54 protein-coding genes (1 of these 54 cut by a window edge) are annotated in these 56095 nt (G+C 65.9%); 25 read left to right on the top strand and 29 right to left on the bottom strand.

Annotated features, from left to right (window positions below):
* On the bottom strand, window positions 1-246 hold the 5' end (the start) of the coding sequence (locus ACS8Y6_RS14090; RefSeq protein WP_440855802.1) for a LacI family DNA-binding transcriptional regulator. The gene continues 762 nt to the left of window position 1, outside the view; only the first 246 of its 1008 coding nucleotides appear in the window; its start codon is at window positions 244-246; its stop codon lies beyond the left edge, outside the window.
* Window positions 247-354: 108 nt separating this feature from the next.
* Between ACS8Y6_RS14090 and ACS8Y6_RS14085 the strand changes: the two genes are divergently transcribed.
* Window positions 355-1200 (top strand): phytanoyl-CoA dioxygenase family protein, encoded by an 846-nt coding sequence (locus tag ACS8Y6_RS14085; RefSeq protein WP_440849480.1) that lies wholly within the window; start codon window positions 355-357, stop codon window positions 1198-1200.
* Window positions 1201-1269: 69 nt separating this feature from the next.
* On the opposite strand, the gene ACS8Y6_RS14080 is transcribed toward ACS8Y6_RS14085, so the two are convergent.
* Complete coding sequence (locus ACS8Y6_RS14080; protein ID WP_440849479.1) at window positions 1270-2355, bottom strand: right-handed parallel beta-helix repeat-containing protein; 1086 nt, start codon at window positions 2353-2355, stop codon at window positions 1270-1272.
* 204 nt (window positions 2356-2559) lie between these two features.
* On the opposite strand from ACS8Y6_RS14080, the gene ACS8Y6_RS14075 reads away from it, so the two are divergent.
* A complete protein-coding gene (locus ACS8Y6_RS14075; RefSeq protein ID WP_440855801.1) occupies window positions 2560-4320 on the top strand; it encodes a methyl-accepting chemotaxis protein in 1761 nt (586 codons plus the stop codon).
* Between the two features lie 322 nt (window positions 4321-4642).
* Here ACS8Y6_RS14075 and ACS8Y6_RS14070 read toward each other — a convergent pair whose 3' ends face one another.
* Window positions 4643-4879, bottom strand: coding sequence for an META domain-containing protein (locus tag ACS8Y6_RS14070; RefSeq protein ID WP_440849477.1), 237 nt, complete (start codon window positions 4877-4879; stop codon window positions 4643-4645).
* A gap of 781 nt (window positions 4880-5660) precedes the next feature.
* Here ACS8Y6_RS14070 and ACS8Y6_RS14065 point away from each other — a divergent pair.
* Window positions 5661-8600: a TonB-dependent receptor gene (locus tag ACS8Y6_RS14065; protein ID WP_440849476.1), complete on the top strand. Its 2940-nt coding sequence runs from the start codon at window positions 5661-5663 to the stop codon at window positions 8598-8600.
* Between the two features lie 145 nt (window positions 8601-8745).
* Here the strand turns inward: ACS8Y6_RS14065 and ACS8Y6_RS14060 are convergent, their stop codons facing one another.
* On the bottom strand, window positions 8746-9531 hold the full coding sequence (locus ACS8Y6_RS14060; protein WP_440849475.1) for an enoyl-CoA hydratase-related protein: 786 nt from the start codon (window positions 9529-9531) through the stop codon (window positions 8746-8748).
* A 168-nt stretch (window positions 9532-9699) separates the two neighbouring features.
* Here ACS8Y6_RS14060 and surE point away from each other — a divergent pair, with 168 nt between their 5' ends.
* From surE to ACS8Y6_RS14030, 6 genes are all read left to right on the top strand, one after another.
* Complete coding sequence (gene surE / locus ACS8Y6_RS14055; RefSeq protein ID WP_440855800.1) at window positions 9700-10515, top strand: 5'/3'-nucleotidase SurE; 816 nt, start codon at window positions 9700-9702, stop codon at window positions 10513-10515.
* A complete protein-coding gene (locus tag ACS8Y6_RS14050) occupies window positions 10512-11453 on the top strand; it encodes a ketopantoate reductase family protein (protein ID WP_440849473.1) in 942 nt (313 codons plus the stop codon). Before surE ends, ACS8Y6_RS14050 begins: the two co-directional genes overlap by 4 nt.
* Window positions 11454-11537: 84 nt before the next feature.
* Window positions 11538-12644, top strand: coding sequence for a histone deacetylase family protein (locus ACS8Y6_RS14045; protein ID WP_440849472.1), 1107 nt, complete (start codon window positions 11538-11540; stop codon window positions 12642-12644).
* Window positions 12641-13156, top strand: coding sequence for a GNAT family N-acetyltransferase (locus ACS8Y6_RS14040; protein WP_440849471.1), 516 nt, complete (start codon window positions 12641-12643; stop codon window positions 13154-13156). Before ACS8Y6_RS14045 ends, ACS8Y6_RS14040 begins: the two co-directional genes overlap by 4 nt.
* 35 nt (window positions 13157-13191) lie before the next feature.
* Window positions 13192-13365 (top strand): DUF2256 domain-containing protein, encoded by a 174-nt coding sequence (locus ACS8Y6_RS14035; RefSeq protein ID WP_440849470.1) that lies wholly within the window; start codon window positions 13192-13194, stop codon window positions 13363-13365.
* A complete protein-coding gene (locus ACS8Y6_RS14030; RefSeq protein WP_440849469.1) occupies window positions 13362-14735 on the top strand; it encodes a DASH family cryptochrome in 1374 nt (457 codons plus the stop codon). The genes ACS8Y6_RS14035 and ACS8Y6_RS14030 overlap by 4 nt, the downstream gene beginning before the upstream one ends.
* Before the next feature lie 148 nt (window positions 14736-14883).
* Here ACS8Y6_RS14030 and ACS8Y6_RS14025 read toward each other — a convergent pair whose 3' ends face one another.
* The 3 genes from ACS8Y6_RS14025 to ACS8Y6_RS14015 all read right to left on the bottom strand — a co-directional run bounded on the left by ACS8Y6_RS14025 (window position 14884) and on the right by ACS8Y6_RS14015 (window position 16693).
* The gene (locus ACS8Y6_RS14025; RefSeq protein WP_440849468.1) at window positions 14884-15339 is read right to left on the bottom strand and encodes a MarR family winged helix-turn-helix transcriptional regulator; all 456 of its coding nucleotides are present in this window, start codon (window positions 15337-15339) and stop codon (window positions 14884-14886) included.
* Window positions 15340-15428: 89 nt separating this feature from the next.
* Window positions 15429-16433 carry an LLM class flavin-dependent oxidoreductase gene (locus tag ACS8Y6_RS14020; RefSeq protein WP_440855799.1) on the bottom strand — a complete coding sequence of 335 codons (1005 nt, stop codon included), beginning with the start codon at window positions 16431-16433 and terminating at the stop codon, window positions 15429-15431.
* A gap of 98 nt (window positions 16434-16531) precedes the next feature.
* Window positions 16532-16693, bottom strand: coding sequence for a YqaE/Pmp3 family membrane protein (locus tag ACS8Y6_RS14015; RefSeq protein WP_440849466.1), 162 nt, complete (start codon window positions 16691-16693; stop codon window positions 16532-16534).
* A gap of 163 nt (window positions 16694-16856) precedes the next feature.
* On the opposite strand from ACS8Y6_RS14015, the gene ACS8Y6_RS14010 reads away from it, so the two are divergent.
* Window positions 16857-17231, top strand: a complete 375-nt coding sequence (locus ACS8Y6_RS14010; RefSeq protein ID WP_440849465.1) for a hypothetical protein — start codon at window positions 16857-16859, stop codon at window positions 17229-17231.
* A 368-nt stretch (window positions 17232-17599) separates the two neighbouring features.
* Here the strand turns inward: ACS8Y6_RS14010 and ACS8Y6_RS14005 are convergent, their stop codons facing one another.
* The 5 genes from ACS8Y6_RS14005 to ACS8Y6_RS13985 form a co-directional block, all read right to left on the bottom strand.
* Window positions 17600-19054: a peptidoglycan DD-metalloendopeptidase family protein gene (locus tag ACS8Y6_RS14005; protein ID WP_440849464.1), complete on the bottom strand. Its 1455-nt coding sequence runs from the start codon at window positions 19052-19054 to the stop codon at window positions 17600-17602.
* Window positions 19055-19188: 134 nt separating this feature from the next.
* Window positions 19189-19986 carry a hypothetical protein gene (locus ACS8Y6_RS14000; RefSeq protein ID WP_440849463.1) on the bottom strand — a complete coding sequence of 266 codons (798 nt, stop codon included), beginning with the start codon at window positions 19984-19986 and terminating at the stop codon, window positions 19189-19191.
* A gap of 75 nt (window positions 19987-20061) precedes the next feature.
* Complete coding sequence (locus ACS8Y6_RS13995; protein ID WP_440849462.1) at window positions 20062-21594, bottom strand: DHA2 family efflux MFS transporter permease subunit; 1533 nt, start codon at window positions 21592-21594, stop codon at window positions 20062-20064.
* Complete coding sequence (locus ACS8Y6_RS13990; RefSeq protein WP_440855798.1) at window positions 21591-22817, bottom strand: HlyD family secretion protein; 1227 nt, start codon at window positions 22815-22817, stop codon at window positions 21591-21593. The genes ACS8Y6_RS13995 and ACS8Y6_RS13990 overlap by 4 nt, the downstream gene beginning before the upstream one ends.
* Window positions 22817-24379 (bottom strand): efflux transporter outer membrane subunit, encoded by a 1563-nt coding sequence (locus ACS8Y6_RS13985; RefSeq protein WP_440849460.1) that lies wholly within the window; start codon window positions 24377-24379, stop codon window positions 22817-22819. The genes ACS8Y6_RS13990 and ACS8Y6_RS13985 overlap by 1 nt, the downstream gene beginning before the upstream one ends.
* Before the next feature lie 128 nt (window positions 24380-24507).
* Here ACS8Y6_RS13985 and ACS8Y6_RS13980 point away from each other — a divergent pair, with 128 nt between their 5' ends.
* Together ACS8Y6_RS13980 and ACS8Y6_RS13975 are read left to right on the top strand one after the other, a co-directional pair.
* On the top strand, window positions 24508-25140 hold the full coding sequence (locus ACS8Y6_RS13980; protein WP_440855797.1) for a TetR/AcrR family transcriptional regulator: 633 nt from the start codon (window positions 24508-24510) through the stop codon (window positions 25138-25140).
* A gap of 93 nt (window positions 25141-25233) precedes the next feature.
* The gene (locus ACS8Y6_RS13975) at window positions 25234-26700 is read left to right on the top strand and encodes an SH3 domain-containing protein (protein WP_440849458.1); all 1467 of its coding nucleotides are present in this window, start codon (window positions 25234-25236) and stop codon (window positions 26698-26700) included.
* 72 nt (window positions 26701-26772) lie between these two features.
* Here the strand turns inward: ACS8Y6_RS13975 and ACS8Y6_RS13970 are convergent, their stop codons facing one another.
* The 3 genes from ACS8Y6_RS13970 to ACS8Y6_RS13960 form a co-directional block, all read right to left on the bottom strand.
* Window positions 26773-27462 (bottom strand): SDR family oxidoreductase, encoded by a 690-nt coding sequence (locus tag ACS8Y6_RS13970; protein ID WP_440849457.1) that lies wholly within the window; start codon window positions 27460-27462, stop codon window positions 26773-26775.
* 45 nt (window positions 27463-27507) lie between these two features.
* Window positions 27508-27990 (bottom strand): FKBP-type peptidyl-prolyl cis-trans isomerase, encoded by a 483-nt coding sequence (locus ACS8Y6_RS13965; RefSeq protein WP_440849456.1) that lies wholly within the window; start codon window positions 27988-27990, stop codon window positions 27508-27510.
* 174 nt (window positions 27991-28164) lie between these two features.
* Window positions 28165-28590 (bottom strand): OsmC family protein, encoded by a 426-nt coding sequence (locus tag ACS8Y6_RS13960; protein ID WP_440849455.1) that lies wholly within the window; start codon window positions 28588-28590, stop codon window positions 28165-28167.
* 196 nt (window positions 28591-28786) lie between these two features.
* Between ACS8Y6_RS13960 and ACS8Y6_RS13955 the strand changes: the two genes are divergently transcribed.
* Window positions 28787-30157: an MFS transporter gene (locus tag ACS8Y6_RS13955; RefSeq protein WP_440855796.1), complete on the top strand. Its 1371-nt coding sequence runs from the start codon at window positions 28787-28789 to the stop codon at window positions 30155-30157.
* A gap of 87 nt (window positions 30158-30244) precedes the next feature.
* Here the strand turns inward: ACS8Y6_RS13955 and ACS8Y6_RS13950 are convergent, their stop codons facing one another.
* Window positions 30245-31021 carry an SDR family oxidoreductase gene (locus ACS8Y6_RS13950; protein WP_440855795.1) on the bottom strand — a complete coding sequence of 259 codons (777 nt, stop codon included), beginning with the start codon at window positions 31019-31021 and terminating at the stop codon, window positions 30245-30247.
* A gap of 331 nt (window positions 31022-31352) precedes the next feature.
* On the opposite strand from ACS8Y6_RS13950, the gene ACS8Y6_RS13945 reads away from it, so the two are divergent.
* From ACS8Y6_RS13945 to ACS8Y6_RS13935, 3 genes are all read left to right on the top strand, one after another.
* Complete coding sequence (locus ACS8Y6_RS13945) at window positions 31353-32564, top strand: CaiB/BaiF CoA transferase family protein (RefSeq protein ID WP_440855794.1); 1212 nt, start codon at window positions 31353-31355, stop codon at window positions 32562-32564.
* A complete protein-coding gene (locus ACS8Y6_RS13940; protein ID WP_440849451.1) occupies window positions 32561-33280 on the top strand; it encodes a glutathione S-transferase family protein in 720 nt (239 codons plus the stop codon). Before ACS8Y6_RS13945 ends, ACS8Y6_RS13940 begins: the two co-directional genes overlap by 4 nt.
* 64 nt (window positions 33281-33344) lie before the next feature.
* Window positions 33345-33770, top strand: coding sequence for a hypothetical protein (locus tag ACS8Y6_RS13935; protein WP_440849450.1), 426 nt, complete (start codon window positions 33345-33347; stop codon window positions 33768-33770).
* Here the strand turns inward: ACS8Y6_RS13935 and ACS8Y6_RS13930 are convergent.
* Window positions 33719-34513: a hypothetical protein gene (locus tag ACS8Y6_RS13930; protein WP_440855793.1), complete on the bottom strand. Its 795-nt coding sequence runs from the start codon at window positions 34511-34513 to the stop codon at window positions 33719-33721. The genes ACS8Y6_RS13935 and ACS8Y6_RS13930 overlap by 52 nt on opposite strands.
* Window positions 34510-34878, bottom strand: coding sequence for a PAS domain-containing protein (locus tag ACS8Y6_RS13925; protein WP_440849449.1), 369 nt, complete (start codon window positions 34876-34878; stop codon window positions 34510-34512). The genes ACS8Y6_RS13930 and ACS8Y6_RS13925 overlap by 4 nt, the downstream gene beginning before the upstream one ends.
* Before the next feature lie 247 nt (window positions 34879-35125).
* Between ACS8Y6_RS13925 and ACS8Y6_RS13920 the strand changes: the two genes are divergently transcribed.
* The gene (locus ACS8Y6_RS13920; protein WP_109993763.1) at window positions 35126-35755 is read left to right on the top strand and encodes a response regulator transcription factor; all 630 of its coding nucleotides are present in this window, start codon (window positions 35126-35128) and stop codon (window positions 35753-35755) included.
* 90 nt (window positions 35756-35845) lie between these two features.
* On the opposite strand, the gene ACS8Y6_RS13915 is transcribed toward ACS8Y6_RS13920, so the two are convergent.
* From ACS8Y6_RS13915 to ACS8Y6_RS13905, 3 genes are all read right to left on the bottom strand, one after another.
* Entirely contained in the window at window positions 35846-36022 is a 177-nt protein-coding gene (locus ACS8Y6_RS13915; RefSeq protein ID WP_109993764.1) for a DUF1328 domain-containing protein, read from the bottom strand.
* 165 nt (window positions 36023-36187) lie between these two features.
* The gene (locus ACS8Y6_RS13910; protein ID WP_440849448.1) at window positions 36188-36625 is read right to left on the bottom strand and encodes a host attachment protein; all 438 of its coding nucleotides are present in this window, start codon (window positions 36623-36625) and stop codon (window positions 36188-36190) included.
* 32 nt (window positions 36626-36657) lie between these two features.
* On the bottom strand, window positions 36658-36855 hold the full coding sequence (locus ACS8Y6_RS13905) for a CsbD family protein (RefSeq protein ID WP_440849447.1): 198 nt from the start codon (window positions 36853-36855) through the stop codon (window positions 36658-36660).
* Window positions 36856-37012: 157 nt separating this feature from the next.
* Here ACS8Y6_RS13905 and ACS8Y6_RS13900 point away from each other — a divergent pair, with 157 nt between their 5' ends.
* Window positions 37013-38047: a hypothetical protein gene (locus tag ACS8Y6_RS13900; RefSeq protein ID WP_440849446.1), complete on the top strand. Its 1035-nt coding sequence runs from the start codon at window positions 37013-37015 to the stop codon at window positions 38045-38047.
* Window positions 38048-38053: 6 nt separating this feature from the next.
* Here the strand turns inward: ACS8Y6_RS13900 and speE are convergent, their stop codons facing one another.
* Window positions 38054-38905 (bottom strand): polyamine aminopropyltransferase, encoded by an 852-nt coding sequence (speE, locus tag ACS8Y6_RS13895; protein ID WP_440855792.1) that lies wholly within the window; start codon window positions 38903-38905, stop codon window positions 38054-38056.
* 63 nt (window positions 38906-38968) lie between these two features.
* On the opposite strand from speE, the gene speA reads away from it, so the two are divergent.
* On the top strand, window positions 38969-40828 hold the full coding sequence (gene speA / locus ACS8Y6_RS13890) for a biosynthetic arginine decarboxylase (RefSeq protein ID WP_440849444.1): 1860 nt from the start codon (window positions 38969-38971) through the stop codon (window positions 40826-40828).
* Between the two features lie 145 nt (window positions 40829-40973).
* On the opposite strand, the gene ACS8Y6_RS13885 is transcribed toward speA, so the two are convergent.
* Window positions 40974-41813 (bottom strand): symmetrical bis(5'-nucleosyl)-tetraphosphatase, encoded by an 840-nt coding sequence (locus ACS8Y6_RS13885; protein ID WP_440855791.1) that lies wholly within the window; start codon window positions 41811-41813, stop codon window positions 40974-40976.
* 12 nt (window positions 41814-41825) lie between these two features.
* Window positions 41826-43289, bottom strand: coding sequence for a hypothetical protein (locus ACS8Y6_RS13880; RefSeq protein ID WP_440855790.1), 1464 nt, complete (start codon window positions 43287-43289; stop codon window positions 41826-41828).
* 359 nt (window positions 43290-43648) lie between these two features.
* Between ACS8Y6_RS13880 and ACS8Y6_RS13875 the strand changes: the two genes are divergently transcribed.
* On the top strand, window positions 43649-45097 hold the full coding sequence (locus ACS8Y6_RS13875) for a hypothetical protein (RefSeq protein WP_440855789.1): 1449 nt from the start codon (window positions 43649-43651) through the stop codon (window positions 45095-45097).
* Window positions 45098-45148: 51 nt separating this feature from the next.
* Here ACS8Y6_RS13875 and rsmA read toward each other — a convergent pair whose 3' ends face one another.
* Genes rsmA through ACS8Y6_RS13855 form a run of 4 tightly spaced genes read right to left on the bottom strand, consistent with a single transcriptional unit; the run spans window position 45149 to window position 50719 of the window.
* On the bottom strand, window positions 45149-45934 hold the full coding sequence (gene rsmA, locus ACS8Y6_RS13870; protein ID WP_440851619.1) for a 16S rRNA (adenine(1518)-N(6)/adenine(1519)-N(6))-dimethyltransferase RsmA: 786 nt from the start codon (window positions 45932-45934) through the stop codon (window positions 45149-45151).
* Window positions 45924-46925: a 4-hydroxythreonine-4-phosphate dehydrogenase PdxA gene (gene pdxA, locus ACS8Y6_RS13865; protein WP_440855788.1), complete on the bottom strand. Its 1002-nt coding sequence runs from the start codon at window positions 46923-46925 to the stop codon at window positions 45924-45926. Before pdxA ends, rsmA begins: the two co-directional genes overlap by 11 nt.
* A gap of 6 nt (window positions 46926-46931) precedes the next feature.
* Window positions 46932-48353, bottom strand: coding sequence for a peptidylprolyl isomerase (locus ACS8Y6_RS13860; RefSeq protein WP_440851617.1), 1422 nt, complete (start codon window positions 48351-48353; stop codon window positions 46932-46934).
* Between the two features lie 29 nt (window positions 48354-48382).
* Window positions 48383-50719 (bottom strand): LPS-assembly protein LptD, encoded by a 2337-nt coding sequence (locus ACS8Y6_RS13855; RefSeq protein ID WP_440855787.1) that lies wholly within the window; start codon window positions 50717-50719, stop codon window positions 48383-48385.
* A gap of 158 nt (window positions 50720-50877) precedes the next feature.
* On the opposite strand from ACS8Y6_RS13855, the gene ACS8Y6_RS13850 reads away from it, so the two are divergent.
* From ACS8Y6_RS13850 to ACS8Y6_RS13835, 4 genes are all read left to right on the top strand, one after another.
* Window positions 50878-51855 carry an aminoglycoside phosphotransferase family protein gene (locus tag ACS8Y6_RS13850; protein ID WP_440855786.1) on the top strand — a complete coding sequence of 326 codons (978 nt, stop codon included), beginning with the start codon at window positions 50878-50880 and terminating at the stop codon, window positions 51853-51855.
* Window positions 51852-52517, top strand: coding sequence for an N-acetylmuramate alpha-1-phosphate uridylyltransferase MurU (murU, locus tag ACS8Y6_RS13845; RefSeq protein ID WP_440851614.1), 666 nt, complete (start codon window positions 51852-51854; stop codon window positions 52515-52517). Before ACS8Y6_RS13850 ends, murU begins: the two co-directional genes overlap by 4 nt.
* A 111-nt stretch (window positions 52518-52628) precedes the next feature.
* Window positions 52629-53252: a hypothetical protein gene (locus ACS8Y6_RS13840; RefSeq protein ID WP_440851613.1), complete on the top strand. Its 624-nt coding sequence runs from the start codon at window positions 52629-52631 to the stop codon at window positions 53250-53252.
* A complete protein-coding gene (locus tag ACS8Y6_RS13835; protein ID WP_440855785.1) occupies window positions 53249-54214 on the top strand; it encodes an OmpA family protein in 966 nt (321 codons plus the stop codon). The genes ACS8Y6_RS13840 and ACS8Y6_RS13835 overlap by 4 nt, the downstream gene beginning before the upstream one ends.
* A 141-nt stretch (window positions 54215-54355) precedes the next feature.
* On the opposite strand, the gene lexA is transcribed toward ACS8Y6_RS13835, so the two are convergent.
* Window positions 54356-54988: a transcriptional repressor LexA gene (gene lexA / locus ACS8Y6_RS13830; protein ID WP_440855784.1), complete on the bottom strand. Its 633-nt coding sequence runs from the start codon at window positions 54986-54988 to the stop codon at window positions 54356-54358.
* Between the two features lie 152 nt (window positions 54989-55140).
* Between lexA and ACS8Y6_RS13825 the strand changes: the two genes are divergently transcribed.
* Complete coding sequence (locus ACS8Y6_RS13825; RefSeq protein ID WP_440855783.1) at window positions 55141-55671, top strand: hypothetical protein; 531 nt, start codon at window positions 55141-55143, stop codon at window positions 55669-55671.
* Window positions 55672-56095 lie beyond the last annotated feature (424 nt).

Raw genomic sequence — 56095 nt, 5'->3', positions numbered from 1 at the left:
ATGCGCGGCGATTTCAGCAAAGTAAGGGGAATCGATTTCCGGCAGAACCAGGCTGATCACCAGGCGCTGCCCCTGCCGGAGCTGGCGTGCCGCGATGTTCGGCCGGTAGCCGAGCTCGGCGATCGTGGCCTGCACGCGCTGGCGCGTGGCGGCTGCGACGTGGGGAAAGTCATTGACCACATTGGACACGGTGCGAACCGAGACGTTGGCCTGGGCGGCCACGTCCCGCAAAGTGATTCGGCTCAAACGTTTCTCCCAAACACGATGATCGATAACTTTTAGGGCATACTATTGCAGGATAATTTTGCAACGTTGCAAAAATTGGAAAGAATATAAAACAAAGCGTTGGAAAACATGGTCGATACAGCATTTTCGGATAGGCGCGGGCCCACGGTATCGGCGGTGGATACCGTCGCCGCTGCGCTATATCGCGATGGCGTGGTTGAACACCAGCAGGCGCTGGGCCGTGTTTGGGCGGCCGAACTCGCGGCCGATATCGATGCCGCCTGTGCCGCGGCGCCATACGCGTGCGCGCACGGCGGTGGAGGCGGCGCGCGGCGCGGTTATGCAGAGATCCATCCGGAGGCGCTGCGCGGGTTCGTGGCGCTGGTCGATCATCCGTGGGTGCGTGCGGTGTCGGCGGCGGTGTTGGGGCCGGATTATCGGATCATGGCCGTGGGGCTCGATCACCGTTCGTCCGGCAGCGCGGATCAGTCCTGGCACCGCGATTGTCCGAGCCCGCGCGCGACGCGCCGCGAGCGTCGCCTGACGTCATTGGCATTCGATGTCGCTTGCATGGATAGCGCGCCCCATACGGGGGCGTTCGAGGTGGCGGTGGGTACCCAATGGGAATCCGGCGCCGACTTCGAGCATGAAATGTTCCCGGCGCGATCCGAGTACGCCCGCTACGCGCGACTGGCCGTGCCGCAGTGCCCGCGGGCGGGCGATATTTCAGCGCGTTCGCCGCTCGCTATTCATCGCACAACGCAAAATCACTCGGACCGCCGGGCCCGGCCGGCACTGGTGCTGAGCATGGGCGCGCCCGGCGTCGGCAATGACGGCCGTCACGCCATGGCGGTAACCCGGGCATTCTGGCTGGGTCTGCCGCCACACGTGCGCCAGCACATGGCTTGCCCGATCGTCGGCGCACTCGTTCCGCCGGCCCACGGGATGGCGGGTGCGCCTGGACCGGTGGCATAGGCGCGTCCTGTGCTCCGACCCTGGCCGGCCCGATCCGGGGCCGCAACGCCGCACCGAGCGTGCGGCCGGCTATTCGTGGGAAATTCCGTTGGGATGGGGCGCGGCGGTATCGGCGGGCACCTGCCGATTGTGTTCGGTTCTGGCGGTGCCGCCATCGCGTGTCTTGATCGGGCCGCTGACCCGGTTGTCGCGGATGATGCCGCTGCTCCCGGGAAAGCGGGATTCGATGGCGCCGGTCCCGGGACCGTTGCGCAGCACCGTATTGCCCTGAACCAGGAAATCGTGGGCCTTGTTGAGATAGATGCCGGCGTCGTCGGTATCGTGAATGACGTTGTCCCGGATCACACCGCCCCGGGTCTCGTATCGCGTATCGGCATTGCGGAAATACACGTCGTCGGTGCCACCGCCACCGAAGGACAGGCCGATGAAACTGTTCTCCACCTGGTTGTCCGCGAATACTGTCTTGTGTGCGTTGCCCTTGGCGAACGCGGCGTACGCCGGACCGCCGTCGGCGCGACGAATGTTGACGAAATGGTTGCCGAGCAAATGCCAGCCATTGCCGGCTACGATATCCACGCCTTCGACCACGCTGCGGCGCCCGGTCGTGGTGAAGCCGATCCAGCAATTCTCGATCGTGCCGTTGTCGGAATAGGCCGCCGGGCCGCTGGCATGGGTGGGGCTGGTGATCTTGAAACCGGATTCGCCGTTGTCGAGCGTGCGCAGGTTGTCCGCGGTGAAGCGATCGGAATCGTTGTTGATCTGTACGCCGTGGTCGTAGCTGTCGCGCAGCGTCAGGTTTTCCAGCGTGATGTTGTCAGCGTTGTTCAGCCGGACGTTCGACTGCAGGCCTGGATCGTCGATGCCCGGCCCGCGGATGACCGTGTCGGCATAGTCGCGGGTGGCGCCGCTGATGGTGAGGTCGTGCTTGCCCCGAATCCGGATCGCCCGGGCCTGGCGGTAAACGCCGGGCGCGAGAATGATGGTTTCGCCCGCCGGGGCATCGTCGATCGCGGTCTGCAGTCCGGCCAGTGAGGATACGGTGACGCGGGACGGATGCGCCGTCGGGACACAACCGCTGACGAGCAACAGCGCCAGCAGGGGTACTACGCGCGAAACGCAACAACGATAGGGCATCGGGCCGGACCTCGTGGACATGATTCGATCGAACCGGCCCCGGCGTCGAAACGCCCGCATCGTCCCTCGCACCGTGCATGAGAGCAGGTTTGGCCGTCGCGGGCAACTGCGCGCCCGAGCGCGCGGCCCGGCCGGCGCGCTCAGGTTCCAGCCCGCGCGGCCGATAGATAGCGCAGAACCGGCGCCGGTATCGGCGAGCGGCAGCGACGCGGGGGAGAACACAGCATGCTGAATGTCCGAAAGAGCGTACGAGCCAAGATCGGACTGGGTCTGGGGCTGACCTTCGTCCTGGTTGCCGTGCTGGTCGCGGTTTCCCTGTGGTCGATTACCACGGTGAATAAAGCCACCACCGAAATCTATCGCAGCAATATGGTCGCCAGTACGGCCATCGCCCGTACCCAGTCCCTGCTGTCGGACCTCAAAGGCGACATCAAGGTTGCGCTCAATTCCTCGGCCCAGTCGGCCAATGTGCGCAATCTGCCGGACGAGATCGCTCGGGTACGCAAGCAGGTGAAGACCGCCTGGAGACAATATTATCCGGCGTTGGCCGGCAGCGGCGACGAAGCGAAGACCGCAAAGAAAGCCCAGGCCACGCTCGCTGGCATCGATGACGCGCTGGGGCGTTTCGCGGGGACCATCCAGGACCAGGGCATCCTCGGCGCGGCCATGTTCTATGGCACGTCGTTGCGGCAACCGCTCGCGCAGATCAATGACCAACTCGATACCTTGTCCGGCTTCGAGAACAAGACGGCTGCGGCGGCTTTCGTGCAGGAACAACGGGTGGCGCATCTGGCCCGGCTGGGCATGACGGGCTTCGGTGGCGCGGTATTGCTGGTCACGCTGATTGTCATGATCTGGCTGGCGCGCATGATCATGCGCCCGCTCAATACGGCCCGCGGCTTCGTCGAAGCGATCGCCGACGGCGATCTCGGCGTGGCCATTCACAACCCCTACCGCGACGAGTTCGGCGCGATGATCGGTGCCATCGAAGCGATGCGTGCGCGTCTGGCCCGCGTGGTTCAGCGTGTGCGCGGTCATGCCGAGTCGGTTTCGGGCGGGGTCGGCGAAATCGCGTCGGGTAATGAGGAACTCAGCACGCGAACCCAGCAGCAGTCCGCCAGTCTCGAGGAAACCGCGGCGTCCATGGAACAAATGACCGCGACCGTGCGCCAGAATGCCGACAATGCGGCCCAGGCCGATCAGCTGGCGCGGACGGTGCGGGACCAGGCGCATTCCGGCACCGACGTGGTCGGCCGGGCGGTCGAGTCGATGCAGGCGATCGATGCGGTCAGCCGCCGGATCGCCGAGAACATCAGCTTGATCGACGATATTGCCTTCCAGACCAATCTGCTGGCGCTCAATGCCTCGGTGGAGGCGGCGCGCGCGGGCGAGCAGGGGCGCGGTTTTGCGGTGGTGGCCTCGGAAGTGCGCAATCTGGCGACGCGCAGCGCCACGGCGGCCAAGGAGATCAATGCGCTGGTCGCCGAAAGCGTAGCGAAAGTGGCGGATGGCTCACGCGACGTCGGGCTTTCCGGTGAAACGCTGAACCAGATCACGGGCAGTATCAATCAGGTCAGCGACGTCGTCGCCGAGATCGCGGCCGCGAGCAAGGAACAGACGGGTGGTATCGAGCAGGTCAACCAGGCGGTCACGCAGATGGATGGCATGACGCAACAGAATGCGGCACTGGTTGAGGAGTCGGCGGCGGCCAGCCGATCACTGAGCGAGCGGGCGCGCGAGTTGATCGCCGAGGTGGGTTTCTTCCGGCTCGCCGGCGGGCCAGGGCAGACGGCTGGCGCGAAGCAGCCCGCCGCGCCCGCGGCCGAGCATCGCCCGGCCGCCGATAGCGGCGCCGAGCCTGCCGCCGCGAAGGAACCGGCGGTCGAAAGGGTGCCCGCACGGCGTGCCACGCCGGCGCCCGCTGCGCCCGCGCCTGTTGCAGTAGCGGCCGGGGCAGAATCGGACTCGGACTGGGCCACGTTCTGAACCACGTTCTGAGTGATTGTCGGATGCCGCCTTCGGGGCGGCGATCGAAGACGGCGTGAGCCGGCGGGCCGTAGCGGTGCGCCCCGCCCGCCGGACTGGATTCACGCCATCCGGCGTGGCGTTGCCGGATAGGGGCGACGACGCATCGCGACCGAACGCGGCATCGTGTCGCGCGGCAACCGGCCCGGGCTTGCGGCCGAGGGCGCGTGAATGAAGCCCTGCCCTTGGGATAGGCCAAACTCGGCGTCAGAAAGTCGTTTTGGCACAGATGTTTGCGATGCAATCCATATCGGGCCGGTCGCTCGATAAACCCTGTTGGCGCTTATGCGGCGCGAAACACGGCCAATGGCGCGGGATCGTTGTCGGTGCCGTAGAGCAACAGGAAATCGCCCAGCGTCTCGAAATGCCGTGTACGGCGCAGCGCCTCGAAAAGCGCTTGCTCGGTATCGGCCTGATTCGAACAGGCCCGGCGCGTGGTGGCCACCGGCTCGATGCGCAGTTGGTCGTCGTGGCGCTGGTAACGTGCCGTCAGGCGATTGCACCCGGTCGAGCCGGTCACCGGCATCGCCGATGCCGCGCGCGCTCGGTATTCAAACCGTGGGTCTGCGTAAGCGTTGGTTCCAGCAAACCCGTAACCCCTGCGACGCGTGCGTTATCGCACGCTTGTCAGTCAATGCGGTGATGCCGGCCTGTTTTTAGTCAGGCTCCGAAGCGACGACATCTGATCCGCAGCTTGTGACCCGCGGGTCCGGAAGACCCGGGGTGAACGCGGCGCACTCACCACTTGCGCGGCTGCCTGCAGCACTCGTGCGAGATGGGCGCCGGGCGATTGTGGTGATCGGCCGGACGAAGAGCGGGCGATCCGCGGCATTGCGCCCCCGCCGCTATGCGACTCTCGTGAATTGGCAGCTCGGTAGCGGCGCAATCTATTGCTGATTCGCGTCGCCCGGTCATGGGCGACCGATGCGATATATCCGATGTCTCCACGCCGCGCATCGCACCCGGCACGTTGCCCTTCGGCCGTGCAGCCGTGTGCTCGTGGGTGCCGGCATTTCAATGGACCTGCTCGCCTGCGCCGTACTTTGCAGACACGGCGAAACTTTATCAGGAAAGGTTTTTTACGCGATTGCCATTCGCAATCTGGCCATCGCGTAGATGATGGCCCTGATCTTGCATTGAACGTGTCCCAGCTTGCGCTAACGCGTTTTCCGCGGATGCAGGGCGCATCCGTTCCGGTCTCGACTATTCATTTTGGTTTTTTGCAGGCCGTTGACCGAAAAAGGGAGCGGGGCCGTGGCTGGAAGGGAGGAAGAGGGCTTTGCTCTTTTCGGAAATTGTAAATGTCCTACCGTTATTGGGGATCGATCATGACCGAAGCGTCAGCTTCTGAGGCTGAAAAGCCTTGGGTGCGTACTGATGAATATGTATCAGGCGTAACGAACTGGAAAAATACGTCCAAAGCATCGATTTGTGCCTGTCTGCTTGCGTTGTCGCCTGTCGGTGCCGCCCTTGCGCAGACGACTGGCTCATCTTCGAGTAGTGGCGACAATGGCTATGTTGCGCCTGCTGCAGCCAGCGGTGATGCTGGCGCCAGCGCCAGTGGGGTAGCGCCGGCGGCCCCCGCGGCGGCGGCGCCTGCAGCAGCGGCCCCCGCAGCAGCGTCGGCTTCTGCGTCCTCGAGCTCGGCGGCGGTTTCTGCGCCGACTACCAATCTGGGCAGTGTGGCGGTAACCGGTACCGCGATCGCGCGTACCGACGCCGCGACTTCTCTCCCGGTCACGGTTTACAAGGCGTCTGATCTGCGCAAGCAGGGTATTACGTCCACGCCCCAGCTGTTACAGCAGTTGGCGGGTAATGACAGTTCTTCCGGCCCGGGTTTTGGTACCGGCGCACAGAACACGGGCGGCGCGTCTTTCGCCGATTTGCGCGGCCTGGGTCCGAACAAGACCCTGATCCTGCTGAACGGGCGTCGTCTGGCGGTCAACGGTTTGTTCGGCAACGGTTCCGGGACGGATCTCAACAGCATTCCGTTTGCGGCCATCGACCGTGTGGAAGTGCTGCGCAGTGGCGCGTCGGCCTTGTACGGCACCGACGCGGTCGGCGGCGTGATCAACTTCATCACCAAGAAGAATCTTCAGGGCGGCGACGTCAGCCTGCAGGAAACGCTGCCGACTCGTAGCGGTGGCGGGAATGGAACGACGCTGAGCGCGACCTTTGGCAAGGGCGATCTCGATAAGGACGGCTGGAACATCATGGGTACGCTGGAATACCGGCGTCAGCAGGCCGTCAATGCCAATGATCGCAGTTTTGTGACCCCACTCGATCCGCGCATCGATGCCGTCTCGTCGTTCACCTACCCCGGTCAATATGTCGCCAACCCCAACTACAATCCGACGGCACCGGGCTGTAATGTGCATGGCGAAGTCAGCATCGGCGATAGCGTGTCCTGCCGCGAGAACTACACCGCGCTCGGAGCGAACGTTGTAGACCGGTCGAACGAGCCCTCGGCCTATCTGCGCGGCGCGTACAAGATCAACGACAACAACAAGGTTTCGTTGAGCTATCTGTGGACGCGCAATACCAACTACACCCTGTCGGCGCCGTCGCCCACCGTCGGCAACTTCGGCTCCTCGGTCGCGATCAGTCCCTCGAGCCCGTATTACCCGGGCAACGGCGTGGTGCCGCTGCCGACGACCGCGGCTGAAGGTGCCGGCAGCTTCGATCCCACGCAGCCGGCGCAACTGCGCTATCGCGCTGTTCCGCTGGGTCCGCGTATCGCCCGCAACGTCAACCAGAGTCAGCGCGCGGTCATGGCCTTCACGGGCCGTTTCCTGGGTGGCTTCCATTACGACACGGCGCTTAATTTCGACCAGAGCACCACCACGCAGAATCTCGTCAGCGGGTTCTTCAATCAGGCCTATGGCGCCAATTCCTTCCAGACCGCGGTCAACGATGGCTCCTTCAATCCGTTCACCAGCAACCCGACCCCTGCCCAGTTGGCAAAACTTCGAAGTCTGGAAACGACCGGGGAGCTCGACCAGTATCGTACCCGTGCCTATATCTGGGACGGCAAGGTCGATCATGAGTTGGGTGACTGGTTCGGTGCCGGCCAGGCCGCGCTCGCGCTGGGCGCCCAGTATCGGCACGAGACGTTGAGCGAGTACGTCAACGGGTCCGTGGCACAGCGGGCGACCAGCGAGGGTATCGAGGCCACGCAGATCAATAAGAACCGAGACGTGGAAAGCGTGTTCGGTGAATTGAACATTCCGCTGCTGAAAAATCTGTCGCTCGACGCCCAGGCGCGCTTCGACAACTACAGCGATGTCGGTACAACGACCAACCCCAAGGTCTCGCTTCGTTACCAGCCGTTCAGGATGCTGGTGCTGCGCGCGCACTATGCCGAGGGGTTTCACGCGCCCACGCTGTACGATCTCTACCAGCCGCCGTCCGTCACTAATTCCTCAGGCGGGCTCAACGATCCGTTGCGTTGTCCGGGCGGCACGCCCATCGCAGGCGCCAATGCTTCGGTCAGCTGTAATCAGCAGTTCAACGAGCAGATCGGCGGCAACAAGAATCTCCAGCCGGAGACATCGCAAAGCTGGGGTGCCGGCTTCGTTCTGCAGCCGATCAAATATGTGTCCCTGTCCGCAGACTTCTGGCATATCCGGATCACGAACCTGATTTCCGTGCCGCCAGACGACTATATCTTCAGCCACTACAGCAAGTACGCGAATGAGTTCCACCGGAACGGGGCTGGCGGGCCGATCAACTACATAAGCGACCTCAACCAGAATCTGGGCGCGATCACCACCAGTGGTGAGGACGTCGATCTTAAGTTCAATCTTCCGACCGACACCGGCGATTACACGCTGGCCTTGACTGGCACGTATACGAATTACTTCGAGCAGCAGGTGGTGCCGGGCGGGAAATTCATATCGAACGTGGGCCGTTATGCCAACGACCAGGTCGAGTTCCGCTGGAAGCACAACATTACGCTGGGCTGGAGCAAGGGCCCTTGGGCGCTGGCGGTCGTCAACCACTACGAGAGTGGCTACCGGGATTCAGGCGGGGATCGGCAGGTGCATCCCTTTATTACCTGGGATACCTATGGCTCCTACTCGTTCCACGACGGTGTCCAGATCACGCTGGGCTCGGATAACGTGTTCGACAAGAACCCGCCGTTCTCGGTGCAGACCTATGCCGGCAATTCCGGGTATGACGCCCGTTATGCCAGCGGTCTCGGCCGTACCGTCTACGGTAGGCTGAGCTATGACTTCTGATAGGTAGAAGGATTGGCCCTGAGCCGCGGCCACCGTGAGGTGGCGGCGTTTTCATGGGCTCGGACGGAATGACTGCGGGCAGCGTTCAGGCTGGCCGCAAGGTAAAGGGCGCGTGACGCCGTCAGCGCGCCCGGGCGGCCTCGTTTCAGCGCTTGTTGCGGTTCAGGAATGCGTTCATGATCTCGCGGACTTCGCTGCTGGCGAGTCGCTGTCCGAAAATTTCGGCCTCGCGCTCGATCTGGGCCACGGTGTCGGCCGTATTCATGCCTTCGCGCAGCAGGCGCTTGCTTGCGCTCATCGCCCCGGGCGGTTTTGCGGCCAGGCGTGCGGCCAGTTCGTGGGTACGATCGGCCAGCTGGGCGGCCGGCACGCGATAAGCGATCAGGCCCATGTGCTGCGCTTCCTCGGCGCTGAGCGTGTCGCCGGCGAGCAGCAGGCGGGCAGCGTTCTGGCGCCCGACCAGTGCCGGCAGCAGCCGGCTCGAGCCGGCTTCCGGCACCAGGCCGAGATCGATGAAGGCCGTATAGAAACGCGCATCGTCCGCAGCGACGACCAGATCGGCATGCAGCAACAGCGTGGTGCCGATGCCGGTGGCCTGGCCCTGGACGGCGACCACGATCGGCTTGTCGCATTCGGCCATGCGGCGGATGAAACTTAGCGCCGGTCCGTCGGTGCCGGCATCGCCGGACGCGGGATCCGCGTTGGCGAAGTCGGCGATATCGTTGCCGGCACAGAACATCGGGCCTTCGCCGTCGAGCACGATGACGTGTATATCGGGGTCGTCCACGGCGGCCGCGATGGCGGTGCCCAGATCGGCATACATGGCGCGCGTCAGCGCATTGCGCTTGTCGGCGCGATCGAGGGTGACGCGCAGCACATGGTCGTCGATGGTGGCGCGGACATGGCCGCTCTGCAGATCGGGTCGGGTCATGGGACGCTCGCCAAAACGATGAAGATACTGTGCCGTATGTACACCGCCGGGGCGGCATTCGGCAAGTCGGTGAGGGTCGCTGTGGCGCGGTGTTCGACGAGTGCGCACCCGCGCTGCAATGCGGGTGCGCTAAGCTGGTCGCCCTTTGCGAGGCGGAGACAGGCTTCGATGAAACTCGAACGCATCGTAGTGACCAACGACGACGGCATCGACGCTCCCGGCCTGGCGGTCGCCGAGCGGCTGGCGGCGACGCTGGCCGATGAGGTCTGGGTGTTCGCGCCGGCCACCGATCAGAGCGGCATGGCGCAGGCGCTGTCCATGCACCATCCACTGCGGGTTCGCGAGCATGGGCCCCGGCGGCACTCGGTGACCGGCACGCCGGCCGATTGCGTGATGGTCGCGCTGGGTACCGAGTTGATGGGCGGTCAACGCCCGGATCTGGTGCTCTCGGGCGTGAACTGGGGTCACAATCTGTCCGATTCGGTGATGTATTCCGGCACCGTGGGGGCGGCCGTGGCCGCCGCGCATTTCGACCTGCCGGCGATCGCGCTCAGTCAGGCTTTCACCGATCGGGCCGTGTTTGACTTCGGCGTGACCGAAACCTGGGGCCGGGCGGTCGTCGCCGCGCTCTGGGCGGCGCGGCATGAACACGGCTGTGCCTGGAACATCAATTTCCCGATGTGCGACCCGGACGCGGTGAACGGGCTGCGTTTCACGCGTCAGGTCGGCGGCAGCATGGCCGCGCCGCGGCTCGTCGAGCAGCGCGATTCACGCGGCCAGTCCTATCGCTGGATGGCGTTCGAGCGCGGGCTCGAATCGGTCGATCACGCGCATTCCGATGCCGCGGCCCTGCGCGCGGATTATGTCTCGGCCATGCCGCTCAAGCGGGAACGTTGCGACGAGGCGCGCCTGGCGGCCGTGGGCGTCGGCCGCGAGTGGACGCTGCGAGCGCGCCAGGCGCCGGCGACGCGGGGGACCGGATGAGTCCGCGCGTGCCGCGCATCGTGATCGTCGGCGCGGGCGCCATCGGTGCGTTCTACGGCGCCATACTGCAACGCGCCGGGGCGCGCGTGGAGGTGGTGCTGCGTTCGCATGTCGATATCGTGCGTGCGCGTGGCTTCCGCATCGACAGTCCGATGGGCGACTTGTCATACCGGCCGGCCGCGGTCCATCACATTGCCGACGCCGCCACCCCGGGAGCCGATGTCGTGATCTGTTGCGTCAAGGTGTTGCCGGAGGTCGACCGGGCCGCGCTGATCGCGCCCTGGCTCGGCGCGCGATCGGCCATCGCCCTGATCGAGAACGGGCTGGATATCGAGCCGCCGGTGGCGGCGGCGCTGCCCGGTCATCCGCTGGTCAGCGCGCTGGCCTTCGTCGCGGTCAGCCGGCGCGCGCCGGGCGAGATCGAGCACCGGGCGTATGGTCGGCTCACGCTCGGCGCCTGGCCGAGCGGCGTGAGTGCCGAAGCACGCGATCTGGCCGACGGGTTCGAGGCCGGTGGCATCGATGTAAAGTGCAGCGCCTCGATCGTGCGCGAGCGCTGGGCCAAGAGTTTGTGGAACACGCCGTTCAACCCGATTTCCGTGCTGGCGGACGGCACCGATACGGTGACGCTGCTGGATACGCCCGGCGGCGAGACGCTGGCCCGGGCCGCGATGACCGAGGTGATGGCCGTGGCCGCCGCCGACGGCCATCCGTTACCGGCAGACGCGGTCGATCGCAATATCGAGGCCACACGGCGCATGCCGGCCTATCGCAACAGCATGGCGCTGGATTATCGGGCCGGGCGCGCACTGGAGGTCGACGCCATTCTCGGTAATGTCGTGGCCCGGGCCGAGGCGCTCGGGGTGGCGGTGCCGCGCCTGCATACGCTGCAGACCCTGATCGCCATGCGCGAGCGCGAGGCCACCGCGCGCGGATGAGATCGGCCCGCGTGCCGCCCCCGGTATCGCGTCGGCCGCGTCACGGCGCTATGCTGCGTGTCGGTCCGCACTGGAGGGACAAGCGTGATCGGTGACCGAGATGTAACCGTGTTCTACGACGAACGTGTGCTCCTGCACCGCCCGGAGGCTCAAGAGCCGTTCCTGCCGGGGCGGATGAACAGCCGGGTACGCCATATCCTCGAAGGCCTGGGCATGGAGGCCAAGTGGAGCTATCCCGAGCATCCGGGACGCGTGACGGCGATCAACGATCTGCTGCACGCCGAACCGGTGCCCGGGGTCCGGTTCGAGACGGGCCGGGTGGCCACGATGGAGCAACTTCAGCGCGTGCATACCACGTCGTACGTGGAAAGCCTGCACGAGCTCAGGGGCAAGCAGGCGTGGCTGGATGTCGATACCACGGCGGTTTCCGCCGGCAGCCTGGAGGCGGCGGAAGTCGCGGCGGGTTCGGTGGTGGCGGCGGTCGATGCGGTGTTTGAAAAGCGCACCGGTTCGGCGTTCGTGGTATCGCGCCCGCCCGGGCATCATGCCAACGCGGTACGCGCGCGCGGGTTCTGTCTGTTCAACAATATCGCGGTCGGTGCCGCCCATGCGCAGGCGCACTGGGAAGCCGAGCGTGTTCTGATCGTCGATTGGGACGCCCATCACGGCAACGGGACTCAGGATATCTTCGCCGCCGATCCGAACGTGTTGTTCTTCGACACGCATCGCGCGGCCCCGTTCTATCCGGGCACCGGGCCTATGGACAACGTGGGCGAGGGGCTCGGCGAGGGCACGACGGTCAACGTGCCGTTGCCCGGCGACGCCGGCGACCTCGCCATGATCCGCGCATTCGAAGATATCCTCGTGCCGGCGGCCGAGTGGTTCAAGCCGGACCTGGTGATGGTCTCGGCTGGCATGGATGCGCATATCAATGAAATGTGCCTGACCATGACCTTCGACGGGTTCAGCGCGTTGACCGGGATCGTTCAGTCGCTTGCCGACACCTACTGCGACGGCCGGTTGGTGATGGCGCTGGAAGGCGGCTACAACCCGGAAACCCTGGCCCGCTGCACACGCACCACGCTCGAGGTGATGGCGGGCGCGTCGCCATCGCCGCTGCGCGAGCCGGGCGTGGCCGAGGTCGCCGAGATCGCCGAATTCCATCGTACGGCCTTCGCGGACATGGAATGAGCGGCGCCGGTACCGGCGAGGCCGGCGATACGCGCCCGACCCGGCTGCCGGTCGCGCTGGCGCCGGTCACGCGGGCCAACTGGCAGGCGGTGATCGCGCTGCGCGTCGAGGCGGAACAGGCCGACTATCTCGCGTCCAATCTGTATTCATTGGCCGAGGCCTACGTGGAACCCACCTGCCGCCCGCGCGCGATCATCGCCGGGCAAACAGTGGTCGGGTTTGCCATGTATGAATACGTCGCCGCCGAGAACGCGTTCAATATTCCGCGTTTCATGATCGATGCCGGCTGGCAGGGCTACGGCTACGGCCGGGCCGGACTGAAACAGCTGCTCGCGGAAATCGCGGCCGAACATGCGGATGCCACCGTGCTGATCAGCCTTCGGCCCGACAACGAGGCCGCGCGCCGGTTGTATGCCGGTCTCGGTTTCGTCGAAACCGGGCGTCGTAGCCACGGCGAGGACATCATGCGGCGCGCGCCATACCCTGCATCCGACCCGGAGCCTCCTGCGTAGGGATTCAGCCTGAGTCTGGTTCGGATCCCGTATTCATGCCACGGATGCGCAAGAAGGGTGATTTGCCCGCGAAGCGGTGCGCCCACTGCGATCGGGCTTTCGCCTGGCGCAGAAAATGGGCACGGGACTGGCCGCGGGTGAAATACTGCAGCAAGGCGTGCCGTTCGGCCCATTCCGGGCCGGCGGTAAGTAGTGGGGTGGCCGGATGAGCCGCGCGATCTGCTGGTTCAAGAACGATCTCCGGGTGGACGACAATCCCGCGCTTACGGCGGCGCTACAGGCCGGCGCGGTCGTCGCGGTCTATTGCGTCGATGCCCGTCTTGCCGCCGCGAGCGAATACGGCGCGCCCAGGGTTGGCGCGCATCGCCGCAGCTTCATTGCCCAGGCGCTGGCCTCGCTGCGCGCCGGTCTCGAGCCCTATGGGGTGGAGCTGCTGGTGCTGGCGGGCGAGCCGGAGACGATCCTCGTGCGGCTGGCGCAAGCCAACGGTGTGGCATCGGTCTGGACCGCCGCGGAGAGTGCGCCCGAGGAGGCCGGCCAGGTCCGCCGGGTGCGCCGGGCGCTGGCACGGCGCGGTGTGGCCCTGTACGAAACCCGGCCCAATACGCTGCATGCGCGCGGCGATCTGCCGTTCGATCTCGATGACATGCCCCGCGTGTTCACGCGTTTCCGGCGTCGTATCGAGCGCGGCGCGCGGCCGGCCCGCCCGATCGAGCCGCCGAGCGATGGGGTCGGAATCGCGGCCGTGGACTTATCCGGCATCGACCGGTTCGATCCGGCCGCCTGGTCCGGCCTCGCCACACGCTTTCTCGGCGGGGAGACGGCCGGACGCGCGCAGCTGTCGCACTACCTCTGGCAATCCCGAGCGGTCACCCGCTACAAGCACAGCCGCAACCAGCTCATGGGCACGGATTTCTCGTCCAAACTCTCGCCCTGGCTGGCCAGCGGCTGTCTATCGGTGCGGCGAGTCGCCGACGAACTGTCACGCTTCGAATCCGATGTGGTCGCCAACGAATCGACGTACTGGCTGTTGCTCGAATTGCGTTGGCGCGAATTTTTCCACTGGGTGCTCGCGCGCCATGGCGCGCGGCTGTTCGCGCGCAGCGGTCTGCTCGACCGGCACGATCGGCCGGCGGTCGTGGATGCGGCCGTGCTGGAAGCCTGGAAGGACGGATACACCGGCATGCCGTTCGTGGACGCCAATATGCGCGAACTGGCGGCGACCGGGTACATGTCCAATCGCGGTCGTCAGAATGCGGCCAGCTACCTGGCGCGCGACCTGGGTCAGGACTGGCGCTGGGGCGCGGCCTGGTTCGAGGCCCAGCTGATCGACTATGACGTCGCCAGCAACTGGGGCAACTGGGCGAATATCGCCGGCGTGGGCACCGACAAGCGCGACCAGGGGTTCGACGTGCTGGCGCAGGCCCTGCAGTATGATAGCGAAGCCGAGTATGTGGTCCGGTGGGTGCCCGAACTCGAGACACTGCCGCGCAAGTATCGCCATACGCCGTGGCTTGCCGCGGCGGAAACGCTTGAGGCCGTCGGCTACCCGCGGCTTGCAATGGCCCGCTCGTCCTAGGGCACGACCGTTGTCGGCACGGCGTGCCTTGTGGTGCCAAGGCTTGAAGCGTTTCGGCCGCCGGCGCCGCGCAACCGGCCCGGGCGGCGGGGGCGGGGCAGTCGGTTGGGCGCGATCGCGGTGCGGCTCGCGCCCGGCCTCGAACCGATTAGTTCTTTTCCAGGTTATCGATGAGTTCCATCACCTGGGCCTGGAGCTGGCGCGACTCCGGGCGCGTGAGCTCCATGCGGCAGAGCATGTCCGCCTGGATGTGGTGCGCCTGCGACTTCAGCTCCAGCCCCTGGTCGGTCAGATAAATGAGCACGCGCCGCTCATCGTTGTTGTCGCGCTGGCGCGTGACCAGTCCGGATTTTTCCATGCGCTTGAGCAGGGGAGTGAGCGTGCCGCTGTCCAGATACAACGAATGACCCAGCTCCCCGACCGAGCGCGGCGCGGACTCCCAGAGCACCAGCATCACCAGATACTGCACGTAGGTGAGCCCCAGCGGCTCGAGCAGGGGGCGGTAGGCTCGTGTTATTCGATGCGTCGCGGTATACAACGCAAAGCATAACTGTTCGTCGAGCGCCGGGAATTCGGCGTCTGCGGGCGCGGATTGGGCGGTCATGGCGAACTCATCCTCAATGTACATGCGCCGGTATTGTGCGCTGTCCAACCGGGCGGCGTCATCTTTCTCTGTCGCCGCCGGGGCAAATATCAGCTGCTCGCACCAGTCGACATGGCCTGGGCAACCAGTTCATAGGAGCGCAGCCGCGCACCGGCATCGTGGATGTTGGACACGATCATCAACTCGCTCGCGCCCGTGCGTTGACCGAGATCCTGCAATTGTCGGGCCACCGTTTCGGGCGAGCCGATGATGTGGCGCGCGCGGTTTTCCTTGACCGCGTTGCGCTCGATGTCGCTGTAGGAATAGGCACGCGCCTCCTCGGGCGAGGGCAGCGGCAGAAACTGTCCCTTGCGCAGACGCAGCCACATCAGATCGACCGTGGCCGCCAGCGCCTCGGCTTGCTCGTCGGTCGCGGCGCAGATCACCGACACTCCGAGAATGGTGTGGGGCGTTGGAAATTGCGACGACGGTTCGAATGCATAGCGATATCGTTCGAGCGCCGGTTCCGCCGGAGCGGGGCTGAAATGGCTGGCGAAGCTGTAGCCGTAGCCGCCGGCCCCGGCCAATTCCGCGCTCGCGCCCGACGAGCCCAGAATCCAGATCGGCGGCATGGGCGCATCCTCGGGCACGATCCTGACGCCGGCATACGGGTGATTCGCGGCATAGCGATCATGGGCCAGCGAGAGCATTTCATCGAGCATGTCGGCAAAGTGCTCCCCCGAGCCGGCGTGCAAGGCCCGGTTGGCACGCATATCCGACCCGGGTGCGCGCCCCAGGCCGAGATCGACCCGCCCGGGATAGAGTGCTTCCAGAGTGCGGAAATGCTCGGCGACCCGCATGGGGGCATGGTTGGGCAGCATAATGCCCCCGGAGCCGATGCGGATGTGTTCGGTCAGCGCGCCAATGCGTGATAGCAGCACCTCCGGCGAGGAACTCGCGATCGCCGGCATGCTGTGATGTTCGGAGATCCAGTAGCGCTTGTAGCCGCGGGCCTCGGCCACTCGCGCCAGGTTGATGCTGTCGCGGACGGCCGCCGACGCCGCTGTACCGCTCGGCACGGGAACCAGATCGAGCACGGAAAGATCGATGGACATGACAAGCTGTGAAGTCGTGAGCGTATGTCGAACACGATGGGGGTGCGTTCGTCGGTTTCATAGGGCTCTCGACAACATGGACCCGAGGGCCGTCTGCGTCAGTCGCGCGTGGCAATGATATAGACCGCGTGCACCACGCCCGGAATATAGCCGAGAATGGTCAGCCCGATATTGAGCCAGAACTGAAGCCCGATGCCGACTTGGAGAAAGACACCGAGCGGCGGCAGCAGAACCGATAACAGAATACGAATGAGGTCCATGGGATCTTTGGCCGAGCGCTTTTGAGAGTCGGCCGGTGAGTCTGGGAGCCCGGGCGGCAACCGGGGCTGAACGCATCCCGGGCCAGTGTGTTCAGTCCGTTCAGGCTTGGTTAAACGGGTCGGCTTATGCTCTGCTGAAGTCTCACAATGACAGGTGACCAGCATGCGCAGCACGAAGATCATCCCTTGGGTCGTCGCCCTCGCGATGGCCGGCGGCAGCTCGGCGGCCCTGGCCGACAACACCTTCAATGAGGTGTTGGGGGGCGGCCTCGGCGGCGCGATCGGCGCCGCAGTGGGCGGTGCCATGGGCGGTCAGACCGGTGCCGTGATCGGCGGCGGGCTGGGCGGCGCCGGCGGTGCCATTCTGGCGGGCCAACACGACGGCCGCGACGATGATCATTATCGTGGCCGCGACTGGGGTCGCCGCCGCGATGTTCATTACGATCGGCGCGGTTACGGCCACGATCGCCGCCATGACTATGATGACCATGACCGTGGTCGTCACCGCGGCTGGGACGACCGCGACTGGCGCCATTGATCGAAACATGGCATGCACCGGCGCGGGCTACCGATAGATGAAGGCCGCCCGATCCGTCGCGCGGCCTTTGTCGTGGCGGAACTGCCGTGCACAAGGCGGGACTTGGATGGCCGGCCCGGCGATGGAGGCCGTGCTGCGGGCGCGCCACGGCGGCTCATACCCGGGCGTTGATCCCCGTTGGCCGGAAATCCGGGGCCGATGGCGCCGTTTGATCATGCCGGGCGCTGGATGATGTGGCCCTGGTCATGCGCCGCCAAAGCATCCGGGCACGCGCCCTGTAACGCCGATTCGTGCACGGCAAGGCACGGCGGCGAGCCCGATGCCGGCGTACGGTAAATGCCCGCCGCGCGGCGATGCGTGGCAACGCGTCAGGCTTTGGTCGGCTGATGGTGGTGGTGTACCACGCAGAAGATGTTGCTGAGACTGTGTCGCCGCGCGGCATCGACTGGATCGAGCGCCAGTGTGGCGTTGAGCGACACGGCCCGGTTACAGCTGTTGCCGTGGTCCGCGGTCGAGGCGTTCCTGGCCAGTAGGGTGGTCGGGGCCGGCGAGAGCTTGGCGATGAGCGGCTGGATCTTGCGGGTATAGGCCGCCAGTTCGCTGTGCGGCAGCGAGTGTGCCGCGGGCAGTTTGATGGTCATCGGGTTGTAAGCCACGCCGTTCTTTCGGATCTCGAAATGCAGATGCGGGCCCGTGGCTTCGCCGGATTCGCCGACGTAACCAATGACCTCGCCCTTGGTCACGTGCTCGCCCACGTGCAATTTCGACCGGATCCGGTGCATGTGCGCATAGCGCGTGCTGTAGCCGTCGAAGTTGGTGAGTTCGACGATGCGGCCATAGCCATGCATCCAGCCGGCGTATTTCACCGTGCCTTCGGCGGCGGCATGAATCGGCGTACCGATCGGCGCCGCCATGTCCACGCCCTTGTGCGGGCGGACCTTGTGCGTGACCGGATTCAATCGGTGGAGGTTGAACGGACTGCTGATACGCGTGTAGGCGACCGGCTTGCGCGTGAAGGCCGGCTTGTAGGAAACACCGGCGGTGTCGAAGTAGCCGACGTTGCCGTTTCCATCCTTGGCGCGAAAGGCTTTGTAGTTGTGGTGATGGGTCGTGATGCTCGCGGCCAGCACCGGGCCTGTGGCAATCTGCTGGCCTGCGCTGTAGGTGGCGCGGTAGACCACCGAGAACTTATCGCCCGGTTGCAGATGACGCAGGTTGTGGCGGTAGCGGTAGATACGGGCCATCTGGTTCGCCACACGGGCCGGCACGCCATCCGCGGCCATCGAGTGTGACAACGACTTGCCGACCGTGCCGGTCGCGGTGATCTCGCGCGTCTGTGTCGCGCGTTTTTCGATCCTGGCCTGCAACGCGCCGCTCGTGCGGTTGACGTGCAGCGTCTTGATCGAATTGAGTCGGTAACGCAATTCGCCGAGTTTACCGGTGGGCGTCTTGCGGATGTCCAGCGTATCCCCGGGGTGGATGTGACGCAACGCGTCAGTCGATGGCCCCAGATCGAGCAATTGTCGCCACTGCGACGCGCCGAGCCCGGCCCGTGCGAATACGCCCGATAACGTGTCTCCGGAGCGGACCTTGATCTGCTGCCAGGGGGTGATCTGCGGGGTCGTGGTCAGCCCCAGCGCCTTGGCGGTCTGCATCTGATCCGCCGCCAGGGGCTGGATCCGGAGGTCGCTGCTCTGCTTGTCCGAAGCGCGAATCACGGTGGCTTCCGGTTTGCCCGGTGCCGCCTGGGCACCGCCGCAGAAACATAAAGTGACACCGAGCGCACCGGCGGCGCCGGTACGTAACACGCGCTTGTGTTGCATTCCCAACCCTCTGCACCGAACTCGACACGCTGGCTGGCCGATCCCGCTGCTTGTAATCAAAAAAAACAAAATCCTGAGACCGGCCCCCGCGGGAAAAGTTTCCCGCCGACCGGCCCCTGGGTCGCGTAAACGGTCTAGATGCCGTGTAGCGCGACCCACCCCGCCAAGGCAATAGCCATGCCACCCATGGCGAAAGCGCGCCAGTCCCTGGCGTCGAGCGCGCCGGCTTTTGCGCTCGATACAAAAAACGCCAGCGCGACAAACAGGAACAACCCGGCGGCTGCGCCGAATATCAAACCGGCCGGCAGTGCCACCGCCGCAGGCATGATTGCAACACAAAGCGCGCCGAGTCCAGTCCCCAGGGCCGGGAGTACGACTAATATCCGGTGCCCCGGTCGGGCAGCCAGGCGCCGCGCGAGCACGTATCCGGCCGGCGCCTTGTGAGCGAGAATGGCCAGCCCGACACCCCAGCCGAGTGCCGGCATGAGCGTATAAAGCGCGCCCAGTACGATGCCGCCGCAGATCGAATGCAGGGTGAGCGCCCCGAGCATGGCGCGACCGTCTCGGCCGCCGCTGGCGACATGCAGCACCATGCCCACGGCCAGACCGATCGCCAGACCGGCGCTGCCGGTGGCCGCATGGTCATTCAGCGCATGCGGGACCAGCAGCACCAGTGCAGAGGCGAGCATGGCCCCGGCGGCGGCGGCATCGATGCGCGAGATCCAGCGCGGATCGTGCGGGATCGCGCTGATGACAGCGCCGGCAAGAAACGCGACAGCGCTGAACAGGGTGAGTGTCACCAGGACCCACAAGCCGTCCCGGCTGCCGGCAACCACCAGCGCGAGCCAGCCTGCCGCAGCGCACAGGCACAGCGCCGATATGGCGCGCGGGCCGGGCTCGGAGGACGGGGTAAAAAGCGACGAATCACGCACCGCGCGATGAACACCGGTTTCAGTAATCGTTATAAAATAACATGCCGGATGGGTTCGGCCGATGTCGTGCCAGCGCTATTTGGCGTGGGGGCGGGAGAACCAGATCAGCACGGTGAGGCCGAGGAATACCCAGCCCGCCAGGGTGTACATCTCGTTGAGACCGATCATGAACGATTGCTGCTTGATCACGCCTGCCAGCGCGCCGTAGGCCTGCTCCTGCGTGAGACCGGCCGCGCGGGCCTGGGCCAGCCAGTGCTCGGTGGCCGGGTCGGCGACCGCGGTATGGGCCGACAACACGTGATCGTGAAATGCCTCGCGCCAGTCCCAGATCGTTTGCGACAACGATGTGCCGATGGCCAGCGCGATCAGGCGCATGAAATTGAACAGCCCGGAAGCGCTGGCGATCTTGTCGCGCGGCAGGCCGGTCAGCGACAGGGTGATCAACGGTATGAAAAAGCAGGCCAGGCCGATGCCCCAGGGCAGGCGGGTCAGAAACAGGCGTTCGAAGCTGATGTCGGTGTTCGCGTCGGCCTTGACGAACGACAGCACCGCGAACAGCAGCATGCCGAAGGTCACGATCAGCCGGAGATCGATCTTGTCGGTCAGACGGCCCACGATCGGCGAAAACACGGCGCCGAGCAGCCCGAGCGAGGCCGTGGTGAGGCCGGCCCAGGTCGGGGTGTAGCCCTGGACGTTCTGCAGCCACAGCGGCAGCAGGACCACGCCCGCGAAATACGTCATGAACCCGAACGTGACACCGAGTGTCGCCACGGTGAAGTTGCGACGCGCGAACAGTCGCAGATCGACCACGGGATTGTCGTCGGTGAGTTCCCAGACGATCCAGAACGACAGGAACACGACCGCCACGATCGCCAGAGTGGTGATGAACGGCGATTGGAACCAGGCGTCCTCGTTGCCCTTGTCGAGCATGATCTGGAGCGCGCCGACGCCGATGGTCAGCAGCACCAGCCCGATCATGTCCAGCGGCAGACGGGCGGTGGCGGTCTCGCGTTCACGCAGTACGACCCAGGTGACCAGCGCGGAGAAAATGCCCACCGGCACGTTGATGTAGAAGATCCACGACCAGCTGATGTTGTCGGTAATCCAGCCGCCGAGGATGGGGCCGGCGACCGGCCCGACCACGGCGGTCATGCCCCAGATGCCGTTGGCGAACCCCCGCTTTTCCGGCGGATAATTGGCGAGCAGCAGACTCTGCGACAACGGGATCATCGGGCCGGCGACCAGGCCCTGGGCGGCCCGCATGGCCAGCAGAAAATAGAAACTCGGCGCCATGCCGCAGGCCAGGGACGTGGCCGTGAACAGCGCCGTGCAGATCACGAACAACTTGACCTCGCCGACACGTTTGGCGAGCCAGCCGGATACCGGCACGGCAATCGCGTTGGCCACGGCGAAGGACGTGATCACCCACGTGCCCTGGCTCGACGATACCGCCAGATTGCCGGCGATGGTCGGGATCGACACATTGGCGATCGACACATCCAGCACGTTCATGAACACCGCGAGCGCGAGGCTCAGGGTGACCATCACCAGTGCGCCGGTCGGCAGCGGCGCGTCGACGGCGCGAGCCGCCCCGGCGCTCTCGCTCATGAGCCGCTGGCGTCGCTCGTGCCGGCGTTGTGGCCCGACGCCGCGCCGTCATTGGCGGCGACGATACGCCGGATCAGCCGGTTGGCGCCGGCGAGCCGCTGTTGGTAGACATCGGTGTGGTAACGCGGCTTGCTCGGCGCCTTTTTCGCCAGTCGTGGCCCGCTGGTGTCGTGCAGATCGACCGTTACATTCATCGACAGGCCAAGGCGCAGCGGGTGCTTGTCGAGCTGGTGATGGCTGTTGTCGAGGACGATGCGCACCGGCACGCGGCGCACGATCTTGATCCAGTTACCGGTTGCATTCTGCGGCGGCAGCAGTTCGAACGCCGAGCCCGTGCCGGCGCTGATCCCGGCGACATGCCCGTGATAGGTCACGTTGCTGCCATAGAAATCGGACACCACCGTGGCCGGCTGGCCGATGCGCATCGAGGCGAGCTCGGTTTCCTTGAAGTTGGCATCGACCCAGATCTGGTCGTTGGGCACGATCGACAGCATGGGTTTGGACGGATCGACACGCTGGCCGACCTGCACCTGGCGCTGGGCGACATGGCCGGTGACCGGCGCCGGGATCCGGGTGCGTTGCAGGTTGAGATAAGCACTGCGCAGTGCGCTTTCGGCCTGCTTCACGCGCGGATGGTCGCGGACCGTGGTGCCGTTCGTCTGCGCCTTGAGTTCGGACAATTTGTGCCGGGCCGCGGCCAGGGCGGCGCGATCCTCGTGATAGGTCGCGCGTGAGCGCTCGAAGGCCTGGCGGGTCACGCCGTGGGCGTGGACCAGGTTGCGGTCGCGCTGGTAGTCACGCTTGGCCTGGGCCAGCGTGCTCTGGCGTTGCGCGATGATCGACTGCTGTTCGTCGACCCGGGCGTAGAGCTGGTGTACGGAACGCACGGTCTCGGCAAGTTGTGCCTCGGCGTGATCGAGTGCGTTGCGCGCATCGGCGGGATCGAGCCGGACCAGCGTCTGGCCCGCTTTCACGAGATCGGTGTCGTCGGCGGTGATCGACGTGACCGTGCCGCGGACCTGGGGCGTCAGCTGTACCCGATTGCCGTGTACGTAGGCGTCGTCGGTCTCGGCGTAGAACTGAGCGACCGTGAAGTAGTAAATGGCATAGGCCACGGCCGCGATCACAAAGATCGCGGCCAGGCCCAGCAGATACCATTTGCGGCGGCCGGACTTGCCCGAGGTTTCGGTCTCCGGCGAGGCGTTACTGTTGTCTTCGGCCATCACGAGTCCACGTGAGCGTTGGTAGCGGTTTGGCCGGTACCGGCGCCGGCCGCCATCGGCGAATTGCCGTGCTGCGACCAGCCCCCGCCGAGCGCCCGGAACAGATCGGCAGTGTCACGGTAACGGGTCACGCGCGCCTTGGTGTAGTCGAGTTTCGCACTCTGATACTGCGCCTGGGCGGTATACAGATTCACGTAATCCGCAGCCCCGTTGTCGAGTTGCGCGCGTACGGTCTTCAGGTTGTTCCGGGCTGCCTTGAGCGCGCTGCGTTGTGCTTCCAGGGTGCGCGCATCCGCTTCGATCGAACGCAGGCTGTTGGCCACTTCGCCGAAAGCCGACAGCGTGGTCGCGCGGTAGTCGGAAAGCGCGGCCACGAATAGATCCTGTGCCTGGCGCTTGGCGGCGTGCAGCCGGCCGCCCTCGAACAGCGGCGCGCTCAGCGAAGCGCCCAGCGAGTACAGGGCGAAGGCGGGGTCGCCCAGATCCGACGGCGTCAGCGCCGAGCGGCTGTAGGAACCGCTGATGCGGATATCGGGCAGCAGATTCGCCGTGGCCACGCCGATCTGCGCGCTGGCCGCGTGTACCGCGGCAGCCGCGGCCAGGATGTCGGGTCGTTGATCGACCAGTTGTCCCGGCACGCTCACCGGCAGCTTGCGCGGCAGGCGCAGCTGGTCGAGCGTGAAGCCGGGATCACTGAAGTCGCCGGGATTGCTGCCGACCAGAACGGCCAGCCGATTGACCGCCAACGTCTTCTGCTTGCGCAGGGGTTCCAGCGAGGCCCGCGTGCGGGCGAGCTGGGTCTTGATCTGGGTCGCGTCGGCATCGATGGCCGCGCCGTACTTGATCTGCTTGCGCACGATAGCCAGTGCGTTCGCCTGGCTTTTCGCGATATTGCGGGTGGTCTGGATCGCCGCATTGAGACCGGCCTCGGTAATCGCGGTTGCCACGACGTTGTTGATCAGCGTGACGTAGGTATCGATCACCCGATACTGCTGTTCGTCCAGATGGGCGTTGCTGGCTTCGATCATGCGCCGGGTCTTGCCGAACAGGTCGAGGTCGTAACTCGCCGTCGCCTGCGCCTGATACAGATTGAACACATTCGTGAACGACGATTGCGTGATGCCGAACTGGGCGCCGGTCACGCGATTGCGCGAATAGCCGCCGTTGACGCCGATCCGGGGATACAACGCCCCCCGGTTCTCCTTGACCACTTCGCGGGCGGCCCGGATACGGGCCCGACCGGCGGCCAGGGTCGGGCTGTGCTTGATGGCGCGGCCGATCAGCGCATCGAGCTTGTTCGAGCCGAATACCTTGTACCAGTCGGACCGCACCTTGCGGGCCCGCTCGAATGCCTGCTTCGGGATCGGCTCGCGCGTATGGGACGCCTTGGCCGTGCTGTCGCCGCGGGTCGTGCCGTTGATGTTGTAGGCGTTGTCCGCCGGCTTGGCCGGCGGCCGGTAATCCGGGCCGACGGTGCAGCCGGCGACCAGCGTGAGCAACATGAACGCGGCCGCCAGCGCAGGCTGCTGCGCCCGGGGGCGTGTGGAAAATGCGGTTCGCATGGGACCCGATCCGGTGGGAGTTCAGGTTGAACTGTACGGTTCAGTTCAGGTGCGTTAATTTAGTCGCTGGCGGTATGGGTGTCAAATACACATACCGCCCTGTGCCCGCTTGTTTCAATCGACTGTCCGTGGACGCCGTGTCTGCCTGCAAGAACCCATCCAAGAAAGCCGAACAGGTGCTCGACGCCGCGCGCCGACTCTTCGTCGAACGCGGCTTCGGCGCGACCAACATGGATGCGCTCGCGGCCGCGGCCGGCGTGTCCAAGGCCACGATCTATGCCCATTACGACAGCAAGGAAGCCTTGTTCGCCGCCACGGCCCGCCGTGAATGCCGGCGCTTGGTGGTGCGCATGGCCATTGGCGAGGATGTTGCCGAGCACCGTGCGCTGGATACGGCGCTCACCCACATCGGGCGGGCGTTTCTGGATGCGTTGATGTCCCCCGAGATCGTCGGCCTGTTGCGCATGGTGATCGCCGAGTCGACCCGGTTTCCCGAACTCGGTCAGATCTACTACGACAGCGCGCCGGGCCAGACGTTGACGAGCGTGACCTGTTATCTCGAACGGGCACGACGCGAGGGCCTGCTGATCGATTGCGATACGCGGCGTGCGGCCGAGCAGTTCCTGAGCCTGCTGCGCGGCGATCTCCATCTCCGGATATTGCTCGGGCATCCGCCGCCCCGCGCGGAACGCGATCCGGCGATCGACGAAGCCGTGGCCACCTTTGTCGCGCGCTACGGCGCTCGTGCTTCGGCGAGCTGACGGCCAGCCCCGAAGGCCGGCGGCGGGGTCGCGTTTGCGGCGCGGCGCGGGTAATGTAGCCGGGCCTATTGCTGTTGTTCCGAGGATCGCTGCATGCGCGTGAGGGTCGATGCCCGGTTTGCTATTGTCATTGCTGTGACGCTCGCGGCTGCCCCCGGCGTGGTCTGGGCGGCCGGGCGTGATGCACCGAGCGCGGATCGCGCGCAGCAGATCCTGGATCAGAACCGGCCGCTGGCCAAAAACGGCGATGCCAGCGCGCAGTACAACATGGGCGTGCTCTACGACCGCGGCTACGGCGTCAAGCGCGACTATGCCAAGGCGCGGCACTGGTACGAAAAGGCCGCCGCCCAGCATTATGCCCGCGCCGAGCACAATCTCGGCATCATGTACGAGGCGGGCAAGGGCGTGCCGCGCGATCCGGCCAAGGCGGCGCACTGGTTCCGCCGCGGCGCCGATGACGGCCAGACCGCATCCCAGAACAATCTGGCCGTGCTTTACATGAAGGGGCAGGGTGTGCCGCAGAATACCGGCAAGGCTGCGTTCTGGGCGGCGCGCGCGGCCGCCGGGGGCAACCGTGCGGCGATCGATAATCTGCCGCGGATCATCGCCGGTCTGCCGCATGTCTACGTCAATGCCGATCATGTGAACGTGCGCGCGCAACCGGATCGCAAGTCGCGGGTCGTGGGGCATGCCGACCGCGATACGGTCGCCGTCGTGCTCTCGCGCCGCAACGACTGGACGCAGATCCTACTGCCCGATGACGACACGCTGGGCTGGGTAGCCAATTTCCTGCTGCCCGGCAGCCAGGGGGCAACCGCGGGCAACGCGGCCCCCGCGCAGGACACCTCCAATGCAGGCGGCGCGGTCGACGCCGCAACCGACGCCACAACGCCAGCCGCATCGGATTCCGCCGCGGCCGATCGCGTGGCGAGCGCGAACAAAGTGCCCGCGAAATCCACGCGGCCCGAGACGAAGCCGCCCCGGCTTGCCGCCGGCGGCGACAGTCTCGTCGTCGACCACCGTCAGCAGCCGGCGCGGTCGACGCCTGGCAAGGAGGTCGCGCCGAAGAGCGCGCCGGACCGGAAGTCATCGGTTCCGCCAACACCGGCGGTCGCGACGCCACACCAGCACGCGCCGGTGGACCAGGCGTTGCCGAAAACGGCGGGCGCCGGCAATGGCGGAGGCGGTGGAAAACCCGAGGCCGGGGGCTCGGCGGCAGCGACGCCGCCCGCGGCGAAGTCCGGCTCGTCCGGTTCGCTGATCGCGAAACCGAAACCCGAGCCTAAACCGAAACCGAAACCGGCGCCGAAGACAAAGGCAACCGAGCCGGCGGCGACCGCGAAACCGTCTCCGGCCCGGGCATCAACGGCAACCCATGCCACGGTGGGCGTGGACGCGATCAACGTGCGCGCCAAGGCCAGGCGGGGCAGTCGTGTGGTCGGTCAGTTGCATCGCGGCGACCGCGTGAAACTGCTGGAGGAGCACAACGGTTGGCGTTACGTGCGCACGGCCGGCGGCATGAAGGGCTGGGTCGCGGGTTATCTGCTCGTGATGCCGTAGCGTCTTCGCGCCCATGAAAAAGCCGTCTCGGAAAAGACGGCTTTGCATGGCGGCCTGTGCCCGGTGTGCGCGTCAGCCGTCGTCGACCGGTGGTGTCGGGCGAACCAGGATTTCGTTGACATCCACGTGGGCCGGCTGCGAGAGCGCGTACATCACCGAGGCGGCGATGTCGCGATCGCTCAGGGCGTGTTCGGGGCGATCATCGAAGAACGGGGTATCGACCATGCCCGGTTCGATCAGCGTGGTACGCACCCCAGTACCCCGCAACTCCTCTCGAACGCCATAGCCGATCGCGGAGACCGCCCATTTGGTCGCGCTGTACATCGACCCCGGGAGGGTCACCCGGCCGGCCGCCGAGCCCGTGATCAGCAGATGCCCCCGGCTGGCCTTGAGGGCTTGCGCGGTACACTGGATGGTCAGGCCGACGCCGTAGACGTTGGTCAGGATCATGTCCTTCCAGACGTCGCTGTCGGCGCCAGTGAAACCGCCCGGTTTGCCGCCAATGCCGGCGTTGGCAAATACGGCGTCGATGCGCCCGAAACGCTCGAGTGTCGTGTCCACCATCGCTTGCTGCGAAGCCTTGTCGGTGACGTCGCAGGTGATGGCGATGGCTTGCCCGCCCAGTTCGTCGACCAGGCTGCCCAGCGTGGCGGCGGTACGCGCGGCGAGTGCCACGCGCCAGCCTTCCGCCACGGCCGCGCGAGCGGTTGCGGCCCCGATGCCGGTGGACCCGCCCGTGATCAGCAGAACCGCGTCACGCATGACTGCCTCCTGATTCGAATCCGTGTGGATGCCACCGCACGCCGGTTATTCGTGGGCGTGATTTTCGTCGTGGACGTGCCCGTGCTCGAGCTCGGTGTCGGTCGCCGGGCGGATATCGGCGACGTTAACCGTGAAATCCAGCGTCTGGCCGGCGAGCACGTGGTTGCCGTCAACCGTGACCTCATCGCCCTCGACATCCTTGATCGTGACGATCATCGGGCCGGCATCCGACTCGGCGCGGAAACTCATGCCCGGGGCGAGTTCGTCCACGCCCTGAAACGCTTCGCGGTTCACTTTCTGTACCAGCTCGTCGCGATAGGGGCCATAGCCTTCCTCGGGCTCGACCGTGGCGCGCACTTCGTCGCCCTCGGCGCAGCCTTCGATGGCCTTCTCCAGGCCCGGCACAATGTTTTCGTGACCGTGCAGATAGGCGAGCGGCTGCCCTTCGCTCGACTGATCGATGATTTCGCCCTCGGTATCGCGCAGGACGTAATGGATACTGACGACGTTGTCGCGCTGCGCTTGCATGTTGGCCTCTTGGTGTTTGCGTGCTTTGTTCATGAGCCTTCGAACGTTGCGACGATCGACAAAAATACAATGCCGGCAGCGCAATTGATTGTCCGATGCCCGGTGGGTGGCCCGCGGCCCATGAAAAAGCCGGGCCCGAAGCCCGGCTCGCGGTCATGCTTTCGATCGACGCGATCAGCCGTCCAGAGCGGCCGTGAGCGTGATCTCGGCGCCCTTGAACAGGCGCGAGACCGGACAGGCATCCTTGGCCTTGTTGGCAGTCTGGCGGAACGTTTCTTCGTCGAGGCCCGGGACCTTGCCATGGCAGATCAGATCGACCTGCGTAATCGTGGGCGTGTCGTCGAGCGAGAAGTGCACCTTGGCCTCGGTCCGGATCGAATCGGGCGTATGCCCGTCGGCGGCGAGCATGGCGGAAAACTGCATCGAAAAACAGCCCGCATGGGCCGCTCCCAGCAACTCCTCCGGATTGGTGCCGGTGCCTTCCTCGAAGCGGGTCGTGTATGAGAATTGCCCTTCAAAGGCACCGCTTCCCAGCGCCATATTGCCTTTGCCGGACTTCAGATCACCCTGCCACTGGGCATTGGCCTTGCGTACGGGCATTGATTGCTCCTTTGCGGTTTCGACGTGCCCACTGAATCTAAGGGGCACACCATCATAAGACAAGATCATGGCTGCTTCGCGGGCAGCGAACGATGCCGGCAATGCGCTGCAATTCGGCTGATTCCGTATTTGTGGAGCTCCCGGGATACTGCTAGGTTCGAAAGACGACTCGATAACACGGGCTTTCCCGACAACAATGAGCGACACGAGCGACGACAGCTTTTCTGTCGACAGTGACGACGTACAACGGGCCGTTGTGGCGGCCGCCATGGGCAATGCACTGGAATGGTTCGATTTCAGTGTCTATTCCTATATGGCGGCCACCATCGGCAGCGTTTTCTTTCCTTCGCACAGCAATTCGGCGGCCTTGCTTGCCGCGTTCGCGGGCTTTGCCGTGGCGTTCATGGTTCGCCCTCTGGGCGGCCTGTTCTTCGGCCCGCTGGGCGACAAGATCGGGCGCTCGGCTGTCCTGGCGACGACCATCATCCTGATGTCGATCGGCACCTTCGCCATCGGCGTGCTGCCGAGTTTCCAGGCCATCGGCATCTGGGCGCCCATCCTTCTCGTCCTGGCCCGCCTGGTGCAGGGATTTTCCACCGGGGGCGAATACGGCGGGGCCGCGACATTCATCTGTGAGTATTCGCCTGACAGCAATCGCGGCTTCCTGGCGAGTTTCCTGGAATTCGGCACCCTGGGTGGCTATATCTTCGGGGCGCTGCTGGTGCTGGGCACGCATATGATCATGGGCGACGCCGCCTTCCACAGCTGGGGCTGGCGCATCCCGTTCCTGTTCGCTGCCCCGCTGGGCCTGTTCGGCTTGTATCTGCGGCTCAAGCTTGAGGACAGCCCCGCATTCGAGGCGGTCAAGGAGAAGGGCGAAGCCAAGGGCTCGCTGGGCGAGGTGGTCTCCAACCACCTGCGTCAGCTCATGCTCTGCATGGGGCTCGTGCTGATTCTCAATGTCGCCTACTACGCGATCCTGACCTACCTGCCTTCCTATCTCACGTCGGAACTCCACATCGGCTCGATCGAGTCCACCCTGCTGCTGGTGGTCACCATGGTCGGCATGATGTGTGTGATCTACCTGTTCGGCGCGCTGTCGGACCGGATCGGGCGCAAGCCGGTGCTGGTCGGCGCTTGCACCGGCTTCATCCTGTTGTCGTATCCGGCGTTCGTCATGCTGCAGACGACCGAGGTGTGGGGCATCGTCGCCGGTCTGGTGATTCTCGGGCTGCTGACGGTCTCGTTGGCCGGGACCATGCCGGCCACGTTGCCGGCGATCTTCCCCACCAACGTGCGCTACGGCGGGTTCGCGATCGCCTACAACATTTCGACCGCGTTGTTTGGTGGCACGGCGCCGTATGTCATCCAGTGGTTGATCGGTGTCACCGGCGACAAGTCGGTGCCGGCGTTCTATCTGATGACCGCGGCCGCCATCGCGCTCATTCCCATACTCCTCATCCCGGAGACCGCCGCCCGGCCATTGCCGGGTTCGAAGGCCCAGTATGCCCGCGGCAGCGGGACCGGCGGCGGCGGCCCGCAGAAGCAGCCGGCGCCAGCGGCCTGATCCGGTTGCCGCACGCCATGAGCCGCCGCTGGACGCCAGCGGCGGCTTTTTTTCGGCGTGCATTTCCGCCGGCATACAGCCGTTGGGTCAATGGGCGTAGATCATCTTTCGCGTCATGCCGCCGTCGGCGATCAGCGTCTGGCCGGTGATGAAGGCGGCGTCGGGGCCGGCCAGAAACGCCACCACGCCGGCGATGTCCGCGCCGATACCGACGCGGCCGGTCGGATGCTGGGCGTGATCCACCGCGCGCAAAGGGGGCGGGACATCGGCGCCGGCCTGCTCGCCGCGCACATCGATCCAGCCGGGCGCGACGGCGTTGACCCGGATCGCCGGGCCGAGGCTCATCGCCAGCGCGTGGGTCAGGGTTTCGATGCCGCCCTTGGCGGCGGCATAAGCCTCGGTCTGCGGTTCCGACTGATAGGCGCGGCTGGAGGCCATGTTGACGATGGCGGCGTTTGGCCGTCCGCGCAGCAGCGGGACGGTATGCTTGGTCACCAGGAAGACGCCGGTCAGGTTGACGTCGATGACGCGGTGCCAGTCGGCCAGCGCCAGTTGTTCCACCGGGCCGTTGAACGGCGCTGCGATGCCGGCATTGTTGACCACCAGATCGAGCCGGCCGTGCCGGTCCCGGATTGCGGCCGTGGCGGCCTGTATATCGGCTTCGCAGGCAACATCCGCGACAGTCGTGAATACATTATTCGCGTGTGCGCAGTTGCCCGGGTCGGCGCGCAGGTCGTCGAGCGCCGCTGGATCGCGGTCCAGACACCACACGATATGGCCATCGGTCATCAGGCGTCGCGCGATGGCGCGGCCGATGCCCTGGGCCGCGCCGGTGATCAGACAGATTTTGTCGGAAGCGGTCATGCCGGAAAAATGGCTTGGATTGCACCGCCGATAGTGCGCCGCGTGGGCGCCGAACAAAACCGCCGACAGGGCCGCGGATTTTCGCCCGGCCCGCCGGCTGGCCACCGCGTGGATAGCCCAGGCGCGCCCTCGGGGGTCGCGTGGAACAGCAGCAGGCCCTTGTGTCCTGTAACGTAAGTTCACGTCATGGATTTCGCGTGATTTTTCGTGTCAGGCAAGGCGCGGTGATGAGCCGTATCAGGGAATACGGCGAATCGCCACAACGCCGCATGGCGCGAAAAAGCGCCGAAATAGTGCGGCGAATTTGCGTTACAGGACACTGCTGAGACCCATGAAACAGCCTTTGAACGGATATCGCGTCTGCGATATGACGGCCATGATTTCCGGCCCGCTGGCCACCATGCAACTGGCCGACCAGGGGGCCGACGTGATCAAGGTGGAGCGCCCCGGGGTGGGCGATTACACCCGCCTGGCCTCGAATCGTCGGGCGGGCATGTCGGCCAGCTTTCTGAACAACAATCGCAACAAGCGTTCGATCGCCCTGGATCTGAAGCATGCCGAGGGTCTGGCCGTGCTCAAACGTATTGCCGCGACGTCCGATGTGTTCGTGCAGAATTTCCGGCCGGGCGTGGCCGAGCGCATCGGCATCGGTGAAGCGGCCATCCGGGAGGTGGCGCCGGATATCATCTATGTATCGATCAGCGGTTTCGGCGCGGACGGGCCGTATGCGGCCAGGCCGGTCTACGATCCGCTGGTGCAGGCGCTGTCGGGGCTGGCCAGCATTCAGGGCGGCTCGGACGTGGCGCGACCGCGGCTGGTTCGCACGATCCTGCCCGACAAGCTCACCGGTTATGTCGCCGCGCAGGCGATCACGGCTGCCTTGCTCGCCCGGGCCAACGGCGGTGGCGGGCAGCACATACAGTTGTCGATGCTCGACGCCGTGATCGATTTTCTCTGGCATTCCGACATGAACAGCCAGACGTTCGTCGGGGCCGACATGGACCAGTCGCAGGCCGCCAGTTTCATCGATCTGATTTACCAGACCACCACGGGTTATATCAGTGTCGCGGTGCAGACCGACGCCCAATGGCAGGCGCTCACCGAGGCCCTGGAAACCCCGCATTGGCGCGACGATCCGCGTTTCGCGACGCCGGCGGATCGTCAGGACAACATCGATGCCCGGCTGGCGTTGACCCAGGAGCGACTGCGCCGAGCCAGTGCGGAACACTGGCTCGAGCGGCTGACGGCATATGGTGTGCCCTGTGCGCCGGTGCTCACGCGTTCGGATCTGGTCGATCATCCACAGATCCGGGCCAACGGCAGTGTGCTGGAAACCGATCACGCTATCGCCGGGCGCCTGCGTCAGGCCCGGCCGGCGGCGCGTTTTTCCGCAGCTGGTGAGATGCCCATGCGCGGCGCCCCACCGCTGGCCGCCGATACCCGATCGGTGCTTGCGGACGCCGGTTACGACGCCGCCGCGATCGCGGCCCTGATCGACAGTGGCGCCGTGGCTGTCGCCGATACGCAAGGCAACCCCGGATGATCGATTTCTATTACTGGCCCACGCCCAACGGCTGGAAGATCTCGATCCTGCTCGAGGAACTGGGCCTCGCGTACCGGACCATTGCGGTGGATATCAATGCGGGGGATCAGTTTGACCCCGCGTTTCTGGCGATATCGCCGAATAACCGCATGCCGGCCATCGTCGATCATGCCCCGCCGCCCGACTGCGGCGAGGGCGCGGTGTCGGTGTTCGAATCGGGCGCGATCGCGCGCTATCTGGCGCAAAGGACCGGCGCGTTGTACCCGCCGGACGCGCGTCTTCGCACCCAGATCGACGAATGGCTGTTCTGGCAGGTCGGCAATCTCGGCCCCATGGGCGGGCAGATGAGCCATTATGTCAACTACGCACCGGGCGAACATGCGTATTCCGAGACACGCTATCGCAACGAGTATCATCGCTGCCTCGGCGTGCTGGAGCGACGGCTGGCCGATCGCGATTACCTGGTCGGCGAGACGTATACCATCGCCGATATCATAAACTGGCCATGGGTGTTGATCGCCAGGGCCATGGGGCAGCCGCTGGACGAATTTCCGCGAGTCGCGGCCTGGCGCCAGCGCATCAAGCAACGCCCCGCGGTCCAGCGCGGTGTGGATCTCGGCAAGCAGTGGCGGGGCGGCCAGCCGAAAAACGAGGCGGCACGGCGGCGACTGTTCGAGCAGACCGCGGATACGGCGCAGCCATCTTCGCGCGACTGAGCGCGACCAGTACAATTCCGGCCTTCGTCAGCCCCCGGGCTCATCGATCGTCAGGAGAGAGGTCATGTTTGCGTTCATCAAGGCGTTTGTTGCCGGGCTTATCGCCATGCTCGGTTTCAATCAGGGGTTGCTCTGGCTGTTCGATCGCCTGTCGATTGCGGACACCACGAGCTGGAGCCCGCAGGATCTGCCGGGGACCGGCATACCCGTCGTGGCATGGCTGGCGCTCTGGGGCGCGCTGTGGGGCCTGGTGGTCTGGTCGCTCGTACGCCGTGCCGAAGCGGCGGGCTATTACGTCGGCGCGATCATTCTGGGCGGCGTGCTGCTGACCGGTGCCGCCGCAGCGATCACGCCCTGGCTGGGCGGCGTGGTGTTCGGCGTATCGCTGGGCGGTTATGCGATGAACGCGATCGGCGTGGTGCTGGCGGCCAATGCGGCCTACGGTCTGGGCTTTGCCGTGATCATGCGGCTGTTGCATCCGCCGCGTTGAGCGGGCCGCCGCGGCCGGCGGTGGTCGCGGACCGGAGCGGCCGTTTCAGGCGGCGGTGAATCGGCGCGGCAGCCTCGGCATGAAACAGCTCGGCTGGCCGTCATCGCGGCCGTGACTGATGAGACAAGGATCGCCGCCGTGACTGCGCGCGTGAGCGGCGGACGCTCGATCCCGGGCCGAGGCCGCTGCGCTGGGTGGTGGTGAACGCCGGCAACGGCTGCCCCGTCGGCGTCGGTGCTGCGCCCGTTGTTGTCCACGCCCCGCGTGATCCGGCACTCGTGGGGCGCGGCCGGCGAAGGGGCGAGCGCCTCGATGGCGTTGCCGAGGAGGTGGCGCCGTACCTGTCGGGTGAAGATGCGCGCCATCGGCAGTTCGATGGCTCTGAGTTCGCGCTTGTCCGGCCATTGAAACGAAACCCGCTCGGATCGAGGGCTCGGCGGCCGCCATTCGCGCACTTCGCCGGGCACGGGAAACAACGACGACCGGAGCATCGTCGGCCGGCCCTCGCGCGAAGTCGCGCAGATGAGAAATGACTTGGGCCGGCCGCTGGATCCCGTATTCGGCGCGTAGCAGAAGATCGGCCTGGGGGCAGCCGTCACGCGCGCGCCCGCGAGTGCCCGGCTGACGAGGTTGTGCGGGCCGAGGTCAGCGGTTGGCCCGGATCGTGCGCCAGCCCGGTGCCGAGTGAGGTGAACAACGCGGCTGCGTTCGCGCATCGCGATCGGCTTCTGCCGCGCGTTCATCCGGTCCCGGGTGTGTCGGCCGCTTCGGTCAGATCGATGGCGAGCCCGGCCAGGCGCCAGGTTGCGCCGGCGCGATCGCGCGCCGGGAAAGCAGGATCACGAATCCGGCGGATTTCGCCGTGCGGTCGATCGATACGGAAGATCTCATCGTATAGCCCTTGTGCCGCGTCGCGTTTGCACGCCTTGCGTACCCGTTCGCGACCACTTTCATAAACCCGGGCCAGGCGTCTTCCCGGGTCTTCGTAGAGACTGGCACAGGGTTGTCCCCAGATGTGCTCAGACGCGGAGCTGATATAAATCGGTTCGTCGCCGGGCGGGTTGGTCATCCAGAACACTTCCCCGATATGCTCGGCAAGTTCGCGCAAGCAGCGCGTCTCGCGTTCGGCGTCCCTGGCCTGCGCCTCGCGGCGCGCCAGACCCGAGCGAAATGACGCGATCTGTTCGTGCGCCGTGGCGAGGCCCCTGGGCAGGGGCGCCGGCGTGTCGGGTTCGTGACATGGGACCGATCGGTTAGCGGTGGCGAAACACCCCCCGCGACCATAATATATGGGCGTTGCGTATGGTCGCCTTGGCGGCGCGCGCGAGACAGAGGCCGGGTAGCCAGGAGACGCTATGCGTAATGATTTTGCTGTTCATATCGTGGACGATGACCCCGGCGTTCGGGAGTCAATGAAAACGCTGGTACGGGGCGCCGAATATCCGGCGTTCTGTTATCCCAGTGCTTCGGCCTTTCTGGAGCGCTGCGATTCGGTAACGGGGTGCGCGCTGATTGACCTGCGCCTGCAGGATATGGACGGCATTGCGCTGCAGAAGGAATTGATCGCGCGGCAGAGCCCCCTCGACATCGTCATGATGAGCGCTTACGGGGATATCGAACATGCCGTCGAAGCGATGCGCCTCGGCGCGGTCGATTTCCTTGAAAAGCCCTTCGACCCCGATTACCTGCTCAAGCAACTGTACGAGCTTTCGCGCGCGAGCGACACGAATGAGCGTCTCCAGCGCGAAGCGCGGCAGCGGGCGGCTCTGATCGATACCCTGACACCGCGCGAAAAGCAGGTGCTCAGCGGTATTGTCGACGGCCAGGCGAACAAGCAGGTAGCGGCCGATCTCGGCATCAGCGCGCGCACGGTGGAAACGCATCGCGTACACATCATGCAGAAGCTGCAGGCGGATTCGCTGGCGCATCTGGTGCGCATCTGGCTGGCCGCAGCCGCGTTGCAGGAGACCGCGTCCGAGCCATGAGACGCCCGGGTTCGACCGGTTGCAGCCGAAGAACCTCGAATGCGAACAAGAAAAGCCGCTGATTGTTGATCAGCGGCTTTTTTTACGGCGCTACAATCGCGGCCCGCGGCCCCGTACCGCATTGGATATGAGGGCCAGCACGAACAGCACGATAAAGATGAAGAACAGGATCTTGGCGATCGACGCCGCGCCCGCGGCAATCCCGCCGAAACCGAAAACCGCCGCGATGATGGCGATAATGAAAAATACGACAGCCCATCCGAGCATGACTCGCCTCCTTGTTGCTGCGCTGCGTCAAGCGGGTCGAGCGAAACGACTCGATTCGATGTTCGCGCATTCTCGCCGACGGGTCCGCACCACCTTGAGTATCGCGGGCAATCATGTATGACACATGAACCGCGCGATGAGAATTCGTCTTTGTCGAGACGGCGTTCAACCGAGTTGCGAACCCAGGTGTTTCTCGATCTCCGCATCGTTCTGGCCGGTCCAGTCCTTGTCGATGCTGGCCGCCACGCATTGCGACAGCGGGCTGTCCAGATGCTCGCGCAGCCGGCCCAGGAACTGGGGCGCGGCGACCAGCACGAGTTCATCGAAAGCGTTGTCGTTGAACCCCGACTTGAGTCGGGTCACGACTTCCTTGGCGAACATGTCTTCGTGCTTTTCGCTGGTTCGGGTTTGCGGATCGGCCTGGTGGCGCCCGTGCGCCGCCGAATCCTCGATTTCGCCCTTGCCGCCGGTGCGCAGATCGCCTTCGTGTTTGCGACTCTCGTCGTGATAGAACGCGTCCACGCGGGACAGCACGCCGGTTCCTTGACGCGAAAACAGCCGCGCGGCGGCTGCATCGGCGACCAGAATCCATTGCTTGGCCATGAAACCTCGCCTTGTCGGTCGCAACCGACCTTTTAGAACTTGCGTTCGAATTCCCTGAGTTTTTCCTCGGCCGCCTGCCGGGTGTCGCCGTATTTTTCCTGAATCTTGCCGAGCAGGTTCTCGCGCTTGCCGCGAACCTGTTCGACATCGTCATCGGTCAAGCGGCCCCAGTGCTCGCGCACGGCACCCTTGATGCGATCCCACCGGCCTTCGAACTGATCATCGTTCATGACGAACTCTTGATTGCAAAATGCATGAAATACGCTAACAGCGCGTGTTGATCACACCATCCGGGCAATTACCCAGGCGTGCTCGGGCGGGCTCAGGCATTCGCGGTCGCCGGGCATAATCTTTAAGCTCGGGGCTTCGTATCCCAATACCCGTGCCATGGCCGAACACGCCCGTTCCGATCTCGCCGACCGCCTTTTCCAGGCCCACGTCGCCCATGAACTGTCGGCCTGGCGCGGGGAGCGCGGCCCCGAGCGCCTGGCCGGTCTGGTCGACACGTTCTGGGACTGGGCCGAGCGCACCACGCTCACCGAACTGATCGATTGCGACACCGTGCGCGGTGCCGCCGAGCGCCTGGTGCTGGATCTCGACCTGCCGGATCAGCTGGCGGGCATCATCGGGGGTATTGCCGACGACCTGGTACGCCTGGACGTCAATCGCGACACGCGTGTGCGCGATGTGATCGATCAATCGCTGTTCGACGAGGGCGTGACCCTGGCGGTGGAACTCGAAACCCTGCGGGCGCGGCTCGTGCAGCGGCTGTTGAAAAGCCCGGTATACACCGCGCTGGCGTCTGACATTCTGTATCAGGGCATCAAGGACTATATTTTTTCCGATTCCGGGGCGATCCGGTCGATTCCGGGCGTATCACGGCTGATCAAGGGCTCGTCGAGCGCGGTCAGCCGGCGCATGCCGGGGCTGGAGGCGCAGGTCGAAAGCCGGGTGAAGGCCTATATCGAGGCCAATACCGCGCGCACGCTCGCACGCACCGAGACCTATCTGCTGGAGTCGCTGGACGGCGATCGTCTGCGGGCGCTGGCCGACGAAATATGGCGGGCGGCGGCCGACAAGCCATTGTCGATCGCCGACGCCATCGATTCCGACGAACTGCAACGGCTGGTCGATTATGGCCTGCAGGTCTGGCGCTCGCTGCGCGAGACCGAATACCTCGGCGTGATGATCGACCAGGGCGTGCAGACGTTTTTCGCGCGCCACGGCGACGACACACTCGCCGAGCTGATGCGCCATGTCGGTCTCGAGCGCGAGGTGCTGGCCGGCGAGGTGGCAGCGTTGGCACCGGATATCATCGACGGCCTGGCCGAAACCGGGCTGCTCGAGACCTGGGTGCGCGACCAGCTCGCCGATTTCTATGACTCGGGCGCCTTCGCTGCCGTCATGCGCGGCGACGACTGACCGCGATCAATCGTCGCCGGCCAGCACTCGCTGCATGAAGGCGGGCTGGGCGAAAGCGGCGTGGTGCATCGCCGGCGTGTAGTACGCCGTGTCGAAGGCCGGCTCGGCCGTGGGCGCGGCCAGTGCCAGGTCGTCGCGCGCGGCGAGCGTGGCCGACCACCAGCCGGTGGGGTAGCTCGGCTGCGGAAAACTCAGCAGGTGTGTGGCCGCGAACCCGGCGCGGCGCAGGCCACCGTGCATGTCGCGGATCAACTCGGCGTGCACCAGTGGTGACTCGCTCTGCTGAACCAGCAGGCCGCGCGGGGCGAGCACGCGATGGCATTGCCGATAGAAGGCTTCATTGAACAGACCCTCGGCGGGCCCGATCGGGTCGGTGCTGTCGATGATGATCAAATCCACCGATGCATCGCCAGCGGCGGCCATCCAGGCCACGCCGTCCTCGAACGCGAGCGTCGCTCTCGGGTCGTCGTTCGATTCGACCAGTGCGGGGAAGTACTGCTCGGCCACGCGGGTGACGCGCTCGTCTATATCGATCTGGGTAACGGATTCGACGCTGTCGTGCTTGAGCACTTCGCGCAGGGTGCCGCAGTCGCCGCCGCCGATGATCGCCACATTCCGGGCATTGCCGTGGGCGAAGATGGCCGGGTGCGTCATCATTTCGTGATAGACGAAGTTGTCGCGGTCGGTGAGCATGACCAGGCCGTCGATCGTCAGCAGCCGGCCGAAGGTCTCCGTCTCGTAGACCGCGATGGTCTGGTAGTCGGAGGTTTCCTCATGCAGTTTGTTCCGAATTTTCAACGAAAATCCGACGCCGAGTTCGTCGCTGGCCTCGGTGAACCACGATTCGTCCGCTACCATGGCGCGGTATGCTCCTTCGCCGCCGTCGGCGGCTCGATTCCACTGGATGAGTTCGCAGTATAGATGATGTCCGTATCCGCCCGAGAAGCCGCCGCCGAAGCCCGTGACTGGACGCTCGACGATGCGCGCCGCCTGTATCGTGTCGCCACCTGGGGCGATGGTTATTTCGGCATCAACGAGGCCGGGCATGTCGAAGTCCGGCCGGCTGCCGACATGCCCGGGGTCGATCTCGATGCCCTGGCGGACGAGATCCGGGACGCCGGCCTGCGTCTGCCGGTGCTGGTGCGGTTCACCGATATCCTGGGCGACCGGCTCAACCGGTTGGCCGATGCTTTCGACGCCGCCCGCGCCGCCCACGACTATGCCGGGCGTTATACCGTGGTTTATCCGGTGAAGGTCAACCAGCAGCGGTCGGTGGTCGAGCATCTGGTGACGGCTGGCGGCGACCGCGCCGGTCTCGAGGCCGGCAGCAAGCCCGAGTTGATGGCCGTGCTCGCGCTGGCCCGCCCCGGTTCGACCATCGTATGCAATGGCTACAAGGATCGTTCCTTCCTGCGCCTGGCGCTGGCCGGGCAGCAACTGGGCCACCGCGTTTACATCGTGGTCGAGAAACCCTCCGAGCTGGCGCCGATCGCCGAGCTGGCCGATGCGCTCGGCCTGCGGCCGCGGCTGGGTCTGCGGGTTCGGCTGGCCAGTGTCGCGGCGGGCCACTGGCAGAACACGGGCGGCGAGAAATCCAAGTTTGGTCTGACCGCCGATCAGGTGGTCGCGGCCGTGGCGCGCATGCGCGAACTGGGCATTCTCGATTGTGTATCCATGTTGCACGTGCATGTCGGTTCGCAGGTCGCCGATCATGCCGCGCTGGCCCGGGCCATGGACGAGACCGCGCATCTGTACCGCAGCCTGCGGGCCCTGGGCGCGCCGATCGATACGGTCGACGTCGGCGGCGGGCTGGCGGTGGACTACGAAGGCCGCGGCGCGCGTTCGTTCTGTTCGATGAACTACGGCGTGCCCGACTACGCCGAAGTCGTGGTCGGCGCGCTGGCCCGGGTGGCCGAGCGCTTCGACCTGCCGGCGCCGAACATCATCAGCGAATCGGGCCGCGCGCTCACCGCCCATCATGCGGTATTGCTGACCCAGGTCATCGACAGTGAAACCAGCGTGAACGTGGCGCCGGCGGCGCTCGACGAGGCCCTGTCGGCCTCGGCCCAGCTCGATCGGGTAGCGGCGCATCTGGCCGACGTGCAGGCGCGGTTTGTTGCCGGTGAACTCGGGCTGGCCGAGCGCGCCGAGGCCGAGCGCGAGGCGGCGGCGGTGTATCGTGCGCTCGCCGCACGGGTTCCCGAAGACGCCGACGAGCGCGCGGCGGTCACCGCGGCGCGCGAGAAACTCGCGACCAAGTATTTCGTGAATTTCTCGGTGTTCCAGTCGGTGCCCGATGTGTGGGCACTGGACCAGATCTTCCCCGTGATGCCGCTGGCCCGGCTCGACGAAGCGCCGGACCAGAACGCGCGGCTGTGCGACCTGACCTGCGACTCGGACGGCCGGCTCGACCGCTATGTCGACGACAACGGGCTCGACACCACGCTGCCGTTGCATGCACTGCGCGAGGAAGAGGTCTACCGTATCGGTATATTCATGGTCGGGGCCTACCAGGAGAACCTGGGCGACATGCACAATCTGTTCGGCGACACCGACGTCGTCGATGTCGAGATTCGTGACGGCGGCTGGCAACTGGGCGACGCCCAGCACGGCGATCGCACCGACGAATTGTTGACCTACGTGCACTTCGAGCCCGAGGCGCTGCGCCGGGCCTATCGCCGCAAGCTGACCGCAGCCGGACTCGCGCCGCGCGAGCGCGCCGAGTGCGAGGCATTGCTGGAGGCGGGGCTGGCCGGTTATACCTATCTTCTCGAGTCGTGACCGGCCGTATCGAACGGCCCGGGTGCCCGTCGCCGCCGGCCTGTCTCGATGTGGCCTTGTCCCGGCAAGGTGGCGGACCGCCCGCGGCCCGGCCGGCCGTTGGCGAGCGCGGGCCCGCCCATGGCCGATGGTGGGGCGAACGGTTTCAGTCCCGGGCGGCGACCTGAATCAATTCCGGGGTCGGCCGTGTCAGGTCGAGCGCGCTCAGCGTGCCGCCCCAGGCCGCGCCGGTATCGATGCCCCAGACGTTGTATTCCGGCCATGCGACGCGCTCAAGGGCAGACCAGTGACCAAACACGATGCGCTGGCCCGCGCTGACTCGCCCGGGGACCGCGAACCACGGTGTCAGTTCCGGCGGCGCGTCGGCCAGGGTCTTCTTGTAGTCCATGTCGAGGCGCCGGTTCGGCCCCACGAAGCGTAGACGCGTGAGCGCGTTGGCGATGAAGCGCAGCCGTGGTACGCCGCGCAGGCCGGAATGCCAACGCTCCGGCGTATTGCCGAAAAGCTGGCCGAGAAACGCCGCATGATCGGGCGCGCGCAAAGCGGCCTCCAGCTCGCGCGCGCGTGCCAACCCCTCGGCAACGGGCCAGCACGGCGGCAGCCCGGCATGTACCAGGGTCCAGCCGAGGCCGGCATCGTGGTGCATCAGTGGGCGGTGGCGGAGCCAGTCGAGCAGCGATTGGCGGTCGGCGGCCGCAAGCAGCGATTTCAGACTGTCCGGCGCACGCTGCGCGGCGTCCGCGCGCGCGGCCAGGCTCAACAGGCTGAGATCGTGGTTTCCGAGTACCGTGATCGCGGTATCGCCAAGCGCTTTGACGCGCCGGATCACGCCGGCCGAATCGGGGCCGCGGTTGACCAGGTCGCCGACGAACCACAGGCGCTCGATCGGGCCGCGCGCGGCCAGCCGGTCCAGCAGCTTGTCGAGAAGGTCCGCGGCGCCATGAATATCGCCAATGGCGTAGATGCTCACGAGATCCGGGGTCACGAAATGGTCGGCTCAGTCTGCCGATCGCGCGGGCGCTGTGCCACCGCGGGCGGCGAAAATCAGCGCGCCGGGGTCTGCGTGCACGACCTGCCAGCGCTTGTCATGGCGCAGCGTATCGACGAGCGGAGCGCCGCGGGGGAGCAGGACCACGCGAATGCCCCAGTGACGGAACAGCGCGCGCCAGTGTTCGCGGTATTGATAGGCGCGGAACCAATGCAGCACGAATGCCTCGGGATACATGTCGAAACGCGTATCGATGAAAACGCGGCGGCCGGGGGTATAGAAGCGCGCGCAACTGCCGGCGATTTCGCTCGAGAACCAGTGGGTATTGGCCGGGTAGTGCCGATCCAGATAACGCAGGGAGGCTTGCAGTGGCGCGCAGCCGGCCAGATGAGCCGGGCCCGCGGTGGCGGGCGCGCCAAGGGTAATCACCACCGCGCCCAGAAGCGGCAGTCCGGCGACCGTGGCGCGCCGTGCGAGCGGTGTATCCAGCGGCGCCAGCGCCGCACGCAGCCGTTTCGGCGACAGCCGGGCCCCGGCGTGGGCGAACAGTCGCGGCGCAATCAGGGCATAGAACAGGCCGGCCCAGACCACGAAGCGCATCGCGGTGCATGCGAGTGCGGTGAATACGGCCACGTGGATGACCTCGGCTGCACTCAGCACACGGCGAAACACGAGCACGAGAGCCGCGAACGCAAGCACGAGCGCTGCGCCCGCCTGCATGTAGGCATTGTCCAGGCGCGGCGGCATGAGTTCGTGGATGTGTGCGTTCATCCGGGTTTCGAGCGACAGATTCACGATATAGCCATACAGCGTCCAGCCATAGGGATTCAGTCCGCTGGCCAGCACGGCCACGATAAACAGCAGGGCGTAGCTCGGCGGCGAGGCCGTGGCCGCAATCGGGTCGCGGGCCCGGGTCCATAGATCACCGGCGGCGAATAAAGTGATCGAGAGCAGGCCGAGGGTGAATCCCAGATGCATATTCGACCACAGCGCGTAGATCGCCGCGATCCACGCCGCCGTCGCCAGTCTGTGCGCGTCGCCGGCGCGCAGGCGCTGGATCACGAGATACTGCGCCAGCAGAGCAAGGTTGCTGGCGAGCATCGGTCGCAGCCCCAGATTCGTACTGACCGGCAGCAGGACCAGTGCACCGATCAGCATCGGCCAGAATGGATGGACACCATGGCGGCGCAGCGCGCAGGCCGGGATGAGCGCATAGGTCGCCAGGCCCAGCAGGCCGACGGCGAACACGCTGCCGGTTATCCCGAATACGCTGTACACGGGGGCGGCGATGGCCTCGAACAGCCATTGATAGAGCACCCAGTGGCGATCCGGGAAAGTCCAGGAAAACAGATCGCGATGCGGCAGGCCGTTCGCCCAGATCGCCTGTCCGGCACGAAAAAGCCAGCCCCAGTCGGCCGTGATCGCGCCGAGCTGCATATGGCGCGCGAACAACCAGACAGCGATGACGAACACAACGGTGCCCGGAACAGCGATCGCGAGCGCTGGGGCGAGGCGCCGGATCACGGGTCTCACGGTTGCCGTAACCGCCTGCGACTGCGAGTATTATTATCAGGGGGCACAGCGTGGCGAGATCGATTGCCGAAACGCGCGACCGCCGGCGCGTCGAGCGCCGGCCGAGCGCGGATCGCGCCGCGTCGCAAGGGATCGATAAGCGACATGAAGGCAGACTCCGTAACACGCGACCGACGTGCGTCCGCGCCCGCGCTCTTGGACGGCCCGGGACAGGGCGAAACCACACCGCGATCGAAAAGCCGTCAGTTTGCCATGCCCGCTCGCCGGTGTTTGCCATATATCGGAGGGTCCGCGTTTAGATGAACACGGCCCGGAGTACGAACAACCGTCGGTGGGGCGGGTTGATCGTGGCGGTGCTCGGTGTGATCGGTGCGATCTATCTCGGTATCGGCGCGCGCAACGCGGCACTCGACGGCGCCATCCGGCAGGCCACGACCGAACTCGCGCCGACTCTGGGCGCCCGGGCCAACGGCAGTCCCCAGGCCGTCGTCCACCGTCTGGTCACCACCGACGCCTCGGACATGGCCTTTCTCACGGTACGCGACCGCGCGCACCGGCTCGTCGCCTCCGATGGCGCGTGGTCGCACTGGTTCGCAGGCTGGGCTTCACAGGCAACGGTGCGGGCCTGGCGTGCCTGGCTGTATCGCACGCTGTGCGCGGATACGTATCGATCGGTACTCGACGGCGCACAACTGCACGCGGGTGTGCCGTGGTGGCGGGTGGCGGTCATCGCCGGGCCGCCATTCTGGGCGACGTTGCTGCTGTCGGCTCTGGGCCTGGTGCTGTTCGAGCGCGAGCGCCGTGCGCACAGGCAGGCGCCGCCCCGCCTCGCCGCCAAGGGGCCGGGGCCGGCATCGGCTTGGCGCGAATGGCTGCGTCGCGCGCTGCCGGCGCGGCGCAGCGAGCCGCCGCGCCCGGCGACCGGGGCGAGCCCGGCGCCCGGGTTTGAGCCGATCGGTGCCCGGGGGCGGACGCCGCCGCCGGCCCCCAGGCCGACGCCGGCGCCGTCCCGGAATGACGACAAGCCCGCGCCGGAGTCGCCGCCCGCGGCCGTTGACGAGCCGGAGCAGGTTGTAGCGCCCGCGGCCCGGGCCGGCGCCGAGTCGGCCGAGCGTACGCCGCCGGCGCCCCACACATCGTCGGCATTCGGCCCGTACCTGCTTCGTTTTCAACCGGTCTGGCGCGGCGCCATGGATGGTCTGCTCGCCGGGGCGGCGGTGCGCCTCGTGCCCGCCGACAACGCCGATGCCCGGCCGCGCACGCTCGGAGAGGTGGTGGCCGAGGGCCCGGACGAACCCGAGGCATGCCGGACATGCGTACAGTGGTTGATGCGGCGGCTGATCACCCTGCAGGCGAACTGGCGCACCCTCGAACTGCCGCGTGTGCCGGTGGTGATTCTGCTTCCGGAGATACTGCTCGGGTTCGAGGGGGCCGGGCAGATCTGGGCCGAGGCGTTATCGCGATACGAGCCGGCCGCGGGTGATCTGGTGTTCTGTGTCGAGCGCCTGCCCGCGGCGGGCGAGACGACGCTGCCCGTGCGCTGGGCGGTCGCCGAGCAGCGCACGCGTGACGGCCAGCTCTGGTATCGCCTGATGTCCGGCGAAGACGATCAATCGTCGGCGGGCGCGGTTGCCGACGGGACGCGCTTTGTCCTGCCTGACGACGGCGCGATGGACAGCGCACATCAACCGCTGTCGCCGCGCGCTTTCGGGCGCCTGATGAGCCGTTCGGAGCTGGCCCCGCTATAGGGTATGCATGCTCATGACCTCCCGGCCCGCCGCGCTGGGGCGACCTCGGTCTCAGCCGGCGTCGGTCGCCCGGGCGGCGGCGTTGGCCAGGCGGGCGAAGTCGGCCGCCGCCAACCGTTCCGCGCGCTCGCCGGGCTCGACATCGCAGGCGGCGATGGCCTCGGCGTCGAGAAACCGCTTGAGGGCATTGCGCAGCGTCTTGCGGCGTTGTCCGAATGCCGCGGTCACGATGCGATCGAACATGCGCGTATCGTCGATGACGAAGTCCGGCGGTCGCGGGACCAGGCGAACCACCGAGGACATCACCCTGGGCGGCGGACGAAACGCGCCCGGTCCGACGTCGAACAGCAGGCTTGCCTCGGCGCGTGCCGCGATGGCCACCGAAAGACGGCCGTAATCGTGGCTTCCCGGCACCGCTACCATGCGATCCACGACTTCCTTTTGCAGCATGAAGTGCATGTCGGTGATCTCGGCGCCGCTTGTCAGCAGGGCGAACAGCAGGGGCGACGAGATGTTGTAGGGCAGGTTGCCGACCAGCCGCAACGGCCCCGCGCGGCGCTTGGCGAGCGCGCCGTAGTCGATGCCGAGCGCGTCGCCGGCGATCACTTCCAGCCCCTTGCGCCGGGCCGCGCGGTCCGCCCAGCGGGCGATCAGGTCGCGATCGATCTCGATCACGGACAGCTGATCCAGCCGCTCCAGCAACGGTTCGGTCAGCGCGCCTTCGCCGGGGCCGATCTCGACCACGCAGTCGTCGGCATTGGCGTTGATGGCGGCGAGAATGCGATCGATCACCCCGCGTTCATGCAGGAAATGCTGGCCGAAGCGTTTACGCGCCATGATCGCTCGCCACCATGTGTGCTGCGATCTTCAGCGCCGCCTCGAGGCTGCCGGTGTCCACGCGGTCGGTGCCGGCGAGTTCCAGCGCCGTGCCGTGGTCGACCGAGGTGCGCACGATCGGCAGGCCCAGGCTCACATTGACGGTGCGCGAGAAACCGAGATGCTTGATCACCGGCAGACCCTGGTCGTGGTACATGGTCAATACGACATCGGCCTGGGCCAACTGGTCCCGGGTGAACAGTGTATCCGCGGGGAGCGGGCCCACGGCGTCGATGCCGCGGCTGCGGGCCGCCTCGATCGCCGGCGCGATGATGTCGATTTCCTCGCGGCCGAGATAGCCGTTCTCGCCGGCATGCGGGTTGAGCCCGGCGACCCGTATGCGCGGCCGGGCCATGCCGAAACGTTGGCCCAGCCCGGCGTGAAGCGTGTCCAGGGTATGCGCGAGATCGGCGCCGTTAATGGCACCGGGCACGGCCGAAAGCGGGATGTGGACCGTGGCCAGGGCAACGCGCAGGCTGCCGTCGTCGGTAGTCAGCATCATCACCGGCGCCGCGCTGTGGCAACGCGCGGCAAGATAGCCGGTATGCCCGGTGAAGGCGAAGCCGGCCTGATTGATCACCGCCTTGTGCACCGGGCCCGTGACCAGCGCGTCGGCTGCGCCGTCGCGACACAGCGCCACCGCGCGGTCGAGTGTGGCGAGCACGTACGGCACATTGTCCGGATCGAGCCGCCCGGCCTCGGCCGGGCGCGCCAGATCAAGCGGGTCCACGGTCAGTTCGCCGGCCCGTTGCGGCGATGGCGCCGCCGTATAGTCCACCGGCTTGATTTGCAACGCCAGGCCCAGTTGATCGGCGCGCTGACGCAGCAGCTCGGGGTCGGCAACCGCCACGATTTCGGCGGCGTGGCTGCGCTGGGCGATGCGTACCGCCAGATCGGGGCCGACGCCGGCGGGTTCGCCGGGCGTCAGCAAAACACGAGACAGGCGCGCCACCGGCGGTTACGAGCCGGGGGTGCCGGGGGTGGGCTGGTAGTTCGGCATCCGGATATCGACGTAGGCCTCGTCGCGCAGCTTGCGCAGCCACAACTGGCCCTTCTCGCGGGCGCGCTTGCGCCCGAGCGCCTCGCGCGCCTTGTTGCGCTTGGCTTCCTGCGTTTCGTCGCGCTGGCGACGGGCGATCAGCTTGATGATTTCGTAGCCGTCGTGGGTCTGGAAGATATGGCTGATCTCGCCCTTGTGGAGTTTCTCGATGTGTCGTCGGGTATCGGGAGACAAGCGGTTGAGCGGGATCCAGCCCACATCGCCGCCCTGGCGAGCGGTGCTGGTGTCGTCGGAATACTTGCGGGCGAGTGCGGCGAAGTCGGCGCCGGCAAGCAGGCGCTGGCGAATCTGCTGGGCCAGCTTGCGGGTCCGCGCATCGCTGCGGATCTCGTTGGGTTTCAGGATGATGTGGCGGATATGCGCCTCAGTCACCATGACCTTCTTCTGATGGGTGTCGGACGCGTTGTTCTTGCCGCCACGCTCGTTTTCGAGCTTGAGTAGATACAGACCGTCCGGTCCGCGGAATACCGGGCTGACCTGGCCGGGTTTCAGGCCGGCCAGCGCGCTGTCGAAACTGTCCGGCAACCTGGCGCCCGAAACCCAGCCCATATCGCCGCCGTTGGCCGCATTCGGGCCCTGCGAGACCGAACGCGCGGCATCGGCGAAGCTCGTCTTGCCCGATGTGATCTGCTTGCGGAGGGTGGTCAGCCGGTCGCGAACCACGCCCGCGGCGGTGGAATCCGAACCGCCGGTCACGTCCAGTTTGATCTGGCGCAGATGGTACTGGTGGTTGCGCGAAAAGCGCAGGGACTGGTTCTGCAGATAGCGGTCGACGTCCTGATCGGATACCGACACCTTGCCCATGACCTCCTTCTGGCGAACCTTGGAGATCTTGATCTCTTCACGCACGTGCTGGCGCAGATCGGCCATGCTCATGCCGCTCTGTTGGACCGCCTGGGTGAACTGCTGCAGATTCATGTTGTTGCGCTGGGCGATTCGCGACAGCCCCTGTTGCAGCTCGGCCTTGGAGACCTTGATGCCATCCTGATTGGCTTTCTGGATCTGCAGCTGGCGCATGATGAGTTGATCAAGCACCTGGGAGCGCAGCACGTTGCGCGGCATCTGGCCGATCTGGGCAGCGTTCTGCTGCTTGACCTGGGCGACCGCGGCATCCAGCTCGCTCTCGAGGATGACGTCGTTGTTGACCACGGCGACGATCTTGTCCAGCGACTGCGGTTTCTGGTTCTGGCTCGACATCCCGCCGAGCGAGAAGCTGTCGAGCCCGCCGCCTGCCCCCAGTTGCTGGGCGCTGGCGAGCGGTAGCGCGAGGACGAAGATGAGCCACCCGATGGCCGGGCGTAGTAGGGAGGGATATTTCATGGCGAACGGATCGTATCAAAGGTGCCGGTCTAGCGCGTTTGCGGCGTGGCGCTGAACATGTCGTGCTGTACGAACGACGACACGCTCTTGCCGAAGCGGCCGAGGCCGCGCAGCACGAACTGAAACATGATGGTGTTGTTCTGGCGGCTGTTGTAGTCCACATAGCGGCGCCACGCCAACCGTACCGCGTAACAGCAGGACGGGCGATATTCCAGTCCTGCCAGGGTCTCGATGTTTTGATGACGCTTCAACGAATAGTTCCATCGGCCGATCACATCGAGCCCCGAGCCCAGCGGTGCGCGAATGCCGATGGCCGCCTGCGATAGGCTCTCGAACTGCCCGGGTAAGAGCGTGGTCGCGTAAACGCGGCTGCCGTGACGATCATAGGACAGGCGTGTGACGTTGCGTGACGGACGGTAGTTGCGATAGTAGCGATAGCCGAGATCGAGTTGATAGCTGCCGCTATGGCCGATCGTGGCGGTCGCGATGGCGCGATCGATTTTCGCCGCATGCGCGTCGTAGCTGAGGGTGGCCCGCGTGGTGAACAGGTCCGACGGCGAGAACATGCCGCCGACGACATAATCGGAGCCGTGCTTGTTATAGCCGGTGGTCCCGCTGTCGGGCAGTCCTACCCGCAGCTTGCGAAAACTGGTGACCCGGCCGAGATCAAAGCGGGCCACGGTGCGCCCCGTATTCGGCGACACCAGATGCGAACTCACCCCGATGGTGATCTGGTTGGCATCGCCGATGCGGTCGATGCCGGTGTAGCGATTGTCCGCGAACAACTGATCGTAGTTGAGCGTGGCACTGCCCGAATCGAAGATCGGGATATCCGACTGGTTCTGATAGCCGACCAGCAGATACTGCATACGGGGATCGAGGGTCTGGATCCAGCCGTTGTCAAGCGTGCGCGAAAAGCGCAGGCCGGCATCGGCCTTGAAACTGGGAATTTCGCGGTTGATGGTATTTGGGATGGACTGGCCGTAGCCGTCGCTGGCCGCGTACTGCAGATTGCTTAGATCGTAGTGCGTGAGCCGGTAGGCCGCTTCGCTGTTGGCGAACCAGCCGCCATGATCCACGCCCCAGATCAGGCGTGGGCGCAGGTCGATACGGTAGGCGTCAATGCTTTGGTCGCGGCGGAAGTTGGTGAACTGGGCGTGGAGACCGGCCTGAAACGGCGCCGTGGGGGTCAGTAAATCGAGCGTGGCCTCGGGCATGCGCCGGTACGGACGAGGGTCGAAGCGCCCACCGAGGCCATGAAAATTGTCGTACAGAGTCTGAAAGCTCTGTGCCAGCAAGGAGAATTTAACCCCGGGCTGGACCGCCGTGAGCTCGAGGCTGCGATCGAGCTGATACCTGGATGTATCCTCGAGGGTGTTCGACAGGTCCCGGAAATAGTAGCGATCGGACACCCGGTTGTACTTGGCCTGGATGCCGATATGCGGGGTGATCTGGCCGGTATGCTCGAAGTGTTCGAGATCCCGTTCCGCGCCGTATGTGCTGTCGTAGGGCAACACCTGACCATCGAATTCGCCTGTCTGGTGCGGGGTCACATAGCGGAACTGGGCGCCGAGCTGAAAGCCGCGCGTGCTCATCACGCGTGGCGTCAACGTCGCGTCGTAGTTGGGTGCCAGATTGATGTAGTACGGCGTGGCCAGCTCGAAGCCGGTACGGCTGGAGCTGCCGAACGTCGGCGCCAGGAAGCCCGTATGGCGTTGATTGTTGATCGGGAAATTCAGGTACGGCGTGTACAACACCGGCACGCCGTAAATCTTCATGATGGCGTTATGGGCTACCCCGCGCCCGCTCCGGCGATCGATGTCAATACGTGGGGCCCACAGCAGCCAGGCCTTGGTCGGGCCGGGGCAGGTACTGTAGTCGGCGTCGTGTAGCCGGTAGCGGTTATCGCCGAGCGAGTTGACCCGGGCGGCCGTGCCGCGTGCGCCCGAGTCGAGCACCGAATAATGCGTCCCCTCGAATTCGCCGGTACGCCGGTCGGTGTTGATTCTGCCCTTGTCGGCGGTCAGATAAAGCCCCGAGAGCAGATACTTCAGGCCGCCATGCGCGGTCGCTTCCGACGTCTTGCGGTTGTAGCGGATGTAGGGGGCTTCCAGCGTCTGCCCGTTGCGTTCAAGATACACATGGCCCTGGGCGGTGGCGATGTCATGGGCCATGCTGGCCTGATCGGCCACGAGTGTGGATGCATTCCCCTTAGCCGGTAGACTCAGCGGGGGCGGGGCGACCGGGCAGCTCCGCGTATTCGAGCCGGCGGCCGCCAGTGCCGCCGGGGTATAGATCAACGCGCCGGACAGCGCCCAGCCCAGCACCCCGGCGCGTGTCGCGCAATGCAATTTGAAATGAATCACGGCGGGATGTCACACCAATTAGTACCGGCACGTGCCGAAACGCCATCGAGCGCCCGGCGGGCCGGCCGAAATCATTGTATTCGCAAGCGATGCCCCTTCGGCCTGCGATTATGCGCACCGCGGCGCGCCCCCGCAACGCAGACCGGGACAGCGCGCGCATGAATTCGGCCGTGGATCGACGCTACGATCAGCTCGTGGCATGGCTCGTCGCACGCATCGGCGCGCCGTTGGCATGGGAAGCCGTATCGGCCGATGCCAGCCGTCGGCGTTATTTCCGCGCCCGACGGGGTGACCGGAGCTGGATCGCCGTGGATGCGCCACCGGAATACGAGAACGTGGCCGCCTTTGTGGCCGTGGCCCGCCTGCTGCACGAGGCGGGACTCAACGCGCCGCAGGTGCTTCATCATGACGCGGCGCTCGGGTTCATGTGCCTGAGCGACCTCGGCGATCAGACCTATCTGTCGGTGCTCGACGACGACAATGCCGATGCCCTGTTCGGCGCCGCCGTCGGCGCGTTGCTCGACTGGCAGGGGGCCAGCCGGCCCGGTGTGCTGCCCGACTACGACCGGGCCACATTCGCGCGCGAGATGGCGCTGTTCAAGCAGTGGTACATCGCCGGCGAACTGGGCCACGCGCTGAGCGCCCGTGACGACCGGGCAATCGACGGCGCCTTCGATTTCATCCTTGATCGACTGGCGGCCCAAGCCCCGGTCTATGTCCATCGCGACTACATGCCGCGCAACCTGATGGCCTGCCAGCCCCTGCCCGGCGTGATCGATTTCCAGGATGCGCGCTACGGCCCGGCCGCCTATGACGTCGCCAGCCTGTTCCGCGATGCGTTCGTCAGTTGGCCGGCCGCGCGTGTCGACGGCTGGATCCGGCACTACTGGGACGGCGCGATCGGGCGCGGCCTGCCGGTGGCCGCGGACTGGGCGCGCTTTCGTGAAGACATTGCCCTGACCGGCGCTCAGCGCCATCTCAAGATCCTCGGCCTGTTCGTGCGCATTGCCCGGCGTGATGGCAAGCCACGCTACGCTGACGACCTGGACCGGTTCCGCGATTATCTGCGTCCCGTGGTCGCCGGCTTCGACGAGCTGGCGCCGCTGGGCCCGTTCATTGAAGCGAGAGTGCGATGAAAGCCATGATTCTGGCCGCCGGCCGCGGCGAACGGCTCCGACCGTTGACCGATCGCGTGCCCAAGCCGCTGATCGACGTCGGCGGCCAGCCCTTGATCGGCCATCATCTGCGCGCGCTCGCCGCGGCGGGGTTCGGCGAGGTGGTCATTAATGTCGCGTATCGCGCCGCACAGATCCGACATGCGCTGGGTGACGGGCGCCGCTATGGCTTACGCATCACCTACAGCCTCGAGCAGCCCGGGGCGCTGGATACCGGCGGCGGCATCGCCAATGCACTGCCGCTGCTCGGACCGGCACCGTTTCTCGTGATCAGCTCGGATGTATTCAGCGACATCGACTACGGCGCGTTGGCGGCGCAACGCGCGGGCGCCGAGGCGCACCTGGTGCTGGTGGATAATCCGGTACACCATGCCCGTGGCGATTTCGGCCTGCGTGGCGAGCACGTGGTCGATGCGGCGCCGCGACTGACCTACGCCGGGGTCGGCGTCTTCGCGCCCCGCTGGTTCGGTGGACGCAGTGAGACGCGTTTTCCGCTATCGACCGTGCTTCGCGACGCGATCGACGCTGATCGTGCCAGCGGTGAGCATCATCGCGGGCGCTGGATCGATGTCGGCCGGCCGAGTGCGCTGGCCGCCGCGCGCCAGGGTTTGAGTGCTGCCTGAGCGCGGCGCATGCCGGCACGTTTTTAGTATCTGGCCGCCGCGCTGCTAGAATCGCGCCCTCGAATGTCCGTGGCTCGAGGCCACGTGCCGAACCGAACAGGGAGATCCCGAATGTCGGCCAGTCATCATCGGTGGTTCCGCCACCTGATTGCGGGTGCTGCGATCGCGGCATCGGCCGCGGGCGCCGGCTGTGCGAGCCAGCGTGCCGTACAACCCCATATGCCCGATCAGAGCGTGCTGGACCCGGCCACGCAGGCGTTGCACAAGGCGGTATCCGTGCATGCCGATCAATTCGCGCCGCGCATTGTGGACAGTGCACGGCGACGCATTACGGTCGCCCGCGACATCCTGTTCAAGGCGGCCGAGAACGATCGTTCGCTGACGCCGGCCGAACACGATCGTATCCAGACACTGGTCCAGCAGGCGCGCCTCGACGCGCGCGCGGCGCTGGTCAAGACCCAGGCCGGCGCGGTCCAGAACCAGATCAGTCAGTTGCAGGGCAACAGCAGCAGCGACAATAACAACGGCAACGGCGGCAGTAGCGACAACAACGGCTACAACGGCAACGGCAGTAGCAGCGAAAACAACGTCTACAACAACGGCAGCAATGGTGCGCCGGGCCCCGGTCGAATCGGCGGCAGCGACACGACGGGCCGCCAGCAGCCGGCGCGCCCGGGCACGCCGCTCGGCCAGGGCGGTATGCCGGGCCACGGGATGCTGGGGGGAATGCGATGAAGCGTCTGATCGTAATGGGTGGGCTGACTGCGGTTTTGCCGCTGTTCGCCGGTTGTGCGGTGTTCGAATCCAGCCCGGTGCCGCCGTCGCCCTCACTGACCGGCGTCAAGGCTCAGAATGCCGCCTGGCATGACGCCATTCATCGCAGCCCCCACGCCGGCACGCCGACCTTCGGGCCCCTGTCCGATGCTGAAAGCGCGGTCCAGCGTGCCGAGGCCCAGCCGCAGGTCAAACAGTTCGATAGCCAGTCGCTGACCCGGGCGCAAACGTCATTGACGCAGGCCAAGAACGATTGGCAGGCCATCGCGAACAAGAAAAAGCGCAGCGATGATGCTCTGGCCAAGGTGGCCAATGAAGCGCACCGGGCGCAGCGTCTGGCCCAGATCGCGCAATACACGGCGCAGCGCGAAATCGGGTTGAAGCAACTCCATCAGTTGCAGGCGCAGCAACACCAGCAGCAGCGCGCGGCAGCGTCTTCGGGCCGCCTCGCCAGCGTCAGCACCCAGGATATCGTTGGCAAACGCGTGGTTCCGGACATGCTGGGCAGCCTGCATTTCCAGAGCGGTACCGCCCGCCTGACCCAGGCGTCGCATCCGGTTATCGGCCGGCTTGCCAAGCTCGCCAAGGCACATCCGAAACTCGGTGTGGCGATCTTCGGCTTTACTGACAACAGCGAGCCGCCCGCCGGTCGGCTGCAGGCGTTCGTCAATTCCAACCCGAAGCTGAAGCAACAGCACCCGAGCCATAAGCAGCAGGTTCAGGCTTACCATCAAGGCCTGTCCGATGCCCGTGCGCGCGATGTTGCCCAGCTGCTGGTGCAGGCGGGTGTCGACCCGCATCGGATCGGCGCACGGGGCATGGGCGCGACCCATCCGGTGGCGTCGAACGATACGGCCTCGGGCCGCCAGAAGAACGAGCGTGCCGAGGCCGTGATGGTGCCGCTCAAGCACAAGGGGAGCTGATCGCGGCGACGCAGCCGCAGAGGCGGCGAAGGCGTCGCCTCTGTTCACATGGCTGTCGACCTGCCGGCGGCCGGCGTTGCGATCAGGCCTACCGCTGCGGCCGCCATGTGTCGACGGCGACGAGCGGTCCGGGGGCGGGGATTAGACCGAGCGGACGATGCCGACGGCAAGCCCTTCGAGAGCGAAGCCATCGCGCTCGGGGTCGATCTGGATATCGGCGTACGCCGGGTTCTCTGCCTGCAGGCGGACATGGTTGCCGTCGCGCTGGAAGCGCTTCACCGTGACTTCGTCGTCGATCCGGAATACGCCGATCTGGCCGTTGCGGATCTCGCCGCCGGTTTTCACCCCGAGCAGATCGCCGTCCAGAATCCCGACGCCAATCATGCTGTCGCCGCGCACGGTCAACAGGTAATCCGCCGGCGCCGAGAACAGGCCGCGCGAGATACTCACGCGGCGCTCCACGTTTTCCACGGCGAGCATGGGCGCCCCCGCAGCCACCCGGCCGATGACCGCGAGGGTATCGCTGCTTTCGGCCGGCTCGTCGTCGGCGGTCTCGTTGGCGGTCGCCACCAGGCGAATTCCGCGGCTGCGGCGTGAGCCGAGTTCGATCACACCCTTGCGCGCCAGGGTCTGCAAATGTGCCTGCGCGGCATTGGCCGACGCGAAGCCGAGCGCGTCGGCAATCTCCGCCCGTGTGGGCGGGGCGCCGGTGCGCTTGAGGGTGGCTCGAATGAAATCGAACACACGTTGCTGCTTGGGTGTGAGCTTTGTCATGCTGTAAATATATCCAGCAACGAGGTGTGCGTAAAGCGTCCCCCTCCATTGACTGCGGCAGAACCGGCCCCTAGATTCATTGATGTTGCGCTGCAACATGCGTGGAACGACTCAATCGGGCTGTACGCCCACAGATCGCCGGAGGGCCGATCATGATCATCCAGGACATCGCATCGAATTTGCATCAGCGTGTTGAACGGGCCGGCCAGGCTTATCGCGGCGTCCGGCGGGCCTGGCGCGATACCCAGCGCGAGGCCATGGCCGTCGTCACACACAACAGTCGCTCGGTCGCCAATACTGAAATCGGCGCGGCCAAGAATATCTATACCTCCGCCCAGGCGGCGTTTCGGCGCGCCCGGCGGGACGGCCTGCGCAAGGTCGCGCAAAGACCCGGGCGCTATGTGCCGGCCGGACGCAAGCAGATGGTCGCGGCCTATCGCGCCACGCTGAAGCTTCTTGGCCGAACCCGCTCGGAACTGACCGAGATCGCCAGCGGCGGCTATCAGCAGATCACCGCGCAATTGGCCGGCTCGGCGGACGCGATCGTGGCGGCGCCGTCGATCGAGCCGGGCAAACGGTCCCCCGGGGCCGCACGCAAGCGCCCGGCGAAGCGTTCCGCCGCGACGGATGCCGGAGCGGCCAAGTCCGGGCGTAAGCCGACGTCGCCGCCGACCGCGACCTGAGCGGGCAACGGTACCGTCCCGTGAACGGCCGGCGGGCTCGTGAAATGGACCCGCCGGTGACTGCAGCGCCTGGCCCCCGACACAGGCCGGGGTCGCGTGCGCTTGCCGATATCAACCGGACTTCGACTCGACCGCAGGCGCTCAGCTCGCGGGCAGATCCTTGTCGCGTTCGATCATCGCGTAAGCTGAATGATTGTGGCTGGATGAGAAGTCGGTTGTCTCGGCAACTTGAGCAGGGCTCCCGCGGCGAGTGCCGCGGGATGCGTTTGCCGATGTCAACCGGACTTCGAATCGACCGGAGGCAGTCAGCTTGCGGGCAGGTCCTTATCCCGCTCGACCATCGCATAGGCGGAATGGGTTGTGGATTGTTGAGAAGTCGGCCGACTCAGCGACGTCAGAGCAGGGTTCCCGCAGCGCAAGCTGC

Source organism: Salinisphaera sp. RV14 (assembly GCF_052044135.1).
Classification (GTDB): Bacteria; Pseudomonadota; Gammaproteobacteria; order Nevskiales; family Salinisphaeraceae; genus Salinisphaera.
The sequence above is the reverse complement of the archived record's forward strand: the minus strand, read 5'-3'. Positions and strand labels throughout refer to the sequence as shown.

Coding starts and splice junctions, on each gene's coding strand:
- ACS8Y6_RS13970 (WP_440849457.1), bottom strand. CDS start 27,462: ATGCGTGACGCGGTTCTGCTGATCACGGGCGGGTCCACCGGCATCGGG.
- rsmA (WP_440851619.1), bottom strand. CDS start 45,934: ATGGCGCGTAAACGCTTCGGCCAGCATTTCCTGCATGAACGCGGGGTG.
- ACS8Y6_RS14085 (WP_440849480.1), top strand. CDS start 355: ATGGTCGATACAGCATTTTCGGATAGGCGCGGGCCCACGGTATCGGCG.
- ACS8Y6_RS13840 (WP_440851613.1), top strand. CDS start 52,629: ATGTCGGCCAGTCATCATCGGTGGTTCCGCCACCTGATTGCGGGTGCT.
- ACS8Y6_RS14020 (WP_440855799.1), bottom strand. CDS start 16,433: ATGTCCATCGATCTTTCCGTGCTCGATCTGGTTCCCGTGCCGAGCGGT.
- lexA (WP_440855784.1), bottom strand. CDS start 54,988: ATGACAAAGCTCACACCCAAGCAGCAACGTGTGTTCGATTTCATTCGA.
- ACS8Y6_RS14010 (WP_440849465.1), top strand. CDS start 16,857: ATGCGCAGCACGAAGATCATCCCTTGGGTCGTCGCCCTCGCGATGGCC.
- ACS8Y6_RS14075 (WP_440855801.1), top strand. CDS start 2,560: ATGCTGAATGTCCGAAAGAGCGTACGAGCCAAGATCGGACTGGGTCTG.
- ACS8Y6_RS14050 (WP_440849473.1), top strand. CDS start 10,512: ATGAGTCCGCGCGTGCCGCGCATCGTGATCGTCGGCGCGGGCGCCATC.
- murU (WP_440851614.1), top strand. CDS start 51,852: ATGAAAGCCATGATTCTGGCCGCCGGCCGCGGCGAACGGCTCCGACCG.
- ACS8Y6_RS13945 (WP_440855794.1), top strand. CDS start 31,353: ATGAAACAGCCTTTGAACGGATATCGCGTCTGCGATATGACGGCCATG.
- surE (WP_440855800.1), top strand. CDS start 9,700: ATGAAACTCGAACGCATCGTAGTGACCAACGACGACGGCATCGACGCT.
- ACS8Y6_RS13860 (WP_440851617.1), bottom strand. CDS start 48,353: ATGAAATATCCCTCCCTACTACGCCCGGCCATCGGGTGGCTCATCTTC.
- ACS8Y6_RS13935 (WP_440849450.1), top strand. CDS start 33,345: ATGTTTGCGTTCATCAAGGCGTTTGTTGCCGGGCTTATCGCCATGCTC.
- ACS8Y6_RS14025 (WP_440849468.1), bottom strand. CDS start 15,339: ATGACCGCCCAATCCGCGCCCGCAGACGCCGAATTCCCGGCGCTCGAC.
- ACS8Y6_RS13910 (WP_440849448.1), bottom strand. CDS start 36,625: ATGGCCAAGCAATGGATTCTGGTCGCCGATGCAGCCGCCGCGCGGCTG.
- ACS8Y6_RS13915 (WP_109993764.1), bottom strand. CDS start 36,022: ATGCTCGGATGGGCTGTCGTATTTTTCATTATCGCCATCATCGCGGCG.
- ACS8Y6_RS13950 (WP_440855795.1), bottom strand. CDS start 31,021: ATGACCGCTTCCGACAAAATCTGTCTGATCACCGGCGCGGCCCAGGGC.
- ACS8Y6_RS14035 (WP_440849470.1), top strand. CDS start 13,192: ATGCCACGGATGCGCAAGAAGGGTGATTTGCCCGCGAAGCGGTGCGCC.
- ACS8Y6_RS13930 (WP_440855793.1), bottom strand. CDS start 34,513: ATGAACGCGCGGCAGAAGCCGATCGCGATGCGCGAACGCAGCCGCGTT.
- ACS8Y6_RS13940 (WP_440849451.1), top strand. CDS start 32,561: ATGATCGATTTCTATTACTGGCCCACGCCCAACGGCTGGAAGATCTCG.
- speE (WP_440855792.1), bottom strand. CDS start 38,905: ATGGTAGCGGACGAATCGTGGTTCACCGAGGCCAGCGACGAACTCGGC.
- ACS8Y6_RS13965 (WP_440849456.1), bottom strand. CDS start 27,990: ATGCAAGCGCAGCGCGACAACGTCGTCAGTATCCATTACGTCCTGCGC.
- ACS8Y6_RS13850 (WP_440855786.1), top strand. CDS start 50,878: ATGAATTCGGCCGTGGATCGACGCTACGATCAGCTCGTGGCATGGCTC.
- ACS8Y6_RS13955 (WP_440855796.1), top strand. CDS start 28,787: ATGAGCGACACGAGCGACGACAGCTTTTCTGTCGACAGTGACGACGTA.
- ACS8Y6_RS13835 (WP_440855785.1), top strand. CDS start 53,249: ATGAAGCGTCTGATCGTAATGGGTGGGCTGACTGCGGTTTTGCCGCTG.
- ACS8Y6_RS14015 (WP_440849466.1), bottom strand. CDS start 16,693: ATGGACCTCATTCGTATTCTGTTATCGGTTCTGCTGCCGCCGCTCGGT.
- ACS8Y6_RS13905 (WP_440849447.1), bottom strand. CDS start 36,855: ATGAACGATGATCAGTTCGAAGGCCGGTGGGATCGCATCAAGGGTGCC.
- ACS8Y6_RS13825 (WP_440855783.1), top strand. CDS start 55,141: ATGATCATCCAGGACATCGCATCGAATTTGCATCAGCGTGTTGAACGG.
- ACS8Y6_RS14065 (WP_440849476.1), top strand. CDS start 5,661: ATGTCCTACCGTTATTGGGGATCGATCATGACCGAAGCGTCAGCTTCT.
- ACS8Y6_RS13960 (WP_440849455.1), bottom strand. CDS start 28,590: ATGCCCGTACGCAAGGCCAATGCCCAGTGGCAGGGTGATCTGAAGTCC.
- ACS8Y6_RS14005 (WP_440849464.1), bottom strand. CDS start 19,054: ATGCAACACAAGCGCGTGTTACGTACCGGCGCCGCCGGTGCGCTCGGT.
- ACS8Y6_RS13920 (WP_109993763.1), top strand. CDS start 35,126: ATGCGTAATGATTTTGCTGTTCATATCGTGGACGATGACCCCGGCGTT.
- ACS8Y6_RS13985 (WP_440849460.1), bottom strand. CDS start 24,379: ATGCGAACCGCATTTTCCACACGCCCCCGGGCGCAGCAGCCTGCGCTG.
- ACS8Y6_RS14040 (WP_440849471.1), top strand. CDS start 12,641: ATGAGCGGCGCCGGTACCGGCGAGGCCGGCGATACGCGCCCGACCCGG.
- ACS8Y6_RS14080 (WP_440849479.1), bottom strand. CDS start 2,355: ATGTCCACGAGGTCCGGCCCGATGCCCTATCGTTGTTGCGTTTCGCGC.
- ACS8Y6_RS13975 (WP_440849458.1), top strand. CDS start 25,234: ATGCGCGTGAGGGTCGATGCCCGGTTTGCTATTGTCATTGCTGTGACG.
- ACS8Y6_RS14060 (WP_440849475.1), bottom strand. CDS start 9,531: ATGACCCGACCCGATCTGCAGAGCGGCCATGTCCGCGCCACCATCGAC.
- speA (WP_440849444.1), top strand. CDS start 38,969: ATGATGTCCGTATCCGCCCGAGAAGCCGCCGCCGAAGCCCGTGACTGG.
- ACS8Y6_RS13990 (WP_440855798.1), bottom strand. CDS start 22,817: ATGGCCGAAGACAACAGTAACGCCTCGCCGGAGACCGAAACCTCGGGC.
- ACS8Y6_RS13900 (WP_440849446.1), top strand. CDS start 37,013: ATGGCCGAACACGCCCGTTCCGATCTCGCCGACCGCCTTTTCCAGGCC.
- ACS8Y6_RS14030 (WP_440849469.1), top strand. CDS start 13,362: ATGAGCCGCGCGATCTGCTGGTTCAAGAACGATCTCCGGGTGGACGAC.
- ACS8Y6_RS13995 (WP_440849462.1), bottom strand. CDS start 21,594: ATGAGCGAGAGCGCCGGGGCGGCTCGCGCCGTCGACGCGCCGCTGCCG.
- ACS8Y6_RS13875 (WP_440855789.1), top strand. CDS start 43,649: ATGAACACGGCCCGGAGTACGAACAACCGTCGGTGGGGCGGGTTGATC.